Raw genomic sequence first — 56,994 nt, 5'->3', positions numbered from 1 at the left:
AGCGGGGCCGGCAGGACGGGCGGATCGACGAAGACGAAGTCCATCAGCCTGTCGTAGTCGGAGACGCGGGTAACCACCAGGGGATTGGGGCGGTCCTGTTCCAGCAGGTCGAACAGTTCGCTCTTGTGCGGTGCAGTGACCCCCGCGTTGTCGAAGAGCGCCAGCGAACGCACGCGGTCCGGGTAGCGCGCCGCATACAGCGCCACGATGTGGCCGCCCATGGAGTTGCCCACCAGATGGACCTTGCCCACCCCCAGCGCCTGGATGAAGTCCGCCAGCCGCTCGGCCTGGGTGCCGACGTCGTAGCTGCCCGTCGGCCGGCTGCTTTCGCCGAAGCCCGGCAGGTCGGGTACCACCACGTGGTAGCGGCTGCTGAAGTGCCGGGCCATGCGCAGCCAGTTGTCCTTGTCCGCACCGAAGCCATGGACCATGACGATGGTCTCGCCCAGCTTCGGGCCGCCGTCGTAGTAGGCGAAATCCAGTTCGCCCGCTGTCACCACCTGGCTGCTCAGGCCGGCCAGATGGGTTTCCACCAGTCGCGCGCTGGCCATCAACGCAGGCGGATAGAAATAAAGCGTGGCTGCCACTGCTGCCAGCAACGTCACAAGTCCTGCAAGCAGTCTCTTCATCAAGGCTTCCTTATGACAAAAAACGATTTCAAATGGCCTAAGCTAGCACGGCGTTATGGTCGTGCAGTGACACGGCCGGCGTCTTCCCAACCAAGCTCCAGAACTGGGACTCCATGATGTACAGACGTCTCTTCCTCGCTCCGTTGCTGATCGCCAGCCTGCTGGTGCCGACCCTCGCCCTGGCGGCCAAGAAGTGCGAGCGCCTGGTAGCCACGGGAAACCCCGAGTACCCGCCCTACCTGTGGCGCGACCCGCAGAACCCCAAGCTGCTGGTCGGCGCCAATGCCGACCTGCTGCACCGCATCGGCGAAGAGATCGGCGTGAAGATCGACGTCCTCTATACCGGCCCCTGGTCCCGCGCGCAGGACGAAGTGCGCACCGGTCGGGTCGACCTCATCGCCGGGGCCTTCCTCACCCTGCCGCGGCTGGAGACGATGGACTACATCCATCCCGCCTTCCTGGACACGCCCAGCGTGGTCTGGGTCAAGCACGGCCGCGCGTTCCCCTTCCAGGGGCGTGACGACCTCAAGGGACGCACCGGTGGCACCCTGGTGAACAACAGTTTTGGCCAGGACTTCGACCACTTCGCCCGCGACAACCTCACCCTCGAAGAAGTCCCCAGTGTCACCCAGGCCTTCCAGAAGCTGCTGCTGGAGCGCACCGAATTCGTCCTCTACGAGCACTACCCCGGCGTCGCCCTGGCGGAAACCCTCGGCATCACTAATGACCTGGAAGTGCTGGAACCGCCTATCGCCAGCGAAGGGCTGTACCTCACGCTCTCTTACAACTCCGCCTGCAACGACCCCTGGCTGCGCGGACAACTGGCGAAAAAGATGACAGAATTGGTCGCCGCAGGGGTGCCGCAGGCCCTGCTGCAACGCAATCTCGAGCGGTGGCGGACCCAGCAGGTACAGCCCGCCACGGCCCCGAAACCGTAGGAAACCCCAGTGATCGAACACCGCATAATGGCCGCCGGCCTGGCACTTCTTGCCCTGTCCGGCTGCGCCAACGATCCCGCCCCCGTCGAGCAGATGCGCCTCTCCGAGCAGGCCGTGGCCCAGGCCCGTGCCGTCGGCGCAAGCGCCGACCAGATCCCCGAGATGAAACTGGCTGAAGAGAAGCTGGCCCGCGCCCAGAAGAACATGGGCGAGCAGGACTACAAGCGCGCACGCTTCTTCGCCGAGCAGGCCGAACTGGACGCCCGCCTCGCCGAATCCCTGGTGCTGACCCAGAAGAGCAAGGCCCAGCTCAACGACCTGACCTCTCGCATCAACCGCCTGCGCAAGCAACTGGGGGACCTGGAATGACCCCGCGTATCGCCATGGGCGGCCTCGTCGCCGCGCTCCTGTTGCTCGGCGGCTGCGCCTCCTCGCGCCAGGCCGAGCAGAGCCTGGATGAAGCCCGCAACCGCTTCCAGCAGGTGAAGGAAGACCCCCAGGTACTGGCCAGTGCACCCAAGGACGTGATCCGCGCCGGGGAATCCCTGGCCCGCGCCGAGCGCCTTGCCACCTACTGGGGCAACGACGGCGACGTCGAGCACTATGCCTTCCTCAGCCAGCGCTACAGCCAGATCGCCACCCAGCACAGCGAACTGGCCCGCGACCAGGAGCGCGCCGTGCGCTTGCAGGGCGAGCAGGAGCGCCTGCAGCAATCCCTGCGCGAAGCCAAGCTGCTCAGCGCGCAGCAGAAGGGCAACTGGCTCGAGGAGCAGATGGTCGCCCTCGCCGCCACCGAGACCGATCGCGGCCTGGTGATGACCCTGGGCGACGTGCTGTTCGACACCGGCCGCTCCGAGCTGAAGGGGCGGGCCAACCGCACCGTGCTCAAGCTCGTGCAGTTCCTGCAGATCAACCCGCGCCGCACCGTGCGCATCGAGGGCTACACCGACAGCAGCGGCACCCGCGAGGAGAACCTCGCCCTGTCCCGTGACCGCGCCCAGGCCGTAGCCGACGTGCTCACCGACCTCGGGGTCGACGCCAAGCGCATCGAGGTGAAGGCCTATGGCGAAGCCTTCCCCATCGCGGAGAACGCCTCCAACAGCGGCCGCGCGCAGAACCGCCGCGTCGAGATCGTCATCTCCGACGAGAAAGGCAACCTCGGCGAAGCCCGCTGATCGCCCCCGCGCCTCCTCAGGAACCCCGGCGGCCTCGCGGCCCCGGGGTTTTTCATGCCCGCTCGCCACGCCTCGCACCCATACAGCTCGGGTTTGCAACGGGGCACTTGCGCAACGAGGCGCAACCACCGGTCACTGTGGCGGTACAGTCCCTGGCAAATTTCACTGTATGGTCCACAATTTTGCGGACTGTACCGGTGCAATCCCGTCTCGCTTCGGTACTGTTACGGTCCAGTGAGACAGGTGCCGCCGCCATGACCAATCTGCTGCTTTACCAACGCATCGCCCAGCAACTGGCCGAAGACATCCGGCGTGGCGTGTACCAGCCCGGCGAACGGGTGCCCTCGGTGCGCAAGCTAAGCGCCCAGCTCAACGTCAGCCACGCCACCGTGCTGCAGGCGTACGCCAACCTCGAAGACCAGGGCCTGATCCGCGCGCGGCCGCAGTCCGGCTTCTACGTCCACCAGACCCCCGCGCTCACCGCCTCGACCCCCGACATCGCCCGGGTCGAACGCCCCGGCCTGGTCACCCGCGCCAGCATCATCAACCAGGTGCTCACCGAATCCCGCCGCGAGGGCGTGTTCCCCCTCGGCGCCGCCGTGCCCCACGTGGACTACCTCCCCGTGCGCGCCCTGCACCAGCAACTGGCCAAGGTCACCCGCTTCCACAGCCCGCGCGCCTTCAGCTACATGTTCAGCCCCGGTTTCGAACCGCTGCGCCGCCAGGTGGCGATCCGCATGCGCGATGCCGGCGTGGTGGTCGACCCGTCCGAAGTGGTCATCACCCACGGCTGCGTCGACGCCATCCAGATGAGCCTGCGGGTGCTGACCCGCCCCGGTGACCTGATCGCCACCGAATCGCCCACCTACTACGGCCTGCTGCAACTGGCGGACCTGCTCGGGCTCAAGGTCGTCGAGATCCCCAGCGACCCCACCACCGGCATCAGCCTCGAAGCCCTGCAACTGGCCGCCAACCAATGGCCCATCAAGGCCCTGGTGCTCACCTCGCGCCTCAGCAACCCGCTGGGCGGCACCGTGCCTGAAGAGCGGCAGAAGCAACTGCTGCGCCTGGCATCGGACTTCGACATCCAGATCGTCGAGGACGACATCTACGGCGAGCTCATGTTCGAGCAAGGCCCCTCCAAATCCCTCAAGGCCAGTGACCGTGACGGCCGGGTGATCTACTGCTCCAGCTTCTCCAAGACCCTCTCGCCCGGCGTGCGGATCGGCTGGATAGTCGCTGGCAAGTACCAGGACGAAATCCAGCGCCTGCAGACCTTCACCACCCACTCCGCCTGCAGCGTCACCCAGATGGGCGTCGCCGCCTACCTGGAGAACGGGGGCTACGACCGGCACCTGCGCTACATCCGCCAGGAGTACCGCAAGAACCTCACCGCCTTCCAGCTGGGGGTGCAGCAGTACTTCCCCGACGGCACCCAGATGACCCGGCCCAACGGCGGCTTCATCCTCTGGATCAGCCTGCCGGCCAAGGTCAACACCAAGGACCTGCACGTCCGCGCGCTGCAGCAGGGCATCAGCATCGCCCCGGGGCTGATCTTCAGTAACACCGAGCAGTTCAACCACTGCGTGCGCCTGAACTGCGGCATCCCGTGGAACCGCGAAGCCGAGCGCGCCATCATGACCCTCGGCATGCTCGCCAAGCAGCTCTGCCAGGAAGCCGGCGGCAGCTACTGAGACCAGGTGGAGGAGGGCGGACGCTCATCGGCGTTGACAGCCCTCCACCGTTCCCCGCAGTATCCAGCTCCTCGCAATCTGCAACCTGAGCCCGACCATGCCCGCCCACGCCTTCTCCCGCGCTTTCGTACCGGCCCTGCCGGCGCTTGCGCTTGGCGTCGCCGCGAGCAAGGTCAAGAAACAGCCGCTCATTTGACCGGGGCGCGCTGTCCCGTCAGATGGGCTGACAGGACAGCAGGCGCGAAGGTCGAACCCTCTCTCACTCCCGCATCCCTGTACCCCTCCGACGGCGACGACAGACGGTCAGCCTGAAGGAGTGAAGCAATGCCCGCGTTTTCTGGAATCTGGGTCGCCCTGGTGACCCCCTTCGCCGACGGCGAACTCGACCTGCCCGCCCTGCAACGCCTCGCCCGGCATCTGCTGGATGCCGGAGCGGCCGGCCTGGTCGCCTGCGGCAGCACCGGCGAAGCCGCCGCCCTCAGCCGCGACGAGCGCCTCGCCGTGCTGGATGCCCTGCTTGAGGTCGTGCCCGGCGAACGCCTGGTGATGGGCCTGGCCGGCAACAACCTCAACGACGTCCTGGGCATGCTCGACGCCATCCAGCAGCGCCCCATCGGCGGCGTGCTGGTCCCGGCGCCTTACTACATCCGCCCCTCCCAGGCCGGCCTGCTCAGCTGGTTCAGCCGCATCGCCGACGCCTCCCGGCTGCCGGTGATCCTCTACGACATCCCCTACCGCACCGGTGCCACCCTGGCCCTCGACACCCTGCGCCAGCTCGCCCGCCATCCCCGCATCGTCGCCCTCAAGGATTGCGGCGGCGACACCGGCAAGACCCAGGCCCTGATCACCGACGGGCAACTGGCCGTGCTGGCCGGCGAAGACAACCAGGTGTTCACCACCCTCTGCCTGGGCGGCAGTGGCGCCATCGCCGCCTCCGCCCACCACCACACCGAGCGCTTCGTCGAGATGGCCGCTTGCGTGCAGCGGGGCGACCTGGCCCGTGCCCGGGCTCTCGCGCACAGCCTGCAACCCTTGATCGAACTGGCCTTTGCCGAGCCCAACCCCGCACCGGTGAAGAGCCTGCTGGCCCTGCGCGGGCTGATCCGCGATGAGCTGCGCGAGCCCATGCAGCCCAGTTCGCCGGCCCTGGTGGAGCGCCTGCGCAGCCTGCTCGTCTGAGCCGGCTGCCGCCCGCCCGCCGGGCCGGGTGGGGCGGCGCCGGGGTTGCGATATATACTTCGCGCCTCTGAACCGAGGAGAGCCTTGTGGCCATCGATTTTCACTGGATTCGCGACGACGCCGAACTGGCCTCCCACTGCGAACGCTGGCGCCGACTGAGTTTCGTCGCGCTGGACACCGAGTTCATGCGTGTCGACACCTTCTACCCCAAGGCCGGCCTGGTCCAGGTCGGCGACGGCGAGACGGCCTGGCTCATCGACCCCCTGCTGATCCAGGACTGGCGCCCCTTCGCCGCCCTGCTCGAAGACACCGCCGTCACCAAGGTGCTGCATGCCTGCGGCGAAGACCTCGAAGTCTTCCTGCGCCTCACCGGCAGCCTGCCGCAGCCGCTGCTCGACACCCAGCTCGCCGCCGGCTACCTCGGTATCGGCTACTCCATGGGCTACTCGCGCCTGGTGAACGCCGTGCTCGGCATCGACCTGCCCAAGGAAGAGACCCGCTCCGACTGGCTGCAGCGCCCGCTCACCGAGATGCAGGAGCGCTACGCCGCCGAGGACGCCGTGCACCTGGCCGAGATCTACCGCATCCTCGACCAGCGTCTCGACGCCACCAAGCGCGCCTGGATCCTCGAAGACGGCGCCGAACTGGTGGCCAACCTGCGCCGCGAGACCGATCCCCAGACGCTGTACCGCGAGTCCAAGCTCGGCTGGAAGCTGTCCCGCCAGCAACTGGCCGTGCTCCGCGCCCTCTACGCCTGGCGCGAGGCCGAGGCCCGGCGCCGCGACCAGCCGCGCAACCGCATCATCCGCGAGCACGCCCTGTGGCCCATGGCGCGTTTCCAGCCGGACAACCTGGTCGCCCTGTCGCGCATCGAAGACATGCACCCGCGCACCGTCCGCCAGGACGGCAACACCCTGCTCAAGCTGATCCGCGAAGCGGCCGAACTGCCGCCCGCCGAATGGCCCGAGGCACTGCCCGAGCCGCTGCCCGCCGAGGTCAACGGCCTGCTCAAGAAGCTGCGCGCCGTCGGCCAGGCCCAGGCCGAGCGCCTGGGCATCGCCCCCGAGCTGATGCTGCGCAAGAAACACCTCGAAGCCCTCATCAAGAGCGGCTTCCCCAACGGCCCCTACCAGCTGCCCGCAGGCCTGCGTGGCTGGCGCCGCGAACTGATGGGCCAGGCCCTGCTGGACGTCCTGGCCGGAGAGACCGCCTGATGAAACGCATCTGCTCGATCTACAAGAGCCCCCGCAAGAACGAGATGTACCTCTACGTCGACAAGGCCGAAGCCCTCAGCCGCGTGCCCGAAGGTCTGCTGGCCGCCTTCGGCGCCCCCCGGCACACCTTCGACCTGGTCCTCAGCCCCGAGCGCCAGCTGGCCCGCGAGGACATCCACAAGGTGCTGGAGAACATCGAGAAGCAGGGCTACCACCTGCAGATGCCGCCGGGTGAAGAGGAGTACATCGAGCACCTGCCCGAAGAGCTCCTGCGCATGAACGACCCGGTCTGATGCGCGTTCTCCTCGCCGACTCCAACCACGCCCGCCACGCCGAACTGCTGAGCGAGCTCGCCCCCGAGCTGGAGCTGCTGGCTGCAGATTCGCCTGACGGACTGGCCCGCCTGGCCGCCGACTGCCCGGTGTGGCTGGGCAGCCCGGATCGCCTCGCCGAGCTGCTGCGCCGGGGGCTTCGGCCCGAATGGGCGCAGTCCACCTGGGCCGGCATCACCCCGCTGCTGGCCGAAGGCCTGCCGCGCCAGTACCGGCTCACCCGTGCCGTCGGCATCTTCGGCCAGGTGATGGCCGAATACGTGCTGACCTACCTGCTGGCCCATGAGCGCGCGCTGCTGGCGCGCCTGGCGAGCCAGGTGGAAGGGCGCTGGGATGGCCGGCTGCCCCGCAGCCTGGCCGGGCGGCGCGTGCTGGTGGTGGGCGCCGGGGACATCGGCAGCAGCGTCGGGCGCTTCCTCGCCCCCTTCGGTGTCGAGCTGCGCGGCATCGCCCGCCAGCCGCGTCCGCTGGAGCCATTTGCCGAGGTCGCCGGTCTCGAGGCCCTGCCCGAACAGGTCGGCTGGGCCGACTGCGTGGTCAACCTGCTGCCGGACACCCCCGCCACCCAGGACCTCTACGACCGCGCGCTGTTCCAGCGCATGCAGCCCACGGCGCTCTTCATCAATGCCGGGCGTGGCGTTGCGGTGGTGGACCACGACCTGGTCGCGGCCCTCGAAGCCAACGAACTGGCCGGCGCCGTCATCGACGTCTGCCGCCAGGAACCGCTGCCGGCCGAGCACCCCTTCTGGCGCGCCCCGCGCCTGCTGCTCACCGGCCACAGCTCCGCCCCCACCTTGGCCGAGCCGCTGGTCAGGCTGTTCGCCGACAACCTCACCCGCTTCCAGCAAGGCCAGCCGCTGCGCGGCGAAGTGGACTTCCAGCGCGGCTACTGACCCCAAGCGAGGGGGTAATCCACCGGCACGTAGGATGGGCTGAGCTGTGCGAAGCCCATCATTGCCCAGGCGCCCCGGATTCGATGCGGTTCGCACAGCTCACCGCATCCTACGGGGCCCTTGCCATGGCTCGTGTAGGGTGGGTCGCGCTTCATCGACCCACGCGGAGGGGGAGGCCATCAATCCCATGGTTGGCTCCGTTCCCGGGCTGAAGCCCGGGCTACGTCGGGTAAGTGTGTCGGGTGGAGCACGCTTCACCGATCCACCGCCGGGGCGGCGCTGCTGGGAGATAGTGCGAACGATTTTCCTTACACCGCGCTACCGGTCGCTCCCGTGGTGGCGGTGCTTGGCCGGCACCGTCGGCGCGACTAGACTACCGCGCCCCTTCACCCAGTCAGATCGCCATGGCCGCCAAAGTCGAACCCTTCTGGAAGCGCAAGACCCTCGCTCAACTCGATCAGGAGGAGTGGGAGTCCCTGTGTGACGGCTGCGGCCTGTGCTGCCTGCAGAAGCTCGAGGACGAAGACGACGGCGCGGTGTACTACACCCGCATCGCCTGCAAGCTGCTCGACCTCAAGACCTGCCGCTGCACCAACTACCCCAACCGCCGCGACTTCGTGCCCGACTGCATCCAGCTCACCCCGGCCCAGGCCGACGAGTTCCGCTGGCTGCCGCCCACCTGCGGCTACCGCCTGGTGGCCGAGGGCAAGGACCTGCCGCCCTGGCACCCGCTGGTCTGCGGCGACCCCGAGGCAGTGCACAACGCCGGCATTTCCCAGTCCGGGCGCATGGTCAGCGAGACCAAGGTGGCCGAGGACGACTGGGAGGACTACATGATCTTCCGCGCCGGCTAGCGCACCCCAAGGGATCGAATCGCCGTTCGCCGCGTCATAGGGAAATCGCCACGAGGAAGCCCGCCATGTCCCACCGCGCCACCCTGCTGCTGTCCGCCACCGCCCTGCTGTTCAGTGCCCCGTTGCTGGCGGCCAAGCGCACCGACATCGACTACAAGGTTCGCTTCCTGCCCGACAGCGACCAGGCCGAAGTCCAGCTGGTGGTGGAGGAGGGCGAGAAGGTCCGCCGCCTCAGCTTCGACCTGGGCGACAAGGGCTACTACAGCGACTTCAAGGCCGACGGCCAGTGGCAGCAGGAGGGCGCCGGCCGAGGCACCTGGCAACCCGCAGCGGGCAAGGCCACCCTCAGCTACCGCGTGCGCATCACCCACGACCGTGGCGACGGCACCTTCGATGCGCGGATGACCCCCGACTGGGCCCTGCTGCGCGGCGACGACCTGGTGCCCCCGGCCCGGGCCGACGTGGTGGAAGGTACCGACCTGGCCGCGCGCATCCAGTTCGAATTGCCCAAGGGCTGGACCTCCGTGGAAACCGGCTGGACCCGCGTCGGCAAGAACCGCTTCCGCGTCGACAACGCCGAGCGCGTGTTCGACCGCCCCACCGGCTGGATCATCGCCGGCAAGCTCGGCAGCCGCCGCACCGAACTGGGCAACACCGACGTCACCATCAGCGCCCCGGTGGGCGAGGGCATGCGGCGGATGGACATCCTCACCCTGCTGACCTTCGTCTGGCCCCACGCCCAGGCGGTGTTCCCGCGCGACCCCGGCAAGCTGCTGATCGTCGGTGCCGGCGACCCCATGTGGCGCGGCGGGCTGTCCGGCCCCAACTCCTTCTTCATGCACGCCGACCGCCCGCTGGTCAGCGAGAACGGCACCAGCTCCCTGGTGCACGAACTGGTGCACGTGTTCACCCGCATCCAGGACACCGAGCGCAGCGACTGGATCAGCGAAGGCATCGCCGAGTACTACGCCATCGAGCTGATGCGCCGTGCCGGCGGGCTCAGCGAGGACCGCTACCACAAGGTGCGCGCCAACCTGAAGCACTGGAGCCGCAAGGTCACCAACCTGCGCGGCGAGCATTGCACCGGGCCGACCACCGCCCGCGCCGTGCTGCTGCTGCAGGACCTGGACGAAGAGATCCGCAAGAGCAGCAAGGGCGCTCACTCCCTCGATGACGTGGTGCGCGGGCTGATGCGCCTGGACAAGGTCGCTACGGCGGACTTCGTCGGCATCGCCGAGAACGTCCTCGGCGGCCCCTCCAAGACCCTCGACACGCCGCTGCTGGACGACAAGGCCGCCGCCCAGTAGCCCCTTCAGCGCATCAGTGCGGGTACAGCGGCGGCAGCGCGCTGGCCGTGGCCTGCTGCTGCACCTGGCGCGCCGGCAGCGCGCGGATCGCCTTCCACAGGTCCTCGCCCTGCCAGTGCTGGCCGCTCTCGCTGTAGAGCGCGCCGTTCAGGCCGTCCATCGCATCCGACAGCGGCACGAAGCGCGCCGCCATCTCCGCCAGGGTTTCCGGCTGCTGGCGTGCCCAGGCGTCCAGCGCCTGGCGGGTTGCCTGCGGGTCGTTGGCCTGGCAGGCGCGCTTGAGGTCGTCCAGCAGCGTGCGCGGGCTCGGCCCGGTCTGCACCGTCGGCAGGATCGCCGGCTGGCGGCGGGCATGCCACCACAGGCCGAAGCCCAGCAGGGTGGTCAGCGCCAGGATCAGCGTCGCCAGCTGCCAGGGCCACAGCGGCGCACCGGCCGGGGCCGGCTGGTCGGCACCGGGTGTTTCCACCGGGGCCTCCGGTTCCATCGCCGGGTTCACCGCCACCTCCAGGGTGCGGGCCGGCAGGCGGCTGTGCTCCAGGCGGTCGTCCCGGGTGTTCCACCACACCACGTCCACCGCCGGCAGCTCGATGCGCCCGGCCGCCGTGGGCACCAGCGCCTCGCGTTCCTCGCGGCTGCCGGTCACCCCGCGTTCGCCCACCTCGTTGGCCAACTGGGGCTGGTCCGGGTAGCGGCGCAGGTCATTGGCGCTGGTGGCCGGCAGCGCCGGGATCTGCGCGCTGGAGAGCCCTTCGGTCTTCACCATCAGGCTGCGGGTCAGGGAGTCGCCGACCCGTGCCTTGTCCGGCTCCGGGCTCCAGGCCTCCACCAGGGTCAGGTTGCGCGCCGGCAGCCACGGCGCATCGGCCGGGTAGTCCGCCGGGCGCGGCTTCACCGCCAGGGGGATCTGCGGCGAGCTGACCCGCGTCAGGCGGCCCGGGCGCGGCCCGAAGGGCTGGTAGGCGTCCTGGCTGCTGCGTTCGGCCAGGGTCGCGCTGAACACCTGGGAGGGGATCATCAGCTGGCCGCTCTTCTGCGGGAAGATCGCGTAGCGCAGCTCGATCACCCCGTGGCGCACACCGTTGATCTCCTTCTCGTAGGTGCGCGGCTCACCCAGCTGCTCGATGCGCGCATCGGCCATCTGCAGCGGCGTCAGGCTGCTGTCGTCGTACAGCGAGACCGAGTGGTAGATGCGCAGGGTGAGGATGGCCTGGGCCTGCACGTAGACGCTTTCCTGGTCCAGGCTGGCGTCGATGAACACCGGCGCCAGCTTGCCGGAGTCCGCGTTGGGGTCGTTCTTCTGGATGTGCAGCGGGATCGGCTGGGTCTCGGCCTCGCCCAGCTTCAGCGGCGGGATGACCACGTAGCCGGTCTGCTTCGGCTGCAGGGTGACGATCCAGCGGGTGGCGCGGTTGCTCTGGCCGTTGAGGGTACTCAGGCGGTTGATCTGGCGGGTGCCGAGCACATCGAACAGCGACTCCAGCGGCGACAGGTCCGGCTTGCCGAACAGCGTCGGGTCGGAGGACTCCAGCACCAGCTCCACCGTCTCGCCTTCGCTGAGGCGGGTGCGGTCGACGCTGGCGGTGAAGCCGGCGGCGTGGGCGAGGCTGGCCAGCAGGAGGAGGATCAGGGCGCAGGTCAGGCGCTTCATTCTTGGTTTTCCTGGCGGCGTTGCTGTTCGTACCAGAACTTGCGGCGCAGCAGTTCGGCGGGGTCGTCGGGAATCTGTCGCAGCCACTGCTCCAGGGACTGGCGGCGTTCGTCGCCCAGGGGCTCGTGCTCGCTGTCCAGCGCTTGTGGCTCGCCGTCCGGTTCGGTGGGCTGGGCGTTGGCTGCCTGCTGGTCCTGGCCGCCGGCGCCCTGGCCGTTCTTCTGTTCGGCTTCCGTGCTGGCCTGCGAATCCTGGCCGGATTCGGGCTTGGTGTCCTGCTCCGCCGGCTGGGGCGTGCCCTTGGGCGCGTCCTGGGCGGCCTCGTCCTGGCCGGCCTGTTGCTGCTGTGGTGGCGAGGTGGGCTGGGGCTGCTCGGCCTGGGCCTGGCGCTGCTTCAGCAGCTCCTCCACCAGGGCCTTGTTCTTCAGCGCCGGCTGCAGGTCGGGCTGGCGCTCCAGGGCCGAATCGTAGGCATCCAGCGCGGCCTCCAGTTGCTCGGCCTTGGCCAGGGCGTTGCCCCGGTTGTAGTGATCGGCGGCGCTGTCGCCGGCGGCGAAGCGCTCCGCCGCCTCGCCGTACTGGCCGGCCTGGTAGAGGGCATAGCCCTGCCAGGCACGGTCCTGGAAGCGCTGCGCGGCCTCTGCCGGCTGTTGCGCTTCCAGCAGGCGCTGGCCCTGCTGGTCGGCCCGCAGCCACAGGTCGTCCAGCTCGAAGGCAAGGGCAGGGCGGGGCAGCACGAAGAACAGCGGCAGGCAGAAGATCCAGCCCCGGCGGCCGGCGCAGGCGGCGATCAGCAGCAGCGGCAGCAGCAGCCAGTGGCCCTGGTCGGCCCAGGCTTCCAGGCGGGTGGTCTCGCCGCTGTCGCGCAGGGTGGTGGCGCCGCCGAGCAGGCCGAGGTTGCGCAGGTCGCGCTCGTCCACCCGGGCCGTGGCGTACTTGCCGCCCAGGTCGCTGGCGAAGCGCTTGAGCCCCGGTGCGTCCAGGCGCGGCAGGAGGATGGCGCCCTGGGCGTCCTTGAGGAAGCCGCCGTTGTCCTGGGCGATGGGCGCGCCCTGGGCGGTGCCGATGCCGAGGATCGACAAGCGGCCGCTGCGCGAGCCGAGGGCCTTGCGGATGCCGTTGCGCTCGGCCTCGCTGAGGCCATTGGTGATCAGCAGCAACCGGCCCTGGCCGCGCGCGCCCTGTTCCAGCAGCGCCAGGGCCTTCTGCACCGCCAGGTCGGCGCGCTGGCCGGGCTCGGGCATGATCGTCGGCTTGAGGGCGTCCAGCAGGTTGCCGGCGGTCATCAGATCGTCCGACAGCGGCACCAGGCTGTGGGCGCTGCCGGCGTAGACGACGATGGCCGTCTGCGCGTCGCGGCGGGCGTCCAGCAGGTCGCGCAGCTTGCGCTTGGCGTGCTCCAGGCGGCTGGGCGGCACGTCGCCGGCGAGCATCGAGGGGGTCAGTTCGAGAATCACCACCAGCGGGTCGGCGCGTTTCTGGGTGCTTTGCTCCACCCGCTGCCAACTGGGGCCGAGCAGCGCCAGCAGGCCCAGCAGCCAGGCCAGGCCGAGGGCGATCCACGGCAGCCGGCTGCCGCGCTGGCGCCCGCCACCCAGCAGCCAGGGCTGGAAGTGCAGGGGCAGCAACTGCTGCCAACGGCCGGTGCGGCGTTCGCGGTGCAGCAGTTGCCAGAGCAGCCACAGCAGCAGGGGCAACAGCAGCAGCCACAGCGGGCGCGACCAGTGGGGCCAGAGTTCGCTCATGAACGCCTCCAGCGGCTGCGGGCCCAGGCCAGCCCCTGCTGGGGCAGGTCGGGCCAGAGTTCACGGGCGATCAGCACCAGGCTCAGCAGCAACGCCAGCCCCAGCGGCCAGCAGTACAGCGCCAGGGCCGGGCGTGCCTGGCTGGGCAGCTGGCTCACCGGTTCGAGGGTGTCCAGTGCCAGTTCGATCTCGGTCAGCTCCTGGCTGGAGCGGGCGCGGAAGTACTGGCCGCCGGTCTGCTCGGCGATCTGCCGCAGGGTCGGCTCGTCCAGGTCCAATGCCGGGTTGAGGCCGAACAGGCCGAGCATGCCGCCCTGCTCGGGGTCGGCGCCGATGCCGATGGTGTAGATCTTCACGCCTTCCTCGGCGGCCAGGCGCGCGGCGGTCAAGGGCTCGATCTGGCCGCCGGTGTTGGCGCCGTCGGTCACCAGCACCAGCACGCGGCTGTTGGCCGGGCGCTGGCGCAGGCGCTTCACCGCCAGGCCGATGGCGTCGCCGATGGCGGTGTTCTTGCCGGCGATGCCGATCAGCGCCTCGTCCAGCCACACGTGCACGGTCTGTCGGTCGAAGGTCAGCGGCGCCTGCAGGTAGGCCTGGCTGCCGAAGAGGATCAGGCCGATGCGGTCGCCCACCCGGCCGTCGATGAACTCGCCCATCAGGTGCTGCACCAGCGCCAGGCGGCTGACCGGCTTACCGTCCAGCTGCATGTCGGCGTAGTCCATGGAGCCGGACACATCCACCGCCACCAGCAGGTCGCGGCCGCTGGCCGGCAGCGGCTGCGGCTCGCCCACCCACTCGGGGCGCGCGGCGGCGCACAGCAGCAGCAGCCAGAGCAGGGCGAAGGGCGCCTGCTGGCGCCAGGCCGGCAGGTTGGCGCGGGCGCGGCGCCCGGCCAGGGTTTCCAGCTCGCCGAGGAAACTCACCTTCAGCGCCGCCTCGCCGCTGTCGGCCGGCGGCAGCAGCACCCGCAGCAGCCAGGGCAGCGGCGCCAGCAGGAAGATCCAGGGCCAGGCCAGTTCAAACATGCTTGCGAATCCAGGTTTCGACGGCCTGGTGCAGGCCGGCAATGGCCTTGTCGTCGAGTTTGCACTGCGGGCGGTAGGCACCCTCCACCAGCACCATCCAGCGGGTCAGGCCGGCGGCGGGGCAGCGGTTGTCCAGGTAGGCCAGCCAGGCGCGGCCGTTCAGGGTCAGCACCTGGGCGTCGGGGTAGCGCTGCCGGCACAGGCGCTTGAGCAGCGCATTGAGCTGCTGCAGCCAGGGGCCGGCATGGGCGCCGTCGTAGGGCTTGGCCAGTTGTGCCAGCTCCTGCAGCGCGGCCTCGCGCATCGGGTCCAGGGGCTGGGCCTGCTCGGCCTCCTGGCGCTGCCGCGACAGCCGCCGGGCCAGGCGCCAGGCGCCCCAGGCCAGCAGCGGCAGCAGCACGGCGAGCAGCCACCAGCCCGGCGCCGGGGGCCAGAACGGCACGGGCAGCGGGGCGATCAGGGGTTCGAGCTGGTCCAGCGGGTTCATCGCCGCGCCCCGCGCTGCAGGTGATCGCGCAACTGGTCGACCATCTCTTCCTGGGTGGACAGCGGCAGCAGCAGCACCCCCAGGCGCAGGGCCAGGCGCTGCCAGCGGGCGCGGCGGGCCTCGCCCTGTTCGCGGTAGGCCTGGCGCAGCTCGGGGTTGTGGGTGTCCAGCTCCAGTTGGGCGCCCAGCTCGCTGAAGCGCAGCAGGCCGGCGGCCGGCAGCGCGTGGTCGAGGGGGTCGGACAGCGGCAGCAGGATCAGGTCGGTGTGCCGGGCCAGCAGCGCCAGTTGCTGCTCGGCGGTGTCCGAGAGGGTGCGCTCGTCACAGAGGATCACCACCAGGCTGCCGGGGCGCAGCACCTCACGGGCGCGGCGCAGGGCCAGGCTGAAGCCTTCGCGGGGCGTCGCCTGCGGGGTGACCAGGCCCTGGTTGGCGCGCACCAGGCGGTTGAGCAGTTGCAGCAGGCTCTGCTTGCTGCGGCGGGGCTTGATCTCGTGGTGCTCGGCGTCGCTGAAGACCAGCCCGCCGATGCGGTCGTTGTGGCCCAGGGCGGCCCAGCCGATGAGGCTGGCGGCGTGGGCGGCGAGCACCGACTTGAACATCCGCCCGGAGCCGAAGAACAGCCGCTGGCTCTGTTCGACGACGATGAACACCGGGCGCTCGCGCTCCTCGTGGAACAGCTTGGTGTGGGGCTCCTGGGTGCGTGCGGTGACGCGCCAGTCGATGGTGCGCACGTCGTCGCCCGGCTGGTACACGCGCACCTGGTCGAAGTCGACCCCGCGCCCGCGCAGCTTGGAGTGGTGCAGGCCGATCAGCGGGCTGCGCCGCGAGGGCGTGGAGAACAGCTGCACCTCGCGCACGCGGTGGCGGATTTCGATCAGCTCGGCGAGGCTGACCTGCACGCCGGGGACGGCTGCCGGGCTGGTCATGGCGTCAGGCGACGGCGACCACGTCGAGGATGCGTTGCAGCACGCGGTCCTGGTCGATCCCCGCGGCCTCGGCCTCGAAGGTGAGGATCAGGCGATGGCGCAGCGCATCGAAGAGCACCGCCTGGATGTCCTCGGGGCTGACGAAGTCGCGCCCGGCCATCCACGCATGGGCCCGCGCGCAGCGGTCCAGGGCGATGGAGCCGCGCGGGCTGGAACCGTAGGCCAGCCACTCGGCCAGCTCGGCGTCGAACTTGGCCGGGGTGCGCGTGGCCATCACCAGCTGCACCAGGTACTCCTCCACGGCGTCGGCCATGTACAGGCCGAGGATTTCCTTGCGCGCGGCGAAGATCGCCTGCTGGCTGACCTGGTGCTCGGGTCGGGTCTCGCCGTTGAGGGCGACGCCACGGGCCTGCTGAAGGATCTTGCGTTCCACCGAGGCCTCGGGGAAGCCGATCTTCACGTGCATGAGGAAGCGGTCGAGCTGGGCCTCGGGCAGCGGGTAGGTGCCTTCCTGCTCGATGGGGTTCTGGGTCGCCATCACCAGGAACAGCGGCGGCAGGTCGTAGGTGGAACGGCCGATGGACACCTGGCGCTCGGCCATGGCCTCCAGCAGCGCGGATTGCACCTTGGCCGGCGCGCGGTTGATCTCGTCGGCCAGCACCAGGTTGTGGAAGATCGGCCCCTGCTGGAACACGAAGCTGCCGGTCTCCGGGCGGTAGATCTCGGTGCCGGTGATGTCGGCGGGCAGCAGGTCGGGGGTGAACTGGATGCGGTGGAACTCGGCCTCCACGCCTTCGGCGAGGTCCTTGATGGCCTTGGTCTTGGCCAGGCCCGGTGCGCCTTCCACCAGCAGGTGGCCGTCGGCGAGCAGCGCGATCAGCAGCCGGTCGATGAGTTTTTCCTGACCGAGAATCTGGGTGGAAAGGTACTGTCGCAGGGCGACCAGTGCATCGCGGTGTTCCATCGTCGGGCTCGCTCGGGGTGGACGGGGGCAGCCTGGGCCCTCGGAGAAGGCGGGGTACTTTAATCCAAGCAGAGGTCGGCGGCCTAGGCGAGTACGCGAGCGCGCGTCGAAATCGTGACGGGCCGAGCGCTGTGCGCCCGGCCCGTCAGGCCTCAGGCGATCAGTTCGACCTGGCCGCTGGCCAGCCGGTAGACGCCGCCCACCACCTTCAGGCGGCCTTCGGCAACGGCGTCGCGCAGCAGGGTGGAGCGCTCGGTGAGCTGCTTGAGGTTGTCCCGCACGTTCTGCGCGATGGCGTTGTCCAGGGCATTGCCCTCGTGCTTGAGCACCGCCTTCGCCGACGGCGCGATGGCCGCCGCCAGGGCCTGGATGTGGCCGGGGTAGCGGGCGCCGTCGCGGGCCACCTTGAGGCCGGCTTCCACGGCGCCGCAGCCTTCGTGGCCCAGCACCATCAGCAGCGGGATGCCGAGCACGGCCACGCCGTATTCCAGGCTGGCCAGGCCGTCTTCATTGACGATGTTGCCGGCCACGCGCACGGCGAAGAGGTCGCCCCGCGCGGTGTCGAAGGCGTACTCCGGGGCGATGCGCGAATCGGCACAGCTCAGCACCGCCGCGTAGGGGTTCTGGGCCGACACCAGCGCCTCGCGCTCGGTGAGGAAGTCGTGGCGGCGGGTCAGGCCTTCCACGTAGCGCTGGTTGCCCTGCATCAGGCGCTCCAGCGCTGCGTCGGGTGCCAGGCGGTTCTGCGGCTTGGGCGGCGGCGCAGCCGGGTCGGCGGCCAGGGCCGTCTGGCTCAGCAGGGGCACGGCGGCGACGGCCGCGGCGGTCATGCCGGCCAGGCGCAGGAAGCGCCGGCGCTCGGGACGATCAGGGGTGTGGGGTTCGTGGCAGGTGCACATGGCAGGTGCTCCGGTGGGAAAGGGGAGTGGCGAGTCTAGGGGGCACACCGGTCCTGTCGCTGTGGGCGCGCTGTAGGCGCTGCTGAAGCGCTCGTGTCGTCCTCCTTCCGTGAACCCTGTCGGCTTGCTGAAGGCGGCTGTCCGAGATTGACCGAATATGTCGCAGGACTAAAAGCGTCGCACCGGGTGCCGCCCTTAATCTGTCCGCGAGGATGACTGCCCGGTCCCAAGCGGTTCCGGCCCGTCACACTGCCTGAATCTCCTCCTGATCCATCACCGCGCGAATAAGCGTTCTACGCTTAACCCCCAACAACAGAGCCAAGCGGAGCACAACCATGGCGTTCTTCACCGCGGCCAGCAAAGCCGACTTCCAGCATCAACTGCAGGTGGCACTGGCGCAGCACGTCAGCGAGCAGGTCTTGCCACAAGTAACCCTGTTCGCCGATCAGTTCTTCGGCATCATCGCCCTCGACGAACTCACCCAGCGGCGCCTGTCCGACCTGGTGGGCTGCACCCTGTCGTCGTGGCGCCTGCTGGAACGCTTCGACCCCGCCAAGCCCCAGGTCCGCGCGTTCAACCCGGATTACGAGAAGCACGGCTGGCAGTCCACCCACACCGCTGTCGAAGTGCTGCACCCGGACATCCCCTTCCTGGTGGACTCGGTGCGCATGGAGCTGAACCGCCGCGGCTACAACATCCACACCCTGCAGAACAGCGTGCTCAGCGTGCGCCGCGACAAGAAGGGCGCGCTGCAGGAAGTGCTGCCCAAGGGCACCCAGGGCAAGGACGTGCAGCAGGAATCGCTGATGTTCCTGGAGATCGACCGGGTTGCCGCCCCCGCCGCCCTCAAGGCGCTGGAGAAGGCCCTGGAGGAAGTGCTGGGCGAGGTGCGCGTCGCCGTCGCCGACTTCAAGCCCATGACCGCCAAGGCCCGCGAACTGCTGGCCTGGCTGGACAAGGCCAAGCTGAAGGTGGACCCGGCCGAGCTGGCCGAGGTGAAGGTCTTCATGAACTGGCTGGTGGACAACAACTTCACCTTCCTCGGCTACGAGGAGTTCACCGTGGTGGACGAGGGCGAGGCCGGCGGCCACCTGGTCTATGACGAGCAGTCCCTGCTGGGCGTCTCGCGCCTGCGCCGCGCCGGCCTGACCAAGGCCGACCTGCACGTCGAGCGGGAAGCCGTCGACTACCTGCGCGGCCCGGTGCTGCTGTCCTTTGCCAAGGCCGCCGAGCCGAGCCGCGTGCACCGCCCCGCCTACCCGGACTTCGTCTCCATCCGCGAGCTGGACGCCAAGGGCCGGGTGGTCAAGGAATGCCGCTTCATGGGCCTGTACACCTCCGCCGTGTACGCCGACAGCGTCACCCGCATCCCCTACATCCGTGGCAAGGTCGCCGAGATCCAGCGCCGTTCCGGCTTCGACCCCCGTGCCCACCTGGGCAAGGAACTGGGCCAGGTGCTGGAGGTGCTGCCCCGCGACGACCTGTTCCAGACCCCGGTGGACGACCTGTTCGCCACCGCCATGGCCATCGTGCAGATGCAGGAGCGCAACAAGATCCGCCTGTTCCTGCGCCGCGACCCCTACGGCCGCTTCGCCTACGCCCTGGCCTACGTCCCGCGTGACGTCTACTCCACCGAGACCCGGGTGAAGATCCAGCAGATCCTCATGGAGCGCCTGCAGGCGACCGACTGCGAGTTCTGGACCTTCTTCTCCGAATCCGTGCTGGCCCGCGTGCAGTTCATCCTGCGGCTGGACCCGAAGAACAAGGCCGTGGTCGATCCCGTGCGCCTGGAGAAGGAGGTCATCCAGGCCTGCCGTTCCTGGAAGGACGACTACGCCAGCCTGATCAACGAAACCTTCGGCGAGGCCAAGGGCACCCGCGTGCTGGCCGACTTCCCGAAAGGCTTCCCCGCCGGCTACCGCGAGCGCTTCGCCGCGCACTCGGCGGTGGTGGACATGCAGCACCTGTACAGCCTCTCCGAGCAGCGCCAGCTGGTGATGAGCTTCTACCAGCCGCTGACCCAGGGCGAGCAGCTGCTGCACTGCAAGCTCTACCACGCCGACACGCCGCTGCCGCTGTCCGACGTGCTGCCGATCCTGGAGAACCTCGGCCTGCGCGTGCTGGGCGAGTTCCCCTACCGCCTGACCCGCCAGGACGGCCGTGAATTCTGGATCCACGACTTCGCCTTCACCGCCGCTGCCGGCGTCGAGGTGGACATCCAGGAACTCAACGACACCCTGCAGGACGCCTTCGTCCACATCGTCGGCGGCGACGCCGAGAACGACGCCTTCAACCGCCTGGTGCTGACCGCCTCCATGCCCTGGCGCGACGTGGCCCTGCTGCGTGCCTACGCCCGCTACCTGAAGCAGATCCGCCTGGGCTTCGACCTGTCCTACATCGCCAGCACCCTGCTCAACCACACCAACATCGCCAAGGAACTGGTGCGGCTGTTCAAGACCCGCTTCTACCTGGCCCGCAAGCTCTCCGCCGACGACCTGGAAGACAAGCAGCAGAAGCTCGAACAGGCCATCCTCGGCGAGCTGGACAACGTCGCCGTGCTCAACGAGGACCGCATCCTGCGGCGCTACCTCGACCTGATCAAGGCGACCCTGCGCACCAACTTCTACCAGCCCGACGCCAACGGCCAGAACAAGGGCTACTTCAGCTTCAAGCTGAGCCCGCGCCTGATCCCCGACATCCCGCGTCCGGTGCCCAAGTTCGAGATCTTCGTCTACTGCCCGCGTGTCGAGGGCGTGCACCTGCGCTTCGGCGACGTCGCCCGCGGCGGCCTGCGCTGGTCCGACCGCGAGGAAGACTTCCGCACCGAGGTGCTGGGCCTGGTCAAGGCGCAGCAGGTGAAGAACGCCGTCATCGTGCCCATGGGCGCCAAGGGCGGCTTCATCCCCCGGCGCCTGCCGGTGGGCGGCAGCCGTGACGACATCCAGGCCGAGGCCATCGCCTGCTACCGCATCTTCATCAGCGGCCTGCTGGACATCACCGACAACCTCAAGGACGGCCAGGTGGTACCGCCGGCCAACGTGGTGCGCCACGACGCCGACGACCCCTACCTGGTGGTGGCGGCGGACAAGGGCACCGCGACCTTCTCCGACATCGCCAACGGCATCGCCCAGGAATACGGCTTCTGGTTGGGCGACGCCTTCGCCTCCGGCGGCTCCGCCGGCTACGACCACAAGGGCATGGGCATCACCGCCAAGGGCGGCTGGGTCTCGGTGCAGCGGCACTTCCGCGAGCACGGCATCGACGTGCAGAAGGACAACTTCACCGTCATCGGCATCGGCGACATGGCCGGCGACGTGTTCGGCAACGGCATGCTGCTGTCGGACAAGCTGCAGCTGGTGGCCGCCTTCAACCACATGCACATCTTCATCGACCCGAATCCGGACGCGGCCAGCAGCTTCGTCGAGCGCAAGCGCATGTTCGACCTGCCGCGTTCCTCCTGGGCCGACTACGACACCAAGCTGATCTCCGAAGGCGGCGGCATCTTCCTGCGCAGCGCCAAGAGCATCGCCATCAGCCCGCAGATGAAGGCGCGCTTCGACATCCAGGCCGACAAGCTGACCCCCACCGAGCTGCTCAACGCCCTGCTCAAGGCCCCGGTGGACCTGATCTGGAACGGCGGCATCGGCACCTACGTGAAGTCCAGCAAGGAAAGCCACGCCGACGTCGGCGACAAGGCCAACGACGCCCTGCGCGTGGACGGTCGCGAACTGCGTGCCAAGGTGGTGGGCGAGGGCGGCAACCTCGGCATGACCCAGCTCGGCCGTGTGGAATTCGGCCTCAACGGCGGCGCCAGCAACACCGACTTCATCGACAACGCCGGTGGCGTGGACTGCTCCGACCACGAGGTGAACATCAAGATCCTGCTGGGCGAGATCGTCGGCGCCGGCGACATGACCGGCAAGCAGCGCAACACCCTGCTGGCGAAGATGACCGACGCCGTCTCCAACCTGGTGCTCGGCAACAACTACAAGCAGACCCAGGCCCTGTCCCTGGCCCAGCGCCGCGCCCGCGAGCGCATCGGCGAGTACAAGCGCCTGATCGCCGCTCTGGAGGCCGCCGGCAAGCTGGACCGTGCCCTGGAGTTCCTGCCCAGCGACGAGGAACTCAACGAGCGCCTCGCCAACGGCCAGGGGCTGACCCGTCCCGAGCTGTCGGTGCTGATCTCCTACAGCAAGATCGACCTCAAGGAATCGCTGCTCAAATCCCTGGTGCCGGACGACGACTACCTCGCCCGCGAGATGGAGACCGCCTTCCCGCCGCTGCTGGCCGAGAAGTACGGCGAGGCCATGCGCCGCCACCGCCTGAAGCGCGAGATCATCAGCACCCAGATCGCCAACGACCTGGTCAACCACATGGGCATCACCTTCGTGCAGCGCCTGAAGGAGTCCACCGGCATGAGCGCCGCCAACGTCGCCGGCGCCTACGTGGTGGTGCGTGACGTGTTCCGCCTGGCGCACTGGTGGAAGCAGATCGAGGCCCTGGACTACAAGGTGCCCGCCGAGCTGCAGCTGACCTTGATGGACGAGCTGATGCGCCTCGGCCGCCGCGCCACCCGCTGGTTCCTGCGCAGCCGCCGCGAAGACCAGAACGCCGCCCGTGACGTCGGCCACTTCGGCCCCCGCGTCGCCGAACTGGCCGGCCGCCTGGACGAACTGCTGGAAGGCCCGGCCCGCGAGCAGTGGCTGGCCCGCTACCAGGCCTACGTCGAAGCCGGCGCACCGGAGGAACTGGCCCGCGTCGTCGCCGGCACCAGCCACCTGTACACGCTGCTGCCGATCATCGAAGCCGCCGACGTCACCGGCAAGGACGCCGCCGAAGTGGCCGCCGCCTACTTCGCCATCGGCGGCGCGCTGGACCTGTCCTGGTACCTGCAGCAGATCACCGGCCTGCCGGTGGAGAACAACTGGCAGGCGCTGGCCCGCGAAGCCTTCCGCGACGACCTCGACGGTCAGCAGCGGGCGATCACCATCTCCGTGCTGCAGATGGCCGATGCCCCGGCGGACATGGACGAGCGCGTCGCCCTCTGGCTGGAACAGCACCGTCCGCTGGTGGAGCGCTGGAAGGTGATGCTCACCGAACTGCGCGCCGCCACCGGCACGGACTACGCCATGTACGCCGTCGCCAACCGCGAGCTGATGGACCTGGCCCTGAGCGGCCAGCACGGGGTGAACATCCCCTGATGCTCGGCCCTACCTGAGTTGTTGTGCTCTCAGCCCCGCCTGTGTGCGGGGCTTTTTTTCGCCTGTTCCCCATGGCTATCGAGAGCTGCAGCCACTCGCTGATCCGTGAGGCCCGGCGCCCTGCTGTCAGGGGAGATAGGGAAGAGGGGAGCCAATCCGATGGGTACTACGAAGCGGTGCCGGGCTCAGAAGGTGCGGCATCACCTGCCTCGATCCGCCCCTCGAACACCGTCACCTCCCGCACCCCACTCCCTTCCCGGATCAGGAAGATCGCCTCCAGTCCCCGCGCCTGCGCCAGCTTCGGCCCGTGCTCGGGGCCGCTGACCATCAGCGCGGTGGCCCAGGCATCGGCCAGCATGCAACTGGCCGCGATCACGCTGACCGAGGCCAGCGGATTGCGCAGGGGCGCCCCCGTGGCCGGGTCGAAGGTGTGGGCGAGGCGCTCGCCGTCCTGCTCGACCCAGTGGCGGTAGTCACCGGAGGTGGCGATGGCCGCGTCCTGCAATTCCACCACCCCGCGCACCTCGCGGCGGCCGTGCAACGGTTGCTCCAGGGCCACGGCCCAGGGCTGCCCGTCGGGCTTGCGGCCACGGGCGCGCATCTCGCCGTCGATGCCCACCAGGTAGGCCGGTATGCCGAAGCCGTCCAGGGTCTCCGCCAGGCGATCGACCCCATGGCCCTTGGCGATGCCGTTGAGGTCCAGCGCCAGCGGGTGATGCTTGCGCAGCCGGCTGCCGGCGCGGTCCAGCTCCAGGGCGCCGCGCCGGTGCGGGTGCGCGGGGGCTCCTGTCGTGGTCGTGCCGGGCGGGCCGAACCCCCAGGCCTGGACGGGTGCACCGAGGCTGATGTCGAAGGCCCCGGCGGAGAGCAGGCCGACGTTGAGGCCGGCGTCCACCACCCGCAGCAGCGCCGGGGACAGCGGCAGCCAGGTGTCCAGCGGGGCAGCGTTGAGCCGGCTCAGTTCGGAGTCGGGCCGCCACAGCGACATCTGCTGCTCCACGCGCTCCACCGCCTCGGCCAGGGCCTGACGGATGGGCTCCAGGTCGCGTCCCGGCTCGGTGTAGAACAGCGCAGTGAAGCGGCTGCCCATGGTCGGCCCGCTGAGGGTCGCGCGCACCAAGGGCGGGGTATCAGTAGACGTCTTCACGGTAGCGCCCCTGTGCCTTTAGGTGGTTCACGTCCAGGCCCAGCGGGGCCAGCACGCGGTCCAGCGCGTGCATCACGCCCTGGGCCATGTCGCGGCCGCCGCACACCAGCACCTGGGCGCCCTGGGCAAGCAGTTGGCGCAGCACCGGTGCGTCGCCCAGCAGGCGGTCCTGCACGTGCTGGCGCTCGGCGTGTTGGGAGAAGGCCGCGCACAGCCGAGTCAGGCGCTGGTCGGCCAGGTAGCTGCGCAGTTCGTCCTCGTAGAGGAAATCCGACGCCGGGTGGCGACCGCCCCAGTACAGGTGCATCGGGTGCTGCTCGCGGTTGTTGCGGATGAAGCCGGTGAGCGGGCCGATGCCGGTGCCGGCACCGATGAGGATCACCGGGTGACGCCCGCTGGCGGGACGGAACTGCGGGTTCGGCTGGATGAAGGCCTGCACCTGCCCGCCGATGGGCAGCCTGTGCAGCAGGCTGGAGCACAGCCCGTCTTCGTGCCGGCGCACGCAGATCTCCAGCACGCCGTCTTCGGCGCCACTGGCCAGGGAGTAGAAGCGCGGCATCGCGCTGCCGGGCGGGACGATGCCCACCAGGTCGCCGGCCTCGAAGGCGGGCAGGGCGGCGCTGCCGGAAGGTGCGCGGAAGCGCAGCACCTGGGTGGGCGCGTTCACCTGTTCGCCGTAGACCCGGCGCTCCATCAGTTCCAGCGGTTGGCTGGCGGGGGCGCTGGGCTGGTGCTCCAGTTGCAGCGGGTGCCCCAGGGCCTCGCCCAGGGCCAGGCCCCAGCGGTGGAAGGCCTGCGGTGACTGGCGGTCGATGCGCTCCAGCGGCAGCAGCGGTCGGGCGCCTTGGGCCAGCAGCACGGCATCCACCGCCTCGGCGTAGGCGCAGAAGCGCGGGAACTGGCGGTCGCCGAAGCCCAGCACGGCCACCGGCAGGTCGGCCTGCAGCCCATCACGGGCCAGGCGTTCGAGGAAGCGCGAGGCGGATGCCGGCGCCGCGCCGTCGCCGTGGGTGGCGGTCAGCACCAGCAGCTGGCGGGCCAGGGGGTAGTGGGGCGCGAGGTCGTTCATCGGCGCGCAGTGGACGCGGTGCCCGGCGCTCGCCAGGGCCTCGGCCAGGGTGCGGGCGAAGCCCCAGGTGCTGTGGTGCTCGCTGCCCACCAGCACCACGCAGTCGGCGTCTTCGGCCGCGTGGTTGTCGTCCAGCCGCACCCGGTCGCTGCGCCGGCGCCACCACATCTGCACGCCACTCAGGGTCATCAGCGGTACGCCCAGGGCCGCCAGGCTGAGAACGGCGGCCAGCCAGCCGAGCCCTTCGCCGGTGTGCAGGCGCCAGGCCCATTCATAAGCCTGGTGGGCTGTGTTGTAGGGCTGGAAGCCGAGCCACTGGCCGCTGGCCGGGTCGACGTAGCCTTCGCCGTCGCGGGTGCTCAGGCCGTAGGGCTCGCCGGGGTTGTCGGGGCTGGGGAAGGTCAGCTCGCGCAGCTGCGCCAGGGGCAGCGTCTGCAGGGCGCTGAGCTCGGCCACCGGAGCGGGGCGGGCATCGGCCTGCAACTCGGGGTAGGGCGGCTCCGCCCCGCTGCCGTCGTCCACCAGGCCGAAGGTGCCCGCCGCCAGGTACAGCCCGGTGCAGGCGGTGAGCAGCAGCACCGGCAGGGAGGCGCGTGCCACCTGCAGGTGCCAGCGCTGCATCAGGCTGCCCTTGAGCGGGGCGAACAGGCGTCGCCAGCCGCCCATGCGTCGGGCCAGCAGCCAGGCGCCGGAGAGGCTCAGCACCAGCATGGCCAGGGCGCCCAGGGCGGCGCCGGCGTGGCCGGGCGTGCCCAGCAGCAGGGCCCGGTGCAGTTCACGCACCCAGCGCCAGAAGGGCGACGGAGCGTAGGCACCGAGGCTGGCGCCGGTCTGCGGGTCGACCCGTTCGGCCAGGGCTTGCCCGTCGCGGCGGTAATGCACCACCAGCGTGCCGGAGGGCAGCTGGCGCAGCTGTTCGACGTCGGGGAAGCGCTCGCTCACCTGGCCGGCCAGCTGGGCGACGCTCACGGGGGCCTCGGCGCGGGGCACGCTGGCCTGGTCCAGCAACGGGGAGAGGGCCAGCAGGGCGCCGCTGAGGGCCATCAGCATCACCAGCAGGGCGGCGAACAGGCCGGGCAGGGCGTGGGTCTTGCGCAGCATGGGGGTGCCCTCCGGTCAGAGGTCGTAGCGCAGGGATTGCACGTAGCCGTTGCCGCTCACCGGCTTTCCGGCGCCGTCGCGGGTCAGCGGCACCACCACGTCGGCGCGCACGTCACGGTGGTCTTCCACGGCGCTGTCGATGCGGATCTGGTAGCCGGCGTCGATCAGGTTGTCCGCCACCTCGGCGCTGATTTTGAGGGTGCCGCCGCTGCCAACGCTGGCGCCGGTCAGCCCGTCGAACTCGCTGGCCTTGAGCCCGCTGCCGCGTGCCCAGTCGATGAGGTGGCGGTAGTACTTGGCCTTCTTCCCGGCGACCCAGAGGGTCTGCTGGTACTGGCCCTGGGCATTGGTGAGGTAGACCGCGAGGTAGGCGTCGTTACCGCTGTAGTCGGTGAGGTCGGCCTGCAGGGTGACGTCGCGGGCCTGGGCGATGCCCGAGACCAGCAGGGCGCTGGCGAGGCCGGAGGTGGTGAGGAGTCTGTTCATGGCAAGGGTCCGGGTGGCGGGAGATGGACACAGCCTGAACCCCTTGTCTGAAACCTGGCTTAAGCGGCCTGAAAAATGTGTGAAAGGCCGTGCACGCCCCGGGTGGGGCGCGCCTCAGAGGAAGTCGGCGCGAATGCGGTCGAGGTCCAGCGGGTCGATATCGCCGTCGGGCCCGAAGCGCAGGTCGGCCTCGGCGGGGTCGTCCACCTCGCTGCCACGGGCCTCGACGTGCAGCTCGAACAGGGTGTGGAGGTCCGGCGTGGCCAGGTCGCTCATGGCCCGGAGCATCAGGGCGATGCCGCTGAGGTTGTTGGCCACGTTGTTCCAGCGCGGGTAGCCACCCAGGCCGATGTCGGTCCAGATCACCTGCCGTGCCTCCAGGTCGAGGATGAAGGGCAGGCAGGTCTGCTGGTCGCTGGCCAGGTCCAGGCGGTCTTCCACGGTGCGTGCCTCGAAGGGCTCGCCGGAGTTCACCTGGTCACGGGCCATCCAGCCGGCGAAGCACTCCGGCAGGTCGCAATAGGGCTGCCGGGTGTAGCTGTTGATGCAGGTGACCACGAAGCGGATGCCGCGTGTGCGCAGCAGCTCCAGGTCCAGGTCGATGAATTCCGCTGCGCCTTTCGGGGCGTCGACGATGTCGCCGCTGTGGTGCCCGCCGTAGTGGCGCAGGTTGTAGAAGGACACCACGTCGCGGTAGCCGAAGCCGCCGTCGAAGAAGGCTGCCGAGAGGTCGATGTCGGTGCGCTCGCGGCCGTTGGTCCACCAGAGGAACAGGCGGATGAAGCGGGTGTCCGGCAGCGGCAGGCGGCTGCCGCGCACCAGGGTGCGCAGTGCCTTGGCGGCCGAGCGCTGTACCAGCGGCACCTTCAGGTCCGCCAGCGCCGGATCCAGGTAGCAGCGGCCCAGCGGAGGGCGTGTGGCGAAGCGCGCCACCAGGGCCGCGCGCAGGTGCGCGATGACCTGGGTGCGCAGCGTACCCGGCAGCGCCGGGCGTTGCTCCGGCGTGCACCAGGCGCGGGCGGCGTCGCCCTTGGGGAAGAAGGTACGCAGCGCGGCCTGGCCGCGGTGCTGGAAATGTGCCAGGGCCTGCAGCAGCACAGCGGTGGACACCTGTTCGGCCACACGGGCGAAGGTGGCGAGGACGTCCTCGGGTTGGTCGCCGCTGCGCAGCAGGTGGTCCAGCCGACGGGCCAGCTCACCGGGGCGGGTGCGCAGCAGGCGGGTGGCGTCGGCGCTGTGGCCGGCCGCCAGGGCCTGTTCGACGCGGCTGTTGAACCCTTCGAAGGGGCGGTCTTCACGCAGCACCTGGAAGGCGTCCCAGGCCTGGGGGAAGCGCTCGCGCCACTGGCCGGGGTGCAGGGCTTCGCCCAGGCGCTTCCAGCGTTCCTTCCAGCGCAGCATGTCTTCCACCGGCGCCGGGCAGGCTTCCAGCAGCCCCAGCAGCAGGCGCCGCTCGCGCCGTGCAAGGCCCTTGAAGCGGCAGGCCTGGGCCAGGGAGGCATCGCCCTCGCACAGGCACACGGCCAGGCGCAGCACATCGGTGGCGGTGCGCAGCTGGGCCCGGGCAAAGGCCTCGGCGCCATCGAACGGCCCATGGCGCAGCAGCAGCGCGGCGATCAGCGCGAGGTTTTCCTTGAACGGGATGCTTGCCGGCAGCAGCCGCATCACCCCCTCGCCATAGGCGCTGACGAAGGTGCGCAGGTCGTCCCGGTCCTCCACCGACAGCGAGCTGCTGGAGGCGGCCAGGCGGGTGAAGATCGCCTCGCGCTCGGCCACGCTGCCCAGGCGGATCAGCCGGGGCGCGCGGCCGTGCAGCAACGGCACGGGGGCGTCCGGCGTGGCCGGGTGTTCGCGAAGCAGGGTCAGGTAGTGCTGCACCGCGCGCTGGTACAGCGCGTACTCGGGTACCTGGCGCACGCTGCGGGGGAACTCGGGGAACAGGGGCCGGTACTGCCGGTGGGCACCGGTGAGCGCGGCCAGGGTGGTGCGCAGTTCGACCAGCACCTCGGCCAGTTGCGCCGAGGACTGGGTGGCCAGCCGCTCCACCAGGGGTTCGTCGAGCACGAAACCGAGGTTCTCCACCTCCTGCTGCACCATCACCACGTCCCTCGGGCTGGCACCGCCGGCCCCGGGCTCCAGTACGAAACGACGGCTGCGCCGCAGGAAGAGTCCGTTCACATCAGCTCCTGGAAATGAAAAAGCCCACCAGGCGGTGGGCGGTGTGGAAAGCGGGCACCCTAGTTTCAAAGGTAGAAGGAAGGACGCCCATAGCCACGGCGCGATGATAGTGCGGCCCTGGCCGGCAGGAAAACCGCCGAAGTTGCGAAGCTTCGACGCCTTCGCATTTCCAGGGGCGGCGCTCTGGTGGCGCTGCCCGAGCCGCGCCATCATTGCGCGTTTTTTCGCAGGCCCTCAGGAGGGGTGACGGCATGGAGCAGGGCATGGCATGGGAGGCGGCCTCGGGCGCCTGGTTGCACCTCGGGCAGGACGATGCGCCGGCGCGCTGCCTGGCCTTCTGTGGCGAGGTCCCGGCGCTGTGGCTGGTGCTGCTGGGCGGTGCCCGCGAGGTGCCGGCCGTCACCCCGGCCACGGCGGGCTACCAGGTGCCGGTCATTGGCTTGCGAGTACCGCTGGAACAGGCCCTGGCCAACTGGCAGCGGCTGAGCGAGTGGCTGCAGGCACACCCGCAGTTCTACCGCGTGCCCGCCCTGGGCCTGTGCCTGGCGGCGGTGGAGGCGTGGTTGCGGACGGCAGCCGAGGGCCAGGGCCCGGCCTGGCTGCAGGGCGACCTGGATGCCGTTTCCGGGCCGTTCGACCGCAACGCTCCCTCGCGCAGCGGCTTCTGGCGCTGGAATGCCGATGACCGGCTCCAGGCCCTGGCCGATGGCTCGGCGGACCTGCACCGCCTCACCGGCGTGATGGATTTCGAGGAACTGGGCGAGTGGCACCGTGGGTTCGGCTTCGGCACCCTGCGCCACCCCTGGTTCGAGGCCCTGGGGCAACTGGATGGGTTCGCCGCGTTGGAGCACCCCTTCCCGGCGCTGCCGCCCCGCGAGCCGGTGGAACATGACCCCTGGTGGGAGCACAGCTACCGGGCCCACGCCCAGGGCGATCGCTGGGGCCTGGTCAACCAGGCGGATGGCACCTGGCACGAGGCCCCGCGCTGGGACGCCATCCAGCCGGACAGCCACAGCTTCATCCGCGTCTGGGTATGCCAGGGCGCGCTGTGGGGTGTGCTGCAGATCGAACCGGCGGTGGAGCTGCTGCTGGCCCCGCAATTCGACGCGGTGGTGGACAGCGCCTGTGACGACCACATGGTGGCCAGCCAGGGCGGCCTGCTGGGGCTGATGCACATTCCCAGCGGCCAGTGGCGGCTGCCGCCGCGCTTCCACGAGCTGCGCCGGGAGACCGACGAGTTGCTGCGGGCCCGGGAGGGTGCGCACTACGGCTTCCTCGACCTCGACGGTCAGTGGCGGGTGCCGCCCCGTTACCAGGACACACGGCCCTTCGGTGGCACGCTCGCCTTCGATGCCCCGGGCCTGGCCTGGGTGATGGCGGAGGGCCGCTGGGGCCTGCTGGACGAGCAGGGCCAGGAGCGCCTGGCCTGCCGCTACGACCAGGTGGAGTGGCGGAAGGAACACGACCATCGCGGCTGGCGCGTAGGGCGGGACGGCCGCCAGGGCTGGGTCGGCATCGATGGCCGCGAGGCGGTGCCCTGCGAATGGGACGAGGTGGACTGCTACGAACCCTACCGGCACCCCCTGCAGGCCGAGGGCATCTACCGGGTGACCCGCAACGGCCTGCACGGCCTGTTGCCGGCGCTGGGCGACTGGCGCGTGGCCCCGAGCTACACGGAGATCGAACCGCTGGGGCTCGGCCAGGGGGCCGCGCCGTTGCCGGCCGACCCGTGGCGCAGTGCGCCGGAGCCGGACGGCAGCCTGGCGGTGTGGATCGCCGAGGGCGGTGGCGAGCCCGGCGCGCCGCGGCTGTTGATCCGTGTACGCGACCAGCAGGGGTGCGCGGTGATCGACGAATGCGAACGGCAGTGGGTGCCGCCGTCGCCGGGGCTGGTGGAAACCCTGGGCAACGGCAACCAGCGCTGGCTAAAGCGAACCGATGAGCAGGACCGCCAGCAGCTCTGGAGCCTGGTCCGTGGCGAGCCCGCGCTGGCCGGCTGGCACGCCGGGGTCGAGGTGCTGGAGTTGCCGGGCCAGCCGCTGCTGCTGACCTTCGAACGCCTCGACGGCCCCGAGGGTTTCAGCCTGGGCCTGCGCCTGTGGCGGGAAACGGGCGAACCTGCGCTGGAGGGCTGCTTCAGCGCCCTGGCGGGGCAATCGTTCTGGCTGCCACGGCTGGACGAGGACACCCGCGAACAACTGCTCAAGGCCTGGAGCCGTGGGCAGGACGTACCGGCCGAGGCCTGGGAGGCGGGGCAGGCACAGCCCTGTTTCGTCTGCCCCGGCCAGCCCCGGCAGAGTGCCCAGGCGGCCTGGCAGGTGCGCTACCAGGCCGGCGACCTGCAGGCCGCGTTGGCCCTGTCGCGCCTGGCCGCTTCCCCCACGGAGGCCTACGCCTGGGCACGCCGGGCCTGTGCGCTGGACGGCGGCACGGGCACGCCGAGCGCGGGCGCCTGGTTACAGCTGACGCGCCTGGCGCTGCAAGGCGCGGGCGGTGATGACGCCCTGTCGACGGCCCGTGACTGGGTGGCCCGGGTGCGGGCGTCGGAGCCTGAGCTGGACGAAGGCTTCGAGGCCTCGGCCCTGGAGGCGCGCCTGTGGCTGGACCCGGCTGCAGGCCCGGTGGATGGCGCGCGGGCCCTGGCGGCGGCCGATTACCTGGTGGCGGTGACCGGCGCGACCCAGGCGCTGCACCACGAGGGGCGCTACCTGCTGGGGCGCTGCCACCGTGAGGGGCAGGGCACCGCGGTGGACCTGGACGCCGCCCGCGAGCACTGGCGCATCGCGGCCGCCGACGGCCATGGCGCCGCTACCCGGGCGTTGGTGGAGCTGCTGGCCGAGCAGGCCTCGGCCGAGGACGACCAAGCCGCCGCCGAGCGCCTGTGGCTGGAGGCCCGGCAGCACGCCTGGAATTACCTGGAGCACCCCGGCGACGCCGGTGATGCGGCGGTGATCACCGCCTTGCATGGGTTCTGTGGTGAGCTGGAACTGCTCAGCGAGCCCCTCGATTGGGCGGCCGCCGAATACCACCTGTTGCAGGCCGCCGAGGCGGGCCATCTGCCTGCCATGGGCTTGCTGGCGGTGGAGGTCTATCGCCGACGCGGGAGCCCGCTGCGGGACGGTCGCCAGGCCCGTGCCTGGGCGCTGCACCATGCCGAGGCCAGTGGCGCGCTGCCGGCGGAGGCGCCGGCCGCCTGGCGCTGGCTGCTGGGCTGGCTCCTCTGGCTGCGGGGGTGAGGCATGGGCCGCCCCGGAGGGCGGCCCATGGGCATCAGTAGGTGATGCACACCGACTTCAGCTCGGTGAAGCCTTCGATGGCGGCGCGGCCGAACTCGCGGCCGATGCCGGAGTGCTTGTAGCCGCCGAAGGGCAGGTTGGGGTCCACCGGGACGTGGTTGTTGACCCACACGGTGCCGGCCTCGATGCGCGGGATGAGGTCCATCACCCGGCCCAGGTCGTTGCTCCAGATGCTCGCGGCCAGGCCGTAGGGGCTGTCGTTGACCATCTCCACGGCCTGGTCCAGGTCGGTCCAGGGCAGCACCGACAGCACCGGGCCGAAGATTTCCTCACGGGCCGGGGTCATGGACTGGCTGACGTTGGCCAGCACGGTGGGCTCGACGAAGAAGCCCGGCAGGTCCGGCTGGCCGCCGCCGATGCAGATCCGCGCGCCCTGTTCCCGGGCCTGGCCCAGGTGATGCAGGACGTGCTGCTGGTGGCGGCGCGAGACCAGTGCGTTGATCTGCGCCTCCGGGTCCAGGCCGGGGCCGACCTTCATGCCGGCGACACCGGCACAGAGCGCCTCGACGAAGGCGTCGTAGCGGCTGGCATGCACGTACAGGCGCGAGGCCGCCGCGCACACCTGCCCCTGGTTGAGCAGGCCGCCGCCGATGGCGCCGGCCACGGCCTGGTCGATGTCGGCATCGGGCAGCACCAGCATGGGGTTCTTGCCGCCCAGTTCGAGGGTGAAGCGGGTCAGGTTGTCCAGCGCCGCGTGGCCGACCTTGCGGCCGACGGCGGTGGAGCCGGTGAAGGACACCTTGTTCACCAGCGGGTGGGCCACCAGGGCGGCGCCGGCGTCGGCCCCGCCCACCAGCACGTTGAACACTCCGGCCGGTACCCCGGCCTGGAGCGCCAGTTCGGCCAGGCGCAGGGCGGTCAGCGGGGTCTCGTCCGCCGGCTTGATGATGATGGTGCAGCCGCAGGCCAGCGCCGGCACCACCTTCCACAGGGCGATCATCATCGGGAAGTTCCACGGCACGATGCCGGCCACCACCCCGGCCGGCTCGCGGCGGGTGTAGGCGTTGAAGCGCGCGCCGGCGGGTACGGGGATGGACACGTCGAGGGTCTGGCCTTCGATCTTGGTGGCCCAGCCGGCCATGTAGCGCATGTAGTTCACCGAGGCGCCCACTTCCACCGCGCGGGCCAGGTGGATGGACTTGCCCTGGTTGAGGGTTTCCAGCTGGGCCAGTTCCTCGCCGTGGGCCTCCACCAGGTCGGCGAAGCGCAGCAGCACCCGCTCGCGCTCGGCCGGGGCCAGGCGGCTCCAGGCGCCGGAGCGGAAGGCAGCGCGGGCGGATTGCACGGCGGCATCCACCTGGTCCAGGTCGGCCTGGACGGTCTGTGCCAGCACCTCGCCGCTGGCGGGGTTGTGGATCGGCCGCAGGGTGCCCTGGGCGGGTTGCTGCTGGGCGCCGTCGATGAACGAGGCGTGGTGGCGGGCGACGAAGGCGTCGACGGCGGGCAGGGTGGGAATCAGTGCGTGGCTCACGGGCGGCTCCGGGTTCGAGGCAGTTCAGGGAAGGCCCGGAAAGGGCGTTCCCCAGCTTACGAACCCCGCTGCGACCCGGCTTGACTCTGCCTGCCAGGCGCACATGACCCTGCGTGCAGGGGCGGCGCCCCGTCACCCAGCGGCAACAGCACTGGCACGCAGGGTCAAGCCAGTCTGCGGCGGCTGGGCGATAGTGAGCCTGCCGCTCGTGGGCGGCAGGCTTTACTTCATCAGCGCTCCGTTTTTCAGTTTTTGTGCCGCCGTGTTGGTCACCGGCGGCTTTTTTTCGCCTGCGGGTTTGTAGGCACGGTGATGCGGTTCGCCGAGCTCACCGCATCCTACGGGGCGCTCTGCATCGCCTTCTTGAAGCGTCGTCAGGCGCCGCGTAGGTTGGTGGGCCGGACTGATAGCCCCAAGGATGATGATCATGACCCTCGTGCGTGTTGCCCGTTCCGATGATCTGCCGGCCGCGAGTGCGGTTTGCCTGGCGGCGTTCCGTGGCCGGGTGGCGCCGACCCTGGGGGCGGAAGGGGTGGCCACTTTCGAGGCGCTGGCGCAGCCCGAGGCATTCGCGGCGCGGCAGGCCGGGGGTAATCGGTTGTGGGTGGCCGAGCACGCGGGGCGGGTGGTCGGGGTGGTGGAGCTGCGTGAGCAGCGGCACCTGTCGATGCTGTTCGTCGACCCGGGCTGCCAGGGGCAGGGCATCGGCCGGGCGCTGGTGCAGGCCGTGGTGCCGGCGGTGCTGGCCGAGGGGCTGACGGTGAATGCCTCGCTGACCTCGGTGGAGGCTTACCTGCGCTTCGGTTTCACCTGCACGGGCGAGGTGTTCGAGCAGCGTGGCCTGGTGTGCCAGCCGATGGTGCTGGCGCTGGAAGATCGCGCGCCCTGAACGCAGAAAGCCCGGCAGGGCCGGGCTTTCTCGGGGATCAGTTCATGCCGATCCAGTTGGGCAGGACCAGGGAGATCCAGGGGACGTAGGTCACCAGCACGAGGAAGCCGAGCAGGATCAGCAGCCACGGCATGGCGGCGCGGATGGTCTGGGTCAGCGGCATGCCGGTCACCGCGGAGGTGACGAACAGGTTGAGCCCCACTGGTGGTGTCACCAGGCCGATCTCCAGGTTCACCACCATGATGATGCCGAGGTGGATCGGGTCGATGCCCAGCTTCATGGCGATGGGGAACAGGATGGGCGCGAGGATCAGGATGATCGCCGACGGTTCCATGAACGCCCCGGCGATCAGCAGCACGATGTTCACCACCAGCAGGAAGGTCACCGGCGTCAGGCCGGCATCCAGCACCCAGGCAGTGATCTGCTGCGGCAGCTGCTCGGTGGTCAGCACGTGGGCGAAGAGCATGGCGTTGGCGATGATGAACATCAGCATGATCGACAGCTTGCCCGACTCCAGCAGCACCTTCGGCACTTCGCGGAAGGTCATGTCCTTGTAGACGAACAGCGCGATGAACGCCGAGTACACCGCTGCCACGGCGGCCGCTTCGGTGGGGGTGAACATGCCCGAGTAGATGCCGCCGAGGATGATCACCATCAGCAGCAGGCCCCAGATGGCACGACGGGCAGCGGTCAGCCATTCGCGGAAGGTGGCGCGGGGCAGGGCGGGTAGGTTCTTCTTCACCGCGACGATGTAGATGGCGATCATCAGCACCACGCCGAGCATGATGCCGGGCACGACGCCGGCCATGAACAGCTTGCCCACCGAGGTCTCGGTGGCGGCGGCGTAGACCACCATGACGATCGACGGCGGGATGAGGATGCCCAGGGTGCCGGCGTTGCAGACGATGCCGGCGCCGAACGACTGCGGGTAGCCCGAGCGCACCATGCCGGCGATGGCGATGGAGCCCACGGCGGCGACGGTGGCGGGGCTGGAGCCGGAGAGCGCGGCGAACAGCATGCAGGCCATGACGGCGGCGATGGCCAGGCCGCCACGGATGTGGCCGACGCAGGCGTTGGCGAAGTCGATCAGCCGACGTGCGACGCCGCCGGTGGTCATGAAGGCGCCGGCCAGCAGGAAGAACGGGATCGCCAGCAGGGTGTAGTGCTCGGAGGTCTCGAACAGCTTGATGGCCAGCGAGCGCACCGAATCCGGGCTGAACAGCATGATGGTCACGGAGCCGGCCAGGCCCAGGGACACGCCGATGGGCACGCCCATGAACATGAGCAGGAACAGCAGGAAGAACAGGAACAGGACGGTCATTTCGAGTCTTCCTTGTGCGGGCTGTCGTCGTGCTCGGAGAGCTTGACCGCTTCGGCGGCTTCATCCGCGAGGCCGAGGCCGGTCTGGCGGCCCTGCAGGATGCGCACGAGGACTTCGGCAAAGCGGATGAACACCAGGGCGAAGCCCAGGGGCAGGATCAGGCCGATGTGCCATTGCTGGATGCCGTAGTGGCCCAGGTCTTCGGCGCCGATGCCGGCGGTGAACAGGGTCTGCACCCATTCGAAGCTGGCGGTGCCCATCAGCCCGGCATAGGCCAGGCAGCACAGGCAGGCGAGGATGCCGATGATGCGCTGGGCCGGACGGGGGAACAGCTTGACCACGGCGTCCACGCCGATGTGGCCGGCGGTGCGCACGCCGTAGGCGAGGCCGAAGAAGATCAGCCAGGCGAACAGGGCCTTGGTCAGCGAGTTGCTCCAGGTCATGGCCTGGGCCATGGCGAGGATGGAGTCGCCGATGCCGAACAGGGTTTCACTGGCCGACTCCCAACGGTCCGCCAGGTTGTAGAAGAGGGTGTAGAGGTTGTTGAGGATGACGTAGACGAAGGTCACCAGCGTCATGGCCGCCAGGAGGAAGGCGATGAAGGCCTCCTCGAAGTGGTCCCAGACGCGCCGGAGGGCGTTCATGGAGATTCTCCCGATGGCAGGAAGGACGACGGATGCGGGGCCTTGCGGCCCGCACCCGTGGTGGTCTTACGGGGCCTGGTTGGCGGCCTCGGCGGCCTTGATCAGGTCGGGGCCGATCTCGGCTTCGAACTTCTTCCACACCGGCTTCATGGCTTCGCGCCATGCGTTGCGCTGCTCGGGGGTGAGTTCGATGATCTCGCTGGTCTTGGCGTCGATGATGCGCTGCTTGTCGCCCTGGTTGAGGGCTTCGGCCTGCTTGTTCACCTCTTCGGTGACTTCGACGGTGATCTTCTCCAGCTCGCTGCGGACATCAGCCGGCAGGCCGTTCCAGAACTGGGTGTTGGTGATCAGCATGTAGTCCAGCACGCCGTGGTTGGACTCGGTGATGTACTTCTGCACCTCGTGCATCTTCTGCGAGTAGATGTTCGACCAGGGGTTCTCGGCACCATTCACCACGCCGGTCTGCAGGCCCTGGTAGACCTCGGCGAAGCTCATCTTGCGCGGGTTGGCGCGCACGGCCTTGAATTGCTCTTCCAGCACGGCGGAGGCCTGCACGCGGAACTTCAGGCCGCGGGCGTCCTTGGGCTCGCGCAGTGGCTTGTTGGCCGAGAGCTGCTTCATGCCGTTGTGCCAGTAGCCCAGGCCGGTGATGTTCTTGCTCTCCATGGACTTGAGCAGCTTCTGCCCTTCGGGGCTGTGCTGGAAGCGGTCAACGGCCTGGATGTCGTTGAACAGGAAGGGCAGGTCGAACAGCTGCACCTGCTTGGTGTACTGCTCGAACTTGGCCAGGGACGGGGCGATCATCTGCACGTCGCCCAGCAGCAGCGCTTCCATTTCCTTGCCGTCGCCGAACAGCGACGAGTTGGGGTAGACCTCGACCTTCACCTTGCCGGCCAGACGCTCTTCCGCGAGCTTCTTGAACAGCAGCGCACCCTGGCCCTTGGGCGTGTGCTCGGCGACAACGTGGGAGAACTTGATGACGATGGGGTCAGCCGCATGGGCCAGACCGGCGGCGCCCAGTGCGAGCGCACAGGCGAGGGCTTTCAGAGCAGGTTTGAACATCAGATGCATCCTCTTGTTGTTCTGAGCTGGAACGTCCGTTCCATCAATCCATTGGAGACAACAAGAGAGTCTAGGCGCCATCCCCGGGGTTGGAGGTGGTGCAAAGGGCGCGGCTTGACTGTCGTTCTTGTTGGCTCGCGGCCTCAAGTGGAGCAAGGGATGTGCCAGGGGGTGGCGGGACGGGAAGGCGCGGGGGCGCTGGGCTGTGCGTGAGGGGTGGGATGTGCTGTGGCGAAAAACCGCCATATTCGGTCTTCTTGATGGCGGATTCCCGCCATAAAGGGGCGCGGAGCGGCTGGCACGCTCCGCGCCGTTTCCTCAGAACATCACGGCCAGGGTCAGCTGGCTGTAGACGTTGGTGCCGTTGCCGCCGACCTGGTTGCCACCGCTGGTTTCGTCACGGTCGGGGCGGTAGAGGCCGACCAGGGGGCTGATCAGCAGGTGGTCGTTGACCGCCCACTCCAGGTACAGGTCCAGCTCGCGGCCGTCGAGGTTGAGCTGCTCGTGGCGGTCCAGGGTGTTGAAGTCGAAGTACAGGACGCCGAGGGTGAGGTTCTCCAGGGGCTTGGCCTTCAGGCCGACATGGTGGATGCCGGTGTTGCGGTTGAACGGGCCGGCGTAGTTGGAGGCCACTTCGCCCTGGAACCAGGTGCCGTAGCCGCTGGAGAAGCCGTTGAACATCGAGTCCCAGTCCTGGGAGTAGCGGCTGTAGCGGTAGGTGAGCTTGGGCGCCCAGGCGACGTCGGCGAAGGTGTAGCCGGCCTCGGTGTACCAGGCGGTTTCGCGGCCGGCGTCCTTGTCCTGCCAGGCGTATTCGAAGCCGAAGCTGGCGTTCTCGATGCCGGCATCGCCTTCGCCGCGCAGGCTGTAGATGTCCATGCCTTCGCGCTGCTTCTGGAAGTCGCTGGCCCACTGGTCGGTGACGTCGAGGCCGTGGATCCAGGTCAGCCCCAGGGTGCCGGCCTTGCCGGTGTAGTCGAGGGTGCCGGCGGCCAGCTCGGTCTCGGCCTGGGCGCGGTTGTCGGATTTGAGCCAGAGCACGCTGCCGTGCAGGCCGTCCTGGCCGCCCAGGCGCAGCACGGCGGTGCGGTCGAAGGCGTGGCGGGCGGCGATGTAGTAGGCGCCGCCGCGGTCGAGGGCGCCGTCGGCCGGGCCCTGGCCGAGGTTGGGGCCGTCGTCGTTGATGAGGAAGCCGGTGCCCAGCTTGATCACCTGGCGGCCGAAGGAGACGTCGATGCCGTCCTCGCCCAGCACCGGCACCAGGTCGGCGGAGCGCCAGCCCAGGTTGGCGTCTTCGATCTTGGTGGTGCGCTCGCGGCCAAGGGTGTTGCCGCCCGGGTCGCCGTCACCCCAGGTGGCCGAGCTGACCCAGTTGAGGGCGCCGTAGAGGGTGCCGTTGCCGGCCAGGCCCTGGGTGCCGCTGATGCCGTACTTGATGAAGCCCTCGCGCCAGGTGGAGCCGCCGGAGGTGCCGTCGTAGTTCTTGCGGCTGTTCATCATGCCGTAGACGGCCAGCAGGTCGGCGTTCAGGTGGGTGTCCTCATCGGCGTAGAACTCGTAGGCGCGCGCGCCCTGGCTGGCGGCGAGCAGGGCCGCGCCCAGGGCGATGGCCTGTGCCAGCCTGTGCGGTCGGATCGGGTGCCCCATGGTGTGTCTCCCTTGCGTGGTGTTGTGCGTCCGGGGCGTCGGCCCCGTGGTGGGTTGGCATGCCGTGGCGCGGGGCGACGGCGGGGGCATTTGTGCGCCGATGGGGCTGGGCCGTCTTGTCCGTCCCTGCCAGGCGCTTGACCGCGCCGGACGTGGCCTGGCGGATGTCAGCCAGCTACAAGAGGGGCGGCACGCAGGGGCAAGACGCTGGCGCGGGGCGGGGGCAAAGTGACCCGGACCCTGCACCGTTGCGCCGGTTTTGCGCAGCCCGGTGGGGGCGACAGACGGGCCTGGCGATGCGCCGAATGGCTGATAGGGGAACGGGGGTTGCCTTCATGCTCTGGCCAGGCCGGTGTCACGACAAATCAGAACAACAGACTCCGAGGTCCACCCACCATGTCGCTCAATGAACAGCTCAGCGTGCACCTGAGCCGAGGCTCGGTCGGCTTCCCGACGGCCCTGGCCAGTACCATCGGCCTGATCATGGCCAGCCCGGTCATCCTCACCGCCACCATGGGCTTCGGCATCGGCGGCAGCGCCTTCGCCATCGCCATGCTGATCGCCCTGGTGATGATGCTGGCGCAGTCCACCACCTTCGCCGAAGCCGCGTCGATGATCCCCACCACCGGCTCGGTGTACGACTACATCTCCTGCGGCATGGGGCGCTTCTTCGCCATCACCGGCACCATCGCGGCCTACCTGATCGTCCACGTGTTCGCCGGCACCGCCGAAACCATCCTCTCCGGGGTGATGGCGCTGGTGAACTTCGAGCACCTCAACACCCTGGCCGAGTCGGCAGGCGGTTCCTGGCTTTTGGGCGTGGGCTTCGTGGTGGTGTTCGGCATCCTCAATGCCTTCGGTGTCAGCGTGTTCGGCAAGGCCGAGGTGATCCTCACCTTCGGCATGTGGACCACGCTGATGGTGTTCGGCGTGCTCGGGGTGCTGGCCGCGCCGGCGGTCGAGCTGGACGGCTGGTTCGGCGCCTCCCTGGTGGGCACCGATGTGGTCACCGTGCTGTCCCTGGTGGGCATGGCGATGTTCATGTTCGTCGGCTGCGAGTTCGTCACCCCGCTGGCGCCGGACCTGCGCAACTCCGCCCGCACCATGCCCCGTGCCATGGCGCTGGGCCTGTGTGGCGTGGCCTCGTGCATGTTCATCTACGGGGCGGCGATGAAGCGCCAGGTGGAGAACGTGCTGCTGGACGAGGCGACCGGCGTGCACCTGCTGGATACGCCGATGGCCATCCCGCATTTCGCCCAGCAGGTGATGGGCGACATCGGGCCGATCTGGCTGGGCATCGGCTTCCTCTTCGCCGGGGCGGCCACCATCAACACCCTGATGGCCGGCGTGCCGCGCATCCTCTATGGCATGGCGGTGGATGGCGCGCTGCCGAAGGTCTTCGCCTACCTGCACCCGCGCTTCAAGACCCCGGTGCTGTGCATTGCCGTGGCGATGCTGATTCCCTGCGCCCACGCGGCCTACCTGGGTGGCAACGCCGACAACATTGTGCCGCTGATCCTCGCAGCGGTTTGTGCCTGGGGCACGGCCTACCTGCTGGTGACGATCTCGGTGGTGCTGCTGCGCCTGCGTCGGCCGGACCTGCCGCGTGCCTACCGCTCGCCGTTCTTCCCGCTGCCGCAGATCGTCTCCAGCGTCGGCATCCTCATCGGCCTGTGGTTCATCGCCCCGCCAGGCATGAGCCGCAGCGACGTCTACGTGCCCTTTGCCGTGATGCTCAGCCTGACCGCCGCCTACGCGCTGTTCTGGACCCTGGTGGTGCAGCGGGTGAACCCGTTCCGCCCGGTGCCGGTGGAGGAGATCCTGGAGAAGGAATTCAGCCACGAGCCGGGCATTCACCCTGCGGAGTTCCCGGGCCATGTTGCAAAGGCTGTCTGACCGGCTGGGCTGGAACCGCGCACCCTCGGGCTACCGCCCGGGGGTGACCCTGGCCCACCTGCGGCGTGACCTGGCCGGGCTGGACTGCGAGCCGCTGGGCCCCGGCCTGGCGCGCTTCGTGACGGCGGACGGGGTGCCGTTCGAGGCCCGCGAACGCACCCAGTCCGAGCTGTTGATGCACCTGGTGCTGGTGGAGTTCTCCCTCTACGTGCCGTCCCGCGAGGAGGGCCCCGCGCGGTTGGCGCTGCGCCACACCGGCCTGGTACGTCGAGAGGGGCTGGCGATCCGCCGCATGGCGGGCCAGGGCGAGACGCTGGAGGCGCTTGTGCAGGCCTTGGAAAGCGACCTGGCGCTGAAGGCGGCGCTGATGCCGCTGGATTTCAAGCGCCTGGAGCTGGAACGCACGGGCAGCACCTGGCAGGTGCGCCTGGAGCACATGGGCGCCAGCGAGGTGGTCAACCGAATGCCGGCCTTCCGTCGCTACATCCGCCTCGACGGGCCGCAGCGGGCCTTGCTGCTGGATGCCTTGCAGGTACTGGCGCGGCTGCTGGCGCAGCATTGAGGGCCGGCTCAGGTCACCGTAGGGCGCCTCTAAAAACGTAGGCGAGGCAGTCAGCGCAAGGCAAAAACAGGCGAAAAAGCGCAGTTTACGCGTGGTAAATGAGCATTTTGATCGGACTCGCGCCCGAGCCTGTTTTTAACGCCGCGATGGCAACGCAGGTAGTTTTTAGAGGCGCCCTGTAGAGGCCTTCTTCATGCCGGGGATTAGCACCAGCTGGCGCAGGTCCGCCACCTTCAGGTCGATGCTCTTGCCGCTGGGGGACAGCGCCAGCTCGCCCATGGCGAATACGCGGAAGTAGTCCACCTCTTCCCGCAGCAGGCTGTCGAGGTAACCCCGGAAGCGGTAGGCGTCCATCTGCTCCTTGGCGATGTAGAGGAACACCGGCTTGTTGTCGATGCGGTCGTAGAACTTCAGCTTGAAGCCGCTGCCGTAGCGGTCCACCAGCAAGGCACCGCCCTGCAGCACGCGGTTGGCATTGCCCAGCCGGGCGTAGCGGATGGCCTTGAAGTAAGCAGCGAGGGGCATCTCGCCTTCACCTACCACCCGCAGGCGCATGGCCTTGAAGTCCTCGTCGGACAGCTCCAGCCGTGCCTGCCGGTAGCACTCCACCAGGCGCTCCAGGCTGCTGGTGCGCTGGTTGGCGGAGGCGCGCTGGCGGGGCGTGCCGGCGCCTTCCTGCGGCTTGGCAGGGGCGGGGTTCGGTGCGGGTTTGGTGGCTGCAGCAGGCTCCTGGCCGGCCGCGGGGCGCTCGGCCAGGGGCTCGAACACGTCGATGTAGTCGTGCAGCTTGCGTCGCGCCTGGCGCAGCCGGGCCTCGGCTTCGCTCTCGCCGGGCAGGCGGCCTTCGGCGTCCTCCTCCTCGGTGCGCATCCACTCGCAGTCGGGGGCATGGGGCGAGTGGGGGTTCTCGCGGAAGTGGGCGGCCTTGTAGGTCTCGTTCGGCTGCTTGTCGTAGTTGGCCGCCGTCACCTTGGTGCCCAGCGCACGGCAGGCGGGGTTGGAGCAGAGGAAGTCGAAGCGGCTGCGCGGCTCCGGCAGGGAGAAGTACGCCCGCCGGGCTTCGGCGATGGACAGCACTTCGTCCAGTTGGACGCAGTAGGCGCGGGTGATGGGGGCTTTGCTGGGCATCCGAGCGGTTCCCTGGCTGGAGGCAAGAGCGGCGATTATGCCGGCCCCGGCGGTGGCGGCAAACGGTTGGCTGGAGTGGGCGCCGGGTGGGTGCTAGGGTCGTGGCGTTCGTGCATTCAACAAGGAGTGAGTCATGGCATCGCACAAGCTCAAGGGCGGCAGGCCCGTCGGCAGCGCCCGCCCGAAGGGCCGGGGAGGGCAGGCTGTACCCGGCAACCGCCAGGGCCGTGCCCCGCGCAAGACCCGCTCGGGAGTGCCGGCGCTGTTGATCGCCGGCGGGATCGTGCTGCTGGTGATCGGCCTCGCGGTACTGACCCGCTGAGGCTGTCAACGCGATTCAGAAGAGCCCCGGCCATCGTGCCGGGGCTGCATTCAGAGGTCGAGCAGTGACGGCGCGATACCGAGCGCCCTGGCGATTTTCTCGCGGGTGGCCTTGCGCGGCCTGCTGGCTTGCTCCTGCTGCGCGTAGGCCGGTTGGCTGATCCCGATCCGGGCGGCCACTTCTGCCTGGGACAGACCCAGGTGACGGCGCCAGGCCGCAATCGGCGTCAGCCCGTCCTTCACCATGTGGCCCACCACCTCGTTGGGCACCCGGTCGGCTTGCGGGTGGCTGGCGATGTACTGGGCGTAGGGAATGACGACGAAGGCTGGCTTGCCCTCGGCGTCGTTGATGATCTGCACATCAGTAGGTGTGTTCATCGCGCTTCTTGACCTCTTCGATACTCACGATCTGGATGCCGCCGTCCCAGTCGAACAACACCCGGTAGTGGCCGACGCGCAGCCTGTAGCCGTACGCGTGATGGACGAGCGCCTTGACGTTTTGCGCGTCCGGCATGAAAGCCAGTGCCTGGACCGCGTCATAGAGACGCCGCTGGTCGTTGGGGGTGATCTTGCGGAGTTGCTTGACGGCCTTCCGTGTCCACTGGATCTCATTCATCCCGACGTCACTCAATATATAAGCAATATAAGTAACGTAACAGGTGTTTTTTGTCAGGCGAGCCGAAGGCGTTGTAAGGGCGTTCCGGCTTTCCATGGCGCGTCTTCCCAACCGCAGGTGCCGTTCACGCTCCCTCGGCTGGGAGCCCCTGAACGGGCCAACATCGATTGGCGCCAAACCTGCACAGGACGTGGCGTTGAGCCGCTGTTGCGCCTTCATCGATAACATGTTAACTATTCGCCGACAACAACAAGACAGCCACCCCAATGGAGGTGCCTATGAACGCCGCTCTCGCCGCCCAAGACGGTCTGGATGGCTGGAAAGCCGCGCTGCAAGCCATCTGTGGGAAGTTCGAAACCCAGATCGCCTTCAACCGCTCGCTGTTCATCGGCGACATCTCGCTGCGTGATCATTCCGGCCTCACGATGGCGCACCTGCGCACCAATGCCGGGCTCATTGCCCGCTCGTCGAACAAGGCCGACCACGACAACGACCAGCACTGCTTCCTGGTGAGCCAGCGCAGCGGGCATTCGCAGATCAGCCAGGACGGCGTGGCCATCCACCTTGCCCCCGGCGAGATGCTGCTGATGGATTCGGTGGGCTCCTGCGAGATCACCCCCTTCGGCCTTATCGAGCATTGCTCGCTGTCCCTGCCGCGCCGCGAGGTGGAGCAGGTGGTGAAGCAGCGCACCTTCGGCAAGATCCCCTCCGGCTGCTCCAGCGGGAAGATGTTGCACCTGCTGATGGACCAGCTCTGCCGCGAGGGCGAGGGGCCGGGTGAGGCGGGTGAGCGCGAGGCCATGCAGAGTGCCTTCATCTCGCTGCTGGCGCCGGCCATGGCCCAGTCCGACGAGGAGTTGCCGAGCAGCGAGCCCCTGCACGGCGCCAGCCTGCGCAGCTATGTGCAGAAGCTGATCGACGACTCCCTGTCCCAGCCCAACCTCACGCCGCTGGGGTTGGCCAATCGCCTGAACATTTCCGTGCGCCACCTTTACCGGCTGTTCGAGGAGCAGGGCGACAGCGTCTGCCGCTACATCCAGCGTTCGCGCCTGCAGCGCAGTGCCGCCGACCTGGCCAACCCGACCCTGCGCAGCGAGTCCATCACCGCCATCGCCTACAAATGGGGCTTCACCGACTCGGCGCATTTCAGCCGCTCGTTCAAGAAGCACTTCGAGCGTTCGCCGAAGGAGTACCGGGCCAGCGCCCTGATGGGGCACTTCTAAAAACTACCTGCGTTGTCATCGCGGCGTTAAAAACAGGCTCAAAATGCTCATTTACCGCACGTAAACTGCGCTTTTTCGCCTGTTTTTGCCTTGCGCTGACCGCCTCGCCTACGTTTTTAGAAGCGCCCTATAGGGTCGCTAGTCCGCCGCCCCCTGAACGCACAGCGCCGGACGGCCACGAGGACCGCCCGGCGCTTTCGTTTGCAAGCGGTGATCAGGCCAGGCGCGTGGCCAGCGCCTCCACCTGTTGCTCAAGGAACGCGGCGAAGGCCGCGCCCGGCTGCTGCAGGCCGATGAACTCCAGCAACGGGTCCTCCACCGCCGTCCTCACCCCCGCCAGCGTCTCGATGGCCGCCAGCCCGCAGAAGGGCACGTAGGCTTCCGCATACCCCCCTTCGTGGACCAGCACCAGGCGTCCGTCGCAGAGCTGGTCCGCCGCTTCCAGCAGCAGGGCGGTCATCTGCCGGAAGGAGTCGCTGTGCAGCTGCATGCGCGCCAGCGGGTCCACCGCGTTGGCGTCGTAGCCGCAGGCCACCACGATCAGCTGCGGGCGGAAGCGCGTCAGCGCCGGCACCACGATGCGGCGCATGGCGTGCAGGTAGGCGTCGTGCCCGCTGCCGGCCGGCAGCGGGATGTTCAGGTTGAAACCCAGCCCGTCGCCGATGCCCCGGTCCTCCACGCCGCCGTAGCCGGGTGGGAAGCAGTTCTCCTGGTGCAGGGACAGGGTCAGCACATCGTTGCGGGTCTCGTAGATGGACTGGGTGCCGTTGCCGTGGTGCACGTCCCAGTCCACCACCGCCACCCGCTCGATGCCGTGGCGCGCCCGCGCCGCCTCGATGGCGATGGGGATGTTGGCCAGCAGGCAGAAGCCCATGGCCTGGTCCGCCAGGCAGTGGTGGCCCGGCGGACGGGAGAGGGCGTAGGCGTTGTCCGCCTCGCCCCGCAGCACCCGGTCCACCGCCTCGATGGCCAGCCCGGCCGAGCGCAGGGCGATGCCGTAGCTGCCCGGGCCCACCGGGGCTTCCGGGCCCAGCTCGCCGCCACCGGCATCGCTCAACTGGCGGAAGCGCTCCAGGTAGTGCACCGGGTGGATGCGCAGCAGGTCCGCCTCGGTGGCGGGCGCGGCGCTGCCCATCTGCAGGTGCTCGGCAAGCCCGGACACCTCCACCAGGTTCTTCAGCCGGCGCTTGGTCTCGGGGGATTCGGCGAACCCGGCGGCGGCCGGCGGTTGCACCCAGCCGCCCACCGGCAGGGTCAGCGCGCGCATGCCTGCGCTGTGCCAGAAACAGTGTTCATCGGAAAGAAAGGCGGTACGGCGACTCATGAGGTGGCTCCAGTGGGATCGAGAGGGGTGAGCGCGGCGCCGGTGGGGCGACGCGCCAGGTGCAGGGCGAGGAACGACAGCAGCAGGCAGCCGGCGCTGACCGCCAGCATGCCGCTGTAGCCCAGCGGGCTTTCCAGCAGCGGCCCGGCGACGGCGGGGCCCAGGGCCAGGCCGCCGCCGATGACCAGGTTGACGCTGTTCATCAGCCGGCCGCTGCGGTCCAGATCGGCCAGGCAGGCCAGGATCAGCGGCAGGACGAAGGTCCAGGTGTACTTGAACAGCAGCGCCGCCACCGCGAAGCGCAAGGTGCCGGGCAGCCCCAGCAGGAGCAGCACCGACGCCGCCATGGCGGCGTAGCCCAGCACCAGCGGCAGCCCCCGGGGCCAGCGCCCGCCGATCAGGGTGACGGTGGTGGAGCCGGCGATGCCCAGCAGCGAAGCCACCGCCAGCAGGGTGCGGGTGGTGTCCGGGTCGACGCCGGCCCGTTCGGCCAGGGCGCCGATGAAGGTCCACACCCCGCTCAGGCCGATGTAGAAGGCCAGCACCGCGAACAGCCCGCACCAGGCGCGCAGGCGCGAGGGACTGGCGGCGGCCTGCACGCGGGCCTCCGGCGCCTTCATCCCGGCCGGGAAGGCGCGGGTCAGTGGCAGGCACAGCAGCATCATCCCGGCCAGCCCGAGGTACAGCGCGGCCAGGCCAATGTGTGCGAACAGCACCGGCAGCACCCACAACCCCACTGCGCCCAGCACCAGCTGGCCGATCAGCCAGAAGCCATAGACCCGGTCACGCTGGTCGCTGGCCACCGCGCTGGCGATGCACAGCACCATCAAGGTGCCGCCGGCCAGGGCGCTGGTGAAGCGCAGGCCCATCAGCAGGGGCAGGTAGGCCTTGTCGGTGATGAAGGCCGAGGCCAGGTTGACGGCGATGAACAGCAGTGCCGCGACCCGTGCCACCCAGCGCCAGTCCAGGCGCGCCTGCCAGAGGTAGGCGGGCAGGGTGGCCAGGCTCATGGCCGCCAGCTCGATGGAGAACAGCTGGCCGATGGTGGCGGCCCCCAGGCCGAGCTGGTGGGCCAGCTGGGTGGCGATGGCGGGCGCGGCCATCAGCACCAGGGGCACCACGGCGGCGAACAGCACGATGGCGCAGAGACGCTCGCGAGGCAGTCCCGCCGATTCCTGTGTGGTCATGGCGGGGCCCTCAGAAGACGTGGACATAGCGCAGCAGCACGTTGCTCTGCTCGAAGGCGTTGGTGGTGGCGACGTTGCGGGTCACCCCCAGCAGCACCTGGTTCTGCCGGTCCAGCCAGTGGCCCACCTCGAAGCCCACCTGGCTGTAGCGCTGGTGGGTGTCGTCCAGGGTCCGGCCGTTGAGCTCCAGTTCGCCGCCGTCGGCGTGGATCAGGCGCAGGGCGCCGTAGGTGCTGGGGGTGAAGTCGTAGGAGGCGAAGGCCTGCAGGCGATAGAGCGGTTTCTGTTCCAGGTCCTGACCGAAGTAGTCGTCGTTCTTGCCGTAGAGCTGGGTCTCCAGGTTGGCTTCGAGCATCCAGCGTTCGCCGATGCCCTGGGTGTAGTTGTAGTTGAGGTGCAGGGCCCAGCGGTTGGCACCGGGGGAGGCATCGGGGTTGCGCCCGTGGTACTCGCCCAGGGGCACGCTGAGCATGGTCAGCAGGCCGCTGTAGGTGCGGCGCTGCGGGTCGTTGATGAAGAACAGCGTGCCGCCCACCTGGGGATCGCCCAGGCCGCGTTCCGAGCTGCGGCTGGCGCTGCCCGGCGTGCGGATGTCGATGTCGGCGTAGGAGACGATGAACTGCGGCGTGCACAGCGTGCCGCAGAGGTCGGTGAATATCAGTTGACGCCAGGCGAAGGCGTTCACCGCCAGGTCGGCCTTGCCGCTGGAGCCGGGGCCGTGGAATTCGCTGGCGCGGGTCATGGGCAGGTAGCCGACGCCGAGCACGGTGCCGACCGGGGCGGAGACGAAGTCCCGCGCGTTGAGGTCGGCGGCATGGGCCGGGGCGGCCAGCGCCAGGGGCGCGAGGGCGAGCAGGAGCGGAGTACGGCGGGCAAGCATGGGGCGGTCCTCGGATTGTGGTGGGCAAAGGGGCTCCGTCCCGCCGGGCGGGCCGGCAGGTGGAGCAGACAGGGGGAGGGGCGGGCGTCAGCCCGGGGCGCGGTGCAGCAGCTGGCTGATGCCGGCCTTGCCGTTCACGCCGAGCTTGTCGTAGATGCTGCGGATGTGATGGCGCACGGTGTTGGGCGCCACGCCCAGCTCACGGGCGATTTCCTTGTAGGTGCGGCCGCTGCCGAAGCGCTGGGCGATCTCCGCTTCGCGGGCACTGAGGCGGGCCATTGCCGGTGTGCGACGGGCGCTGAGCAGGAACAGGTCGCCGACCTGCTTGGACTGCAGGCACAGGTTGCGCCCGCTGAAGCCCTCGGGCCTGACCTCGTCCGGCAGCTGCGGCCCGTTCCACTGCGGCCACTCCCCCAGCAGCAGGTCGACGAAACCGGGCTCGGCGTAGTGCAGCAGGCCGTGCCGGTCGCCCACCGCCAGCGCCGTGGCGGTGGGGCCTTCGAGGCTTTCCCGGTGGGTGACCAGGCTGCGCAGCTGGTTCAGCCCTTCGGCGGCCACCAGGTGCGGCATGCACAGGTCGAAGAGGAAACGCTCCTGGGCGTTGAACGGCGCAGCCCCCTCGCGGCGGTAGAGCGCCAAGTGCACGCTGAGGCGGCTCTGCGGGTCCATGTGCACCCCGCAGAGCAGCTCGCGGAAGCCGTGGCGCTGGCCCAGCCAGCGCAGGCCGGGGGAGCTGGCGTCGGACTGGGTGTCGATGATCACCGAATGGCCCGGGTCGGCGTGGGTGCGCTGCACGGTCGGGTCCTGGTCGCGGATGGTTTGCCAGTCCGCCAGGTAATGGCTGGGCAGGTTGTAGAGCTGGGTGCTGTGCTCGCAGGGCAGGCCGTCGATCAGGGCGGCACGGCCCCACCAGGCCTTGTCGAAGTCGATCAGCTGGCGCAGGCGCGACAGCACGCCGGCGTGGAAGCGCTGCATGGCGCGTTCCTGGGCCAGGCGGGTGAGGTCCAGCAGCAGGGCGTTGTAGGCGCCGATCTGCCGGGGCGTGATCTGGATATCGGTGAGTGCGGACATGCAAAGCACCTCGCTGCGACTTTGTTGTTCTTGTAGTCATCAGTGGGCGGCCGGTGTCGGGACGACGGGGCAGGGCCATGGCGCCAGTATCCCCAGCGCCGGCAGGCCCCACCATCCTGCAAATGCAGGATGGTGGGGGTGTTCAGACGAACGCGCCGGGGGCTTCCGGCAGGGTGGCGCCGCCGTCCACCACCAGGGTCTGGCCGGTGATGTAGGCGGCCTGCTCGGAGGCCAGGAACAGCATGGCGCCGGCGATGTCGGCCGGCTCCCCCAGGCGCCCGAGCGGTACGCTGCGGGCGATGGCCGCGGCATGGCCGGCGTCCCCCAGGTTGGCCATCGCCGGGGTGCGGATCATCCCCGGCTCCACGCCGTTCACCCGCACCCGGTCGCCCGCCAGTTCTAGGGCTGCGTTGCGGATGAAGCCGTTGACCCCGGCCTTGGACGCGGCGTAGTGGGTCAGCCCCGGGTAGGCGACGCGTGGGCCGGTGACCGAGGAGGTCACCAGCAGGCTGCCGCCCCCGGCCCGGCGCAGCAGCGGGAGGGCGCCCTGGGCGAGCCAGAACAGCGCGCCGAGGTTGACTGCCAGGGTGCGCGCCAGCCGGGCTTCGTCCAGCTGCTCCAGGGGCGTGAGGGGGAAGTAGGCGGCGTTGTGCACCACCACGTCCAGGCGCTCCAGCCCGGCCATCAGCGCCTCGATGGCGCGGCGCTCGGCCAGGTCCACCGCGTAGGCGCGGGCTGCCCGGCCCTGGTCCCGCAACCGGGCGGCCACGGCCTCGGCCGGTGCGGCCTGGAGGTCGACGATCAGCACCTCCGCCCCGGCTGCCGAGAAGGCCTCGACGATGGCCAGGCCGATGCCCTGGGCGCCGCCGGTGACCAGCACCGTCTTGCCGCTGAAGGCGCCGCTCATGACGCACCGCCCAGGCGCTCGAAGGCCAGGGTGGGGACGTCCACCACCGTCGCGCCGCCATCGGCCACCAGGGTCGCGCCGGTGATGATCGAGGCCTCGTCGCTGACCAGGAAGCGGCACAGCGCGGCGATCTCTTCCGGCCAGGCCGGCCGGCGCAGCGGCACGTCCGCCGTGACGCGGGCGTAGGCGCTGTCCAGGTCCTCGCCGTAATGGGCCATTAGCGGCTGCATCTCGGCATCGGCCATGGGCGTGCGCACCCAGCCCGGGCACACGCAGTTCACCCGCACGCCGTGGGGGCCGTAGTCCCGCGCGAGCGAGCGGGTCAGGCCCAGCAGGGCGTGCTTGGCGGTGGTGTAGCCGCACACCTCGGGGCCGGCGGCGAGGGAGGCGATGGAGCCGAGCAGGACGATGCTGCCGCGCCGCTCCAGCAGCAGCGGCAGGCAGGCGCGGGCGCTCTGGAAGGCGCTGCCGAGGTTGCTGTGCAGGGCGCCGTTCCAGGCCTCGTCGTCGGTCTGGGTCGCGCTGCCCAGGCCGTGGCCGCCGGCGCAGGCGATCAGCGCATCGAGCCCGCCGAAGCGCGCCTTTACGCGCTCGACGAAGCCTGCCCAGTCCGCACTGCTGGCGGCATCGCCCACCAGCACCAGGCCGCCGGTGGCCGCGGCGACCCGCTCCAGCGGCTCACGGCGGCGCCCCACCAGCACCAGCTGGGCGCCGTCCTCGGCCAGGCGCCGGGCACAGGCCTCGCCGATGCCGGTGCCGGCCCCGGTGATGAGGACGGTGCGCTCACGCATCGCCGTACACCGTGCGGTTGAGCACGTCGCAGTGGGAGCTCACCGGGAAGTTGGAGAGGGCGGCGAAGTCGGCATCGGCATAGCCGAAGATCTTGCCGTCGCTGCGGTGGGCCTTCAGGTCGATCATCACCAGCCCCAGGGTGGGGACGATCTTCTCCCGCCAGACGAACAGGTAGAGCTCATCGGCGATGCGGTAGTAGTGGCAGCGGTCGGTGTCGCACAGGCCCTGCTCGACGCCGGCCAGGCATTGCCAGGTGTAGAACTGCTCGTTGAGGTAGATGTGCTCGTAGACCTCGGTGGGGCTGTAGCGGTAGCGGTTGCGCAGGCCCACCAGCTCGGCGGTCGGTGCGTGGGGGCAGGCGCCCGGCTCCCAGGGGCGGTCCAGGGTGCCGTGGAGGAACTGCACGGACACGTCGGTGAGGTCGCGCCCTTCCAGCGCCCGGCGGTACAGGCCCTGCTCGGTGGCCTCGCGCTGGGGCAACTGGCCGAGCACCGCGGTGAAGGACCGGCTGAGGGTGTCCAGCACCAGGCTCACCGACCAGGCCTGGCTGTTCTCGTGCTTGATGAAGTCCACCAGGTACAGCCCCGGCCGCACCGACGTGGCGCGGTAGGGCGAGCGCCCGCTGGCGCTGCCGTCGGCCAGCGCCCAGTCCAGCTGGCCCTCGGCGAAGACGTGGTCGATGCGCCAGCCGTTCTCGAACACCAGCTCGAAGCGGCGGCCATCCAGGTCGGCCAGGTTGGGCAGGATGAACGCCCCCGGGGCAAAGCCCTCGGCCAGCGCGCCTACGGTGATCCAGTCGGTTGATGCGGTCATGGGAAGCTCCTTGTTCAATGGAGCCTCCATGGTCCGCGCTGGCGGGCGGGGCGGGTATCAACCGGATGGTTGAGGGCGGTTGACACCGTCCAGTGGCGCGGCCGTACACGGCTATCGGAAGCGCCTGATGGAATCGCCCTTGCCCAACCCGGCAGGCTCCGTCCTCCCAGTTCCAATGGACGGAGCCCCGCATGTTCAACCCCGCCAACCAGGCGCACTTCTTCAAGGTCCTCGCCTTCACCGGCCACGAAGCCCTCAACCAGCCCTTCCGTTTCGACATCGAACTGGTCAGCGAGCGCAGCCGCCTCGACCTCGAAAGCCTCCTGCACAAACCCGCCTTCCTCGCCTTCACCCCCGACGGGCGCGGCGTGCACGGGCAGGTCTTCGGCATCGCCGTCGGCGAGATCGGCAACCGCCTCACCCACTACCACCTGACCCTCGTCCCCCGGCTCGCCTACCTCGCCCTGCGCCACAACCAGCGCATCTTCCAGCACCTGAGCGTCCCGCAGATCATCGGCCAGGTCCTCGAAGACCACGGCATCCTCGCCGACGCCTACAGCTTCCGCCTCGGCCCCAAGGCCCCGCCGCCCCGGGACTACTGCACCCAGTACGACGAAAGCGACCTGCACTTCATCAGCCGCCTCTGCGAAGAAGAGGGCCTGCACTTCCACTTCGAGCACCAGAGCGACAGCCACCTGCTGGTCTTCGGCGAAGACGCCAGCGCCTTCCCCAAACTCGGCCGCCCCGTCGCCTATGTCGCCAACACCGGCCAGGTCGCCGACGAACCCGTCATCAAACGCTTCGGCCTGCGGATGGAAGCCCGCACCCTGCGGGTCACCCGCCGCGACTACTTCTTCGAAAAGCCCAGGCTGCTGATGGAAGCCGCCCACACACCTCAGGACGACCTTCCCCAGCCCGACCTCGAAGACTACGACTACCCCGGCCGCTTCACCGACCGTGATCGTGGCCGCCGCCTCGCCCGCCAGGCCCAGGAACGCCACCGCCGCGACTACCGCCTCGCCGACGGCGACAGCGACGAACCGCGCCTGGTCAGCGGCCACCTGCTCAGCCTCTCCGACCACCCCAAACCGGAATGGAACGACCTCTGGCTGATCACCGCCCTGCACCACGAAGGCAAGCAGCCCCAGGTGCTGGAAGAGTTCGCTAGCCTCGACGGCATGGTGAAAAGCGCCAAAGGCGCCTTGCGCAACCTGGCCAGTAACGCCGCCAGCAAAGCCCTCGGCGTCTCACTGCCCACCGCAAGCGAACCCGCCTCGTCAGACAGCGACTTCAAACAGGGCTACCGCAACCGCTTCCAGGCCATCCCCTGGGACGTCCCCGCCCGGCCCGACCTCAAGCACCCCAAGCCCCGAATCTTGGGCAGCCAGACCGCCGTCGTCACCGGCCCAAAGGGCGAAGAAATCCACTGCGACCGCCACGGCCGCATCAAGGGCCAGTTCCACTGGGACCGCGAAGGCCAGGCCGACGAACACACCAGCTGCTGGCTGCGGGTCGCCAGCAGCTGGGCCGGCAACGCCTACGGCGCCATCGCCATCCCCCGCATCGGCATGGAAGTACTGGTCACCTTCCTCGAAGGCGACCCCGACCAACCTTTGGTCACCGGCTGTCTCTACCACGGCGTCCACCAGCCGCCCTACGAACTGCCCGCCCACAAGACCCGCACCCTGCTCAAGACCGACAGCAGCCCCGGCGGCGGGGGCTACAACGAACTGCGCATCGAAGACCGCAAGGGCCAGGAGCAGATCTACGTCCACGCCCAGCGCGACTGGGACGAAAACATCGAACACGACCAGAAGATCCGCGTCGGGAACCAGCGCCACGACCGCGTCGAAGGCAGCGTCTACAGCGAATTCTTCGGCGAGCAGCACCACACCCTGCACAAGGACCGCAAGACCGAACTGAAGCTGGATGACCACCTCACCGTGGGCAACGAGCAGCACATCCAACTGGGCAGCGGGCAATTCATCGAAGCGGGGCAGGAGATCCACCTGTCATCCGGCCTCAAGGTCGTGATGGACGCCGGCAGCGAAGTGACCTTCCAGGCTGGCGGCAGCTTCGTGAAGCTCGACGGCGGCGGCGTCACCCTCAGCGGACCCAGCATCAAGATCAACTCCGGCGGCGGACCCTCTGCGCCGACGCCCGCCGTCCCGTTACCGCCATTACGCCCTCGCCCTGCCGACACCGCGCCGCCCCCGGACCGCCTGGGCAGGGCCGATGCCAACCCGCTTCAGGAGCGCAAGCAAGGCCCGCAGCAACTGATCGTTGATGTGTGGGGCGACCCCACCCTCGGTGGCCAAGTACAACTGCTCGACCCGGAAGGTGACGCATGAGTGAGCTAAAGGATCAGCCCATCGAACAGGGCACTCGCAAGCGCACGGATTACGACAACGCACGCCGTGCTCGGTTGGCGCTGAATATCGAACGCACCGATGGCGGGATGCTGCAGATACCTGTCGAGCTGGATATGCGCAGCCACCAGGAAGAGCCCGAGATTCAGCAGAATACTTTCCTGGCCGTGGTGCCCATGGCGCGTCTTCCGGGTTACGAAAAAACCCATGAGTCACCCAAAGGTGCATTACCCCGGCCGGGCCATATCTATGTGTTCCAGAACGGCAAGCTGTGGCGCGAGCTGGCCTGCGATGGCCAAGGCAACCTGGCTGATATCGATGTGGCCCATTGGCGCAAGCAAGCAGCGCAAGCCAAGCCAGCTGACAATCGAGCACCAGTAGGCAAGCCCCTGGGGCTGACGCTGGTGCCGATGCTGTTGAAGGGCCGTTTTGTCGGCAATCAATACGCCATGGCCTATAGCGAAATGGCCTGGACCTGGGAATACATCGCTTGGTTGGAAGCCAACAGCGGCCGAGTGAAGAGTCGCTGCCAGACGGTCGGCCCGGCTTGGTCGGCAGCGGTTGTGGGCGGTGAACAATGGCGGCCGACCCAGGCGATGCCGATTGTCGTGATCGACAAGCAGGCCGAGGGGCTCAGGCCACGTGACCTGCATATCGAATGTGCGTTGCGTGACCCGGCGGCTTTCACTCCGGCCATGTCTGCACTTGATCCCCAAGAGCTGATTGTCGAACTGCACAAGCAGCAGCAAGCGCTTGCAGGGCACATGGGGGAGACCGCTCCGGCTGCGCCGCCTGCGTTGCCTGCAGGCAAGGATGTTCTCGCAGAAAAGAACTTGCGCGGTTATCCCAAACTGGTCGGCTTCATGTTGGATGACCCGGTGTTCGAGCTGCGCCATGCGGTAGAGCAGTCGCGCCTGGCAACCGAAGCCTTGCAGACCTACAACGCTCTGGTGCCGTACCAACCTTTTGGTCGTTACGCCGAAGTGCTGCATCACTGGGCGATGCGAAGTAGCGCGCCATTGGCCGACTTGCGTGACCAGGTCGATAGGGCCCCGTTTGAAAAGACCATGCTGCATGCCGAGCGCAAGTCTGCACGCGAGTGCATCCATCGCCAGCTCACGCGCGTGCTGGCTTTATCGCAGAGCAAATTGGTCGCTGTATGGAATGACTGGATCTACAGCAACGATGAACGCTTGCTGGAGCCCTACAGCCTGCTGATCGACATGCTGGAAACGCTCAGTCGCCTGCCCCAGGCCAGCGATGCGCGCAGCACCGAGGTGGAAAGTAGAGAGCTGGCGCAAGCGGTGGAGCGCCTGATCAGGCAAATGGTGCAGGCCAGCCATCCGCTTACCCGTGCAGTCCTGGCTGACCAAAATAAAGCATTGCCCGAGTTGGCCAAGCGCCTGGCCAAGCTGGCTGCAACCAGGCGGGCGATTGATGCGGAAAAACTGGGCATCAGCAGCCTGGCCATGTTCGCCGGACTGGAGAGTCAAGGCGCGGTCAATTACCAGTACGTCGCACAGAACATCGCCCTGGCGGTGGACGAGTGGTTGAACCACGTGAGCCAGTCGGTGGTACACGCACTCAGGCAGTTGCGCACCAGTGCCGCCACCGTCCAGGTCGATATGCAGCGCTCGTTTGCGCCAACACTGGGCCTGCTGGGCGGGCTGCATCGTCAGGCCGCGACGATCCAGTACCTCACCCAGGGTGAAGCCCTGGCCCGGAACATGGTGGTGCTTGGGGTGCATGGCGGTGGTTTCAGCTTTGGCCTGACGCCCAGCGAGCGCACCACCCTGACCCGGGAGAATTACCTGTATGCCAACCTGCAGGCGCGCAGTGGCAGGGTACTGGCCACCACCAGCGCCAAGCTGGCAGAGGCCAACCATTTCGCCAGCAAGGACCTGGGCCACCTTATGGTCGTGGCGGTTTCGGCTGACGATCCGTTGGTGCAGGAGCTGAACAGCTGGCGGCTCGGCGCCGCCAACCTGGGCCGCGCCGGGCAAATGGCCAAGTCGTCGGCCTTGCCGCTCTTCGCCACGCTGATGGCGGCTTACAACCTGCACGTCAATACGCTGGGGGCCAAGGCGTTGGCGGAGAGCGAGTATGTAAGATGGACGGGCGGGGCTCTATCGGCAGCTGCAGATCTTTTCCTCGCCTCAAACAACGTCGCGCTAAAAATCATCGCAGGCTCAGGCGTCCGCTCTCCCTGGTATGCATTCTGGGAAAAGGGTCGCTTCGACGTGTCGCGGGTATCGGAGCGCTGGGCCAGCAACCTCAGCAAGCGCACGGGCGGGAGTACCTGGCTTAACGTCTCGCGGGCAGGCTCATCTGTAGCGATGGGCGTGACGGCCTTGCTATTTGCCTGGGACGCCAAGCGTGCTTTCGACCAAGGCGATAAGGACGTCGCGGCCGCCAATGCCATCGCCGCCTCCGGCGCTGCCATGTGGGCGCTCTACACGCTTGGCGTATTGGGCAGCC

At 69.0% G+C, this 56,994-nt stretch carries 47 protein-coding genes (2 of these 47 only partly in view); 19 read left to right on the top strand and 28 right to left on the bottom strand.

The features are described 5' to 3' along the window. A protein-coding gene (locus RTK35_RS14790) for an alpha/beta hydrolase (RefSeq protein ID WP_316908336.1) crosses the window boundary here: on the bottom strand, window positions 1-629 show its 5' portion. It extends 316 nt beyond the left edge of the window; the window shows 629 of its 945 coding nt (coding positions 1-629); it begins with the start codon at window positions 627-629; the stop codon falls past the left edge of the window. A 116-nt stretch (window positions 630-745) separates the two neighbouring features. On the opposite strand from RTK35_RS14790, the gene RTK35_RS14785 reads away from it, so the two are divergent. The 10 genes from RTK35_RS14785 (at window position 746) to RTK35_RS14740 (ending at window position 10,215) form a co-directional block, all read left to right on the top strand. Beyond that, the gene (locus RTK35_RS14785; RefSeq protein ID WP_074970157.1) at window positions 746-1,567 is read left to right on the top strand and encodes a substrate-binding periplasmic protein; all 822 of its coding nucleotides are present in this window, start codon (window positions 746-748) and stop codon (window positions 1,565-1,567) included. Window positions 1,568-1,594: 27 nt separating this feature from the next. Beyond that, on the top strand, window positions 1,595-1,936 hold the full coding sequence (locus RTK35_RS14780; protein ID WP_316908526.1) for a DUF4398 domain-containing protein: 342 nt from the start codon (window positions 1,595-1,597) through the stop codon (window positions 1,934-1,936). Continuing rightward, window positions 1,933-2,742 carry an OmpA family protein gene (locus RTK35_RS14775; RefSeq protein ID WP_074970161.1) on the top strand — a complete coding sequence of 270 codons (810 nt, stop codon included), beginning with the start codon at window positions 1,933-1,935 and terminating at the stop codon, window positions 2,740-2,742. The genes RTK35_RS14780 and RTK35_RS14775 overlap by 4 nt, the downstream gene beginning before the upstream one ends. Window positions 2,743-2,996: 254 nt before the next feature. Next, window positions 2,997-4,436, top strand: coding sequence for a PLP-dependent aminotransferase family protein (locus RTK35_RS14770; protein WP_316908335.1), 1,440 nt, complete (start codon window positions 2,997-2,999; stop codon window positions 4,434-4,436). A gap of 324 nt (window positions 4,437-4,760) precedes the next feature. Beyond that, the gene (dapA, locus tag RTK35_RS14765) at window positions 4,761-5,615 is read left to right on the top strand and encodes a 4-hydroxy-tetrahydrodipicolinate synthase (protein WP_316908334.1); all 855 of its coding nucleotides are present in this window, start codon (window positions 4,761-4,763) and stop codon (window positions 5,613-5,615) included. An 86-nt stretch (window positions 5,616-5,701) separates the two neighbouring features. Then, complete coding sequence (rnd, locus tag RTK35_RS14760; protein ID WP_222899957.1) at window positions 5,702-6,829, top strand: ribonuclease D; 1,128 nt, start codon at window positions 5,702-5,704, stop codon at window positions 6,827-6,829. Beyond that, window positions 6,829-7,122, top strand: a complete 294-nt coding sequence (locus RTK35_RS14755) for a YcgL domain-containing protein (RefSeq protein WP_044412257.1) — start codon at window positions 6,829-6,831, stop codon at window positions 7,120-7,122. Before rnd ends, RTK35_RS14755 begins: the two co-directional genes overlap by 1 nt. After that, window positions 7,122-8,054, top strand: coding sequence for a D-2-hydroxyacid dehydrogenase (locus RTK35_RS14750; RefSeq protein ID WP_316908333.1), 933 nt, complete (start codon window positions 7,122-7,124; stop codon window positions 8,052-8,054). Before RTK35_RS14755 ends, RTK35_RS14750 begins: the two co-directional genes overlap by 1 nt. Before the next feature lie 404 nt (window positions 8,055-8,458). After that, a complete protein-coding gene (locus RTK35_RS14745) occupies window positions 8,459-8,908 on the top strand; it encodes a YcgN family cysteine cluster protein (RefSeq protein WP_074970169.1) in 450 nt (149 codons plus the stop codon). Window positions 8,909-8,973: 65 nt separating this feature from the next. Then, window positions 8,974-10,215: a hypothetical protein gene (locus RTK35_RS14740; protein WP_044412250.1), complete on the top strand. Its 1,242-nt coding sequence runs from the start codon at window positions 8,974-8,976 to the stop codon at window positions 10,213-10,215. A 13-nt stretch (window positions 10,216-10,228) separates the two neighbouring features. On the opposite strand, the gene RTK35_RS14735 is transcribed toward RTK35_RS14740, so the two are convergent. From RTK35_RS14735 to RTK35_RS14705, 7 genes are all read right to left on the bottom strand, one after another. Then, the gene (locus RTK35_RS14735) at window positions 10,229-11,866 is read right to left on the bottom strand and encodes a BatD family protein (RefSeq protein ID WP_107329385.1); all 1,638 of its coding nucleotides are present in this window, start codon (window positions 11,864-11,866) and stop codon (window positions 10,229-10,231) included. Further along, entirely contained in the window at window positions 11,863-13,611 is a 1,749-nt protein-coding gene (locus RTK35_RS14730; RefSeq protein ID WP_316908331.1) for a VWA domain-containing protein, read from the bottom strand. Before RTK35_RS14730 ends, RTK35_RS14735 begins: the two co-directional genes overlap by 4 nt. Further along, window positions 13,608-14,636: a vWA domain-containing protein gene (locus RTK35_RS14725; RefSeq protein ID WP_074970177.1), complete on the bottom strand. Its 1,029-nt coding sequence runs from the start codon at window positions 14,634-14,636 to the stop codon at window positions 13,608-13,610. Before RTK35_RS14725 ends, RTK35_RS14730 begins: the two co-directional genes overlap by 4 nt. After that, the gene (locus RTK35_RS14720) at window positions 14,629-15,123 is read right to left on the bottom strand and encodes a DUF4381 domain-containing protein (RefSeq protein WP_316908330.1); all 495 of its coding nucleotides are present in this window, start codon (window positions 15,121-15,123) and stop codon (window positions 14,629-14,631) included. The genes RTK35_RS14725 and RTK35_RS14720 overlap by 8 nt, the downstream gene beginning before the upstream one ends. Then, window positions 15,120-16,052: a DUF58 domain-containing protein gene (locus tag RTK35_RS14715; RefSeq protein WP_044412235.1), complete on the bottom strand. Its 933-nt coding sequence runs from the start codon at window positions 16,050-16,052 to the stop codon at window positions 15,120-15,122. Before RTK35_RS14715 ends, RTK35_RS14720 begins: the two co-directional genes overlap by 4 nt. A gap of 4 nt (window positions 16,053-16,056) precedes the next feature. Continuing rightward, window positions 16,057-17,016 (bottom strand): AAA family ATPase, encoded by a 960-nt coding sequence (locus RTK35_RS14710; protein ID WP_044412232.1) that lies wholly within the window; start codon window positions 17,014-17,016, stop codon window positions 16,057-16,059. Window positions 17,017-17,168: 152 nt separating this feature from the next. Further along, complete coding sequence (locus tag RTK35_RS14705) at window positions 17,169-17,915, bottom strand: carbonic anhydrase (protein ID WP_160481627.1); 747 nt, start codon at window positions 17,913-17,915, stop codon at window positions 17,169-17,171. Between the two features lie 335 nt (window positions 17,916-18,250). On the opposite strand from RTK35_RS14705, the gene RTK35_RS14700 reads away from it, so the two are divergent. Continuing rightward, window positions 18,251-23,116, top strand: coding sequence for an NAD-glutamate dehydrogenase (locus RTK35_RS14700; protein WP_044412226.1), 4,866 nt, complete (start codon window positions 18,251-18,253; stop codon window positions 23,114-23,116). A 166-nt stretch (window positions 23,117-23,282) separates the two neighbouring features. Here RTK35_RS14700 and RTK35_RS14695 read toward each other — a convergent pair whose 3' ends face one another. The 4 genes from RTK35_RS14695 to RTK35_RS14680 all read right to left on the bottom strand — a co-directional run bounded on the left by RTK35_RS14695 (window position 23,283) and on the right by RTK35_RS14680 (window position 29,097). Continuing rightward, a complete protein-coding gene (locus tag RTK35_RS14695) occupies window positions 23,283-24,263 on the bottom strand; it encodes an FAD:protein FMN transferase (RefSeq protein ID WP_316908329.1) in 981 nt (326 codons plus the stop codon). Beyond that, window positions 24,247-26,433 (bottom strand): PepSY domain-containing protein, encoded by a 2,187-nt coding sequence (locus tag RTK35_RS14690; RefSeq protein ID WP_316908328.1) that lies wholly within the window; start codon window positions 26,431-26,433, stop codon window positions 24,247-24,249. The genes RTK35_RS14695 and RTK35_RS14690 overlap by 17 nt, the downstream gene beginning before the upstream one ends. 15 nt (window positions 26,434-26,448) lie before the next feature. Next, entirely contained in the window at window positions 26,449-26,919 is a 471-nt protein-coding gene (locus RTK35_RS14685; protein WP_316908327.1) for a DUF2271 domain-containing protein, read from the bottom strand. 114 nt (window positions 26,920-27,033) lie between these two features. Beyond that, on the bottom strand, window positions 27,034-29,097 hold the full coding sequence (locus RTK35_RS14680) for a TerD family protein (RefSeq protein ID WP_316908326.1): 2,064 nt from the start codon (window positions 29,095-29,097) through the stop codon (window positions 27,034-27,036). Between the two features lie 263 nt (window positions 29,098-29,360). Between RTK35_RS14680 and RTK35_RS14675 the strand changes: the two genes are divergently transcribed. Beyond that, window positions 29,361-32,333, top strand: coding sequence for a WG repeat-containing protein (locus RTK35_RS14675; protein ID WP_316908325.1), 2,973 nt, complete (start codon window positions 29,361-29,363; stop codon window positions 32,331-32,333). 34 nt (window positions 32,334-32,367) lie between these two features. Here the strand turns inward: RTK35_RS14675 and RTK35_RS14670 are convergent, their stop codons facing one another. After that, entirely contained in the window at window positions 32,368-33,864 is a 1,497-nt protein-coding gene (locus RTK35_RS14670; RefSeq protein ID WP_316908324.1) for an aldehyde dehydrogenase family protein, read from the bottom strand. A 222-nt stretch (window positions 33,865-34,086) separates the two neighbouring features. After that, window positions 34,087-34,293 carry a hypothetical protein gene (locus RTK35_RS14665; protein ID WP_316908323.1) on the bottom strand — a complete coding sequence of 69 codons (207 nt, stop codon included), beginning with the start codon at window positions 34,291-34,293 and terminating at the stop codon, window positions 34,087-34,089. Here RTK35_RS14665 and RTK35_RS14660 point away from each other — a divergent pair. Beyond that, window positions 34,292-34,753 (top strand): GNAT family N-acetyltransferase, encoded by a 462-nt coding sequence (locus RTK35_RS14660; protein WP_316908322.1) that lies wholly within the window; start codon window positions 34,292-34,294, stop codon window positions 34,751-34,753. The genes RTK35_RS14665 and RTK35_RS14660 overlap by 2 nt on opposite strands. 37 nt (window positions 34,754-34,790) lie before the next feature. On the opposite strand, the gene dctM is transcribed toward RTK35_RS14660, so the two are convergent. The 4 genes from dctM to RTK35_RS14640 form a co-directional block, all read right to left on the bottom strand. Then, window positions 34,791-36,074 (bottom strand): C4-dicarboxylate TRAP transporter large permease protein DctM, encoded by a 1,284-nt coding sequence (gene dctM, locus RTK35_RS14655; RefSeq protein WP_044412203.1) that lies wholly within the window; start codon window positions 36,072-36,074, stop codon window positions 34,791-34,793. Further along, entirely contained in the window at window positions 36,071-36,718 is a 648-nt protein-coding gene (locus tag RTK35_RS14650; RefSeq protein ID WP_044412200.1) for a TRAP transporter small permease, read from the bottom strand. Before RTK35_RS14650 ends, dctM begins: the two co-directional genes overlap by 4 nt. 66 nt (window positions 36,719-36,784) lie before the next feature. Beyond that, window positions 36,785-37,780, bottom strand: a complete 996-nt coding sequence (dctP, locus tag RTK35_RS14645) for a C4-dicarboxylate TRAP substrate-binding protein DctP (RefSeq protein ID WP_044412197.1) — start codon at window positions 37,778-37,780, stop codon at window positions 36,785-36,787. A gap of 318 nt (window positions 37,781-38,098) precedes the next feature. Further along, window positions 38,099-39,427 carry a hypothetical protein gene (locus RTK35_RS14640; RefSeq protein WP_316908321.1) on the bottom strand — a complete coding sequence of 443 codons (1,329 nt, stop codon included), beginning with the start codon at window positions 39,425-39,427 and terminating at the stop codon, window positions 38,099-38,101. Window positions 39,428-39,823: 396 nt separating this feature from the next. Here RTK35_RS14640 and RTK35_RS14635 point away from each other — a divergent pair, with 396 nt between their 5' ends. After that, entirely contained in the window at window positions 39,824-41,323 is a 1,500-nt protein-coding gene (locus tag RTK35_RS14635) for an APC family permease (protein WP_316908320.1), read from the top strand. Further along, window positions 41,304-41,885, top strand: coding sequence for a DUF3156 family protein (locus tag RTK35_RS14630; RefSeq protein ID WP_316908319.1), 582 nt, complete (start codon window positions 41,304-41,306; stop codon window positions 41,883-41,885). The genes RTK35_RS14635 and RTK35_RS14630 overlap by 20 nt, the downstream gene beginning before the upstream one ends. 165 nt (window positions 41,886-42,050) lie before the next feature. Here the strand turns inward: RTK35_RS14630 and RTK35_RS14625 are convergent, their stop codons facing one another. Continuing rightward, window positions 42,051-43,013 carry an ATPase gene (locus tag RTK35_RS14625; protein WP_316908318.1) on the bottom strand — a complete coding sequence of 321 codons (963 nt, stop codon included), beginning with the start codon at window positions 43,011-43,013 and terminating at the stop codon, window positions 42,051-42,053. 133 nt (window positions 43,014-43,146) lie between these two features. Between RTK35_RS14625 and RTK35_RS14620 the strand changes: the two genes are divergently transcribed. Continuing rightward, window positions 43,147-43,335: a hypothetical protein gene (locus tag RTK35_RS14620; protein ID WP_316908317.1), complete on the top strand. Its 189-nt coding sequence runs from the start codon at window positions 43,147-43,149 to the stop codon at window positions 43,333-43,335. A 50-nt stretch (window positions 43,336-43,385) separates the two neighbouring features. On the opposite strand, the gene RTK35_RS14615 is transcribed toward RTK35_RS14620, so the two are convergent. Both RTK35_RS14615 and RTK35_RS14610 read right to left on the bottom strand, forming a co-directional pair. Then, window positions 43,386-43,712 (bottom strand): helix-turn-helix domain-containing protein, encoded by a 327-nt coding sequence (locus tag RTK35_RS14615; protein ID WP_236210755.1) that lies wholly within the window; start codon window positions 43,710-43,712, stop codon window positions 43,386-43,388. Beyond that, window positions 43,696-43,950, bottom strand: a complete 255-nt coding sequence (locus RTK35_RS14610; RefSeq protein ID WP_282888038.1) for a type II toxin-antitoxin system RelE family toxin — start codon at window positions 43,948-43,950, stop codon at window positions 43,696-43,698. The genes RTK35_RS14615 and RTK35_RS14610 overlap by 17 nt, the downstream gene beginning before the upstream one ends. Window positions 43,951-44,228: 278 nt before the next feature. Between RTK35_RS14610 and feaR the strand changes: the two genes are divergently transcribed. After that, a complete protein-coding gene (gene feaR, locus RTK35_RS14605; RefSeq protein ID WP_316908316.1) occupies window positions 44,229-45,173 on the top strand; it encodes a transcriptional regulator FeaR in 945 nt (314 codons plus the stop codon). Between the two features lie 214 nt (window positions 45,174-45,387). On the opposite strand, the gene RTK35_RS14600 is transcribed toward feaR, so the two are convergent. The 7 genes from RTK35_RS14600 to RTK35_RS14570 all read right to left on the bottom strand — a co-directional run bounded on the left by RTK35_RS14600 (window position 45,388) and on the right by RTK35_RS14570 (window position 52,147). Then, window positions 45,388-46,497, bottom strand: a complete 1,110-nt coding sequence (locus RTK35_RS14600) for a class II histone deacetylase (protein WP_316908315.1) — start codon at window positions 46,495-46,497, stop codon at window positions 45,388-45,390. Next, window positions 46,494-47,711, bottom strand: coding sequence for an MFS transporter (locus RTK35_RS14595; RefSeq protein ID WP_410478669.1), 1,218 nt, complete (start codon window positions 47,709-47,711; stop codon window positions 46,494-46,496). The genes RTK35_RS14600 and RTK35_RS14595 overlap by 4 nt, the downstream gene beginning before the upstream one ends. Further along, on the bottom strand, window positions 47,695-48,564 hold the full coding sequence (locus RTK35_RS14590) for a transporter (protein WP_142015856.1): 870 nt from the start codon (window positions 48,562-48,564) through the stop codon (window positions 47,695-47,697). Before RTK35_RS14590 ends, RTK35_RS14595 begins: the two co-directional genes overlap by 17 nt. A gap of 87 nt (window positions 48,565-48,651) precedes the next feature. Beyond that, the gene (locus RTK35_RS14585; RefSeq protein ID WP_044412168.1) at window positions 48,652-49,635 is read right to left on the bottom strand and encodes a helix-turn-helix transcriptional regulator; all 984 of its coding nucleotides are present in this window, start codon (window positions 49,633-49,635) and stop codon (window positions 48,652-48,654) included. A 142-nt stretch (window positions 49,636-49,777) separates the two neighbouring features. Beyond that, entirely contained in the window at window positions 49,778-50,542 is a 765-nt protein-coding gene (locus tag RTK35_RS14580; protein ID WP_044412165.1) for an SDR family oxidoreductase, read from the bottom strand. Beyond that, entirely contained in the window at window positions 50,539-51,333 is a 795-nt protein-coding gene (locus RTK35_RS14575) for an SDR family oxidoreductase (protein WP_316908312.1), read from the bottom strand. Before RTK35_RS14575 ends, RTK35_RS14580 begins: the two co-directional genes overlap by 4 nt. Continuing rightward, a complete protein-coding gene (locus tag RTK35_RS14570) occupies window positions 51,326-52,147 on the bottom strand; it encodes a molybdenum cofactor biosynthesis F family protein (protein ID WP_316908310.1) in 822 nt (273 codons plus the stop codon). The genes RTK35_RS14575 and RTK35_RS14570 overlap by 8 nt, the downstream gene beginning before the upstream one ends. A gap of 191 nt (window positions 52,148-52,338) precedes the next feature. Here RTK35_RS14570 and tssI point away from each other — a divergent pair, with 191 nt between their 5' ends. Both tssI and RTK35_RS14560 read left to right on the top strand, forming a co-directional pair. Next, window positions 52,339-54,498 (top strand): type VI secretion system tip protein TssI/VgrG, encoded by a 2,160-nt coding sequence (tssI, locus tag RTK35_RS14565; protein WP_316908308.1) that lies wholly within the window; start codon window positions 52,339-52,341, stop codon window positions 54,496-54,498. Continuing rightward, window positions 54,495-56,994: the 5' portion of a hypothetical protein gene (locus RTK35_RS14560; protein WP_316908307.1), read on the top strand. 737 nt of this gene lie beyond the right edge of the window; 2,500 of the gene's 3,237 nt are visible here — the first part of the coding sequence; the start codon lies at window positions 54,495-54,497; its stop codon lies off the right edge, out of view. Before tssI ends, RTK35_RS14560 begins: the two co-directional genes overlap by 4 nt.

Origin of the sequence: Pseudomonas sp. zfem003 (genome assembly GCF_032621675.1) — a bacterium.
Taxonomy (GTDB): domain Bacteria; phylum Pseudomonadota; class Gammaproteobacteria; order Pseudomonadales; family Pseudomonadaceae; genus Metapseudomonas; species Metapseudomonas otitidis.
The sequence above is the reverse complement of the archived record's forward strand: the minus strand, read 5'-3'. Positions and strand labels throughout refer to the sequence as shown.

Coding starts and splice junctions, on each gene's coding strand:
- RTK35_RS14615 (WP_236210755.1), bottom strand. CDS start 43,712: ATGAACACACCTACTGATGTGCAGATCATCAACGACGCCGAGGGCAAG.
- RTK35_RS14585 (WP_044412168.1), bottom strand. CDS start 49,635: ATGTCCGCACTCACCGATATCCAGATCACGCCCCGGCAGATCGGCGCC.
- RTK35_RS14735 (WP_107329385.1), bottom strand. CDS start 11,866: ATGAAGCGCCTGACCTGCGCCCTGATCCTCCTCCTGCTGGCCAGCCTC.
- RTK35_RS14725 (WP_074970177.1), bottom strand. CDS start 14,636: ATGTTTGAACTGGCCTGGCCCTGGATCTTCCTGCTGGCGCCGCTGCCC.
- RTK35_RS14625 (WP_316908318.1), bottom strand. CDS start 43,013: ATGCCCAGCAAAGCCCCCATCACCCGCGCCTACTGCGTCCAACTGGAC.
- RTK35_RS14595 (WP_410478669.1), bottom strand. CDS start 47,711: ATGTCCACGTCTTCTGAGGGCCCCGCCATGACCACACAGGAATCGGCG.
- RTK35_RS14720 (WP_316908330.1), bottom strand. CDS start 15,123: ATGAACCCGCTGGACCAGCTCGAACCCCTGATCGCCCCGCTGCCCGTG.
- RTK35_RS14675 (WP_316908325.1), top strand. CDS start 29,361: ATGGCATGGGAGGCGGCCTCGGGCGCCTGGTTGCACCTCGGGCAGGAC.
- RTK35_RS14635 (WP_316908320.1), top strand. CDS start 39,824: ATGTCGCTCAATGAACAGCTCAGCGTGCACCTGAGCCGAGGCTCGGTC.
- RTK35_RS14575 (WP_316908312.1), bottom strand. CDS start 51,333: ATGCGTGAGCGCACCGTCCTCATCACCGGGGCCGGCACCGGCATCGGC.
- RTK35_RS14750 (WP_316908333.1), top strand. CDS start 7,122: ATGCGCGTTCTCCTCGCCGACTCCAACCACGCCCGCCACGCCGAACTG.
- RTK35_RS14780 (WP_316908526.1), top strand. CDS start 1,595: ATGGCCGCCGGCCTGGCACTTCTTGCCCTGTCCGGCTGCGCCAACGAT.
- RTK35_RS14700 (WP_044412226.1), top strand. CDS start 18,251: ATGGCGTTCTTCACCGCGGCCAGCAAAGCCGACTTCCAGCATCAACTG.
- RTK35_RS14650 (WP_044412200.1), bottom strand. CDS start 36,718: ATGAACGCCCTCCGGCGCGTCTGGGACCACTTCGAGGAGGCCTTCATC.
- dctM (WP_044412203.1), bottom strand. CDS start 36,074: ATGACCGTCCTGTTCCTGTTCTTCCTGCTGTTCCTGCTCATGTTCATG.
- feaR (WP_316908316.1), top strand. CDS start 44,229: ATGAACGCCGCTCTCGCCGCCCAAGACGGTCTGGATGGCTGGAAAGCC.
- RTK35_RS14570 (WP_316908310.1), bottom strand. CDS start 52,147: ATGACCGCATCAACCGACTGGATCACCGTAGGCGCGCTGGCCGAGGGC.
- RTK35_RS14580 (WP_044412165.1), bottom strand. CDS start 50,542: ATGAGCGGCGCCTTCAGCGGCAAGACGGTGCTGGTCACCGGCGGCGCC.
- RTK35_RS14640 (WP_316908321.1), bottom strand. CDS start 39,427: ATGGGGCACCCGATCCGACCGCACAGGCTGGCACAGGCCATCGCCCTG.
- RTK35_RS14710 (WP_044412232.1), bottom strand. CDS start 17,016: ATGGAACACCGCGATGCACTGGTCGCCCTGCGACAGTACCTTTCCACC.
- RTK35_RS14785 (WP_074970157.1), top strand. CDS start 746: ATGTACAGACGTCTCTTCCTCGCTCCGTTGCTGATCGCCAGCCTGCTG.
- RTK35_RS14630 (WP_316908319.1), top strand. CDS start 41,304: ATGTTGCAAAGGCTGTCTGACCGGCTGGGCTGGAACCGCGCACCCTCG.
- tssI (WP_316908308.1), top strand. CDS start 52,339: ATGTTCAACCCCGCCAACCAGGCGCACTTCTTCAAGGTCCTCGCCTTC.
- RTK35_RS14730 (WP_316908331.1), bottom strand. CDS start 13,611: ATGAGCGAACTCTGGCCCCACTGGTCGCGCCCGCTGTGGCTGCTGCTG.
- RTK35_RS14660 (WP_316908322.1), top strand. CDS start 34,292: ATGACCCTCGTGCGTGTTGCCCGTTCCGATGATCTGCCGGCCGCGAGT.
- RTK35_RS14620 (WP_316908317.1), top strand. CDS start 43,147: ATGGCATCGCACAAGCTCAAGGGCGGCAGGCCCGTCGGCAGCGCCCGC.
- RTK35_RS14610 (WP_282888038.1), bottom strand. CDS start 43,950: ATGAATGAGATCCAGTGGACACGGAAGGCCGTCAAGCAACTCCGCAAG.
- RTK35_RS14600 (WP_316908315.1), bottom strand. CDS start 46,497: ATGAGTCGCCGTACCGCCTTTCTTTCCGATGAACACTGTTTCTGGCAC.
- dctP (WP_044412197.1), bottom strand. CDS start 37,780: ATGTTCAAACCTGCTCTGAAAGCCCTCGCCTGTGCGCTCGCACTGGGC.
- RTK35_RS14685 (WP_316908327.1), bottom strand. CDS start 26,919: ATGAACAGACTCCTCACCACCTCCGGCCTCGCCAGCGCCCTGCTGGTC.
- RTK35_RS14715 (WP_044412235.1), bottom strand. CDS start 16,052: ATGACCAGCCCGGCAGCCGTCCCCGGCGTGCAGGTCAGCCTCGCCGAG.
- RTK35_RS14740 (WP_044412250.1), top strand. CDS start 8,974: ATGTCCCACCGCGCCACCCTGCTGCTGTCCGCCACCGCCCTGCTGTTC.
- RTK35_RS14745 (WP_074970169.1), top strand. CDS start 8,459: ATGGCCGCCAAAGTCGAACCCTTCTGGAAGCGCAAGACCCTCGCTCAA.
- RTK35_RS14705 (WP_160481627.1), bottom strand. CDS start 17,915: ATGTGCACCTGCCACGAACCCCACACCCCTGATCGTCCCGAGCGCCGG.
- RTK35_RS14665 (WP_316908323.1), bottom strand. CDS start 34,293: ATGATCATCATCCTTGGGGCTATCAGTCCGGCCCACCAACCTACGCGG.
- RTK35_RS14690 (WP_316908328.1), bottom strand. CDS start 26,433: ATGCTGCGCAAGACCCACGCCCTGCCCGGCCTGTTCGCCGCCCTGCTG.
- RTK35_RS14755 (WP_044412257.1), top strand. CDS start 6,829: ATGAAACGCATCTGCTCGATCTACAAGAGCCCCCGCAAGAACGAGATG.
- RTK35_RS14770 (WP_316908335.1), top strand. CDS start 2,997: ATGACCAATCTGCTGCTTTACCAACGCATCGCCCAGCAACTGGCCGAA.
- dapA (WP_316908334.1), top strand. CDS start 4,761: ATGCCCGCGTTTTCTGGAATCTGGGTCGCCCTGGTGACCCCCTTCGCC.
- RTK35_RS14590 (WP_142015856.1), bottom strand. CDS start 48,564: ATGCTTGCCCGCCGTACTCCGCTCCTGCTCGCCCTCGCGCCCCTGGCG.
- RTK35_RS14775 (WP_074970161.1), top strand. CDS start 1,933: ATGACCCCGCGTATCGCCATGGGCGGCCTCGTCGCCGCGCTCCTGTTG.